Origin of the sequence: Nonomuraea wenchangensis (genome assembly GCF_900111685.1) — a bacterium.
GTDB classification, from domain to species: Bacteria; Actinomycetota; Actinomycetes; order Streptosporangiales; family Streptosporangiaceae; genus Nonomuraea; species Nonomuraea wenchangensis.
In genome coordinates this window covers 218,743-273,786 of sequence record NZ_FOHX01000008.1, presented here as the reverse complement: position 1 = coordinate 273,786, position 55,044 = coordinate 218,743, and the positions used below count along the sequence as shown (strand labels likewise).

General features: G+C 73.2%; 52 protein-coding genes and 1 pseudogene (2 of these 53 cut by a window edge). 29 read left to right on the top strand and 24 right to left on the bottom strand.

The features are described from left to right. From BMW85_RS25495 to BMW85_RS25480, 4 genes are all read left to right on the top strand, one after another. On the top strand, positions 1-621 hold the 3' portion of the coding sequence (locus BMW85_RS25495) for an alpha/beta fold hydrolase (RefSeq protein WP_091085995.1). Its footprint begins 249 nt before the window's first position; the window shows 621 of its 870 coding nt (coding positions 250-870); the start codon falls outside the window, past its left edge; the stop codon is at positions 619-621. Positions 622-748: 127 nt separating this feature from the next. Next, positions 749-1,282: a hypothetical protein gene (locus tag BMW85_RS25490; RefSeq protein ID WP_091085993.1), complete on the top strand. Its 534-nt coding sequence runs from the start codon at positions 749-751 to the stop codon at positions 1,280-1,282. Positions 1,283-1,297: 15 nt separating this feature from the next. Next, entirely contained in the window at positions 1,298-2,278 is a 981-nt protein-coding gene (locus BMW85_RS25485) for a DUF2804 domain-containing protein (RefSeq protein WP_218155920.1), read from the top strand. A 158-nt stretch (positions 2,279-2,436) separates the two neighbouring features. Continuing rightward, positions 2,437-3,441, top strand: coding sequence for a zinc-binding dehydrogenase (locus BMW85_RS25480; RefSeq protein WP_245775070.1), 1,005 nt, complete (start codon positions 2,437-2,439; stop codon positions 3,439-3,441). A 21-nt stretch (positions 3,442-3,462) separates the two neighbouring features. On the opposite strand, the gene BMW85_RS25475 is transcribed toward BMW85_RS25480, so the two are convergent. Further along, a complete protein-coding gene (locus tag BMW85_RS25475) occupies positions 3,463-5,094 on the bottom strand; it encodes a RecQ family ATP-dependent DNA helicase (protein WP_091085989.1) in 1,632 nt (543 codons plus the stop codon). 132 nt (positions 5,095-5,226) lie between these two features. On the opposite strand from BMW85_RS25475, the gene BMW85_RS25470 reads away from it, so the two are divergent. Beyond that, positions 5,227-5,982 (top strand): ZIP family metal transporter, encoded by a 756-nt coding sequence (locus BMW85_RS25470; protein WP_091085987.1) that lies wholly within the window; start codon positions 5,227-5,229, stop codon positions 5,980-5,982. Between the two features lie 6 nt (positions 5,983-5,988). Here BMW85_RS25470 and BMW85_RS25465 read toward each other — a convergent pair whose 3' ends face one another. Further along, positions 5,989-6,375, bottom strand: coding sequence for a beta/gamma crystallin-related protein (locus tag BMW85_RS25465; protein WP_177240873.1), 387 nt, complete (start codon positions 6,373-6,375; stop codon positions 5,989-5,991). 151 nt (positions 6,376-6,526) lie between these two features. On the opposite strand from BMW85_RS25465, the gene BMW85_RS25460 reads away from it, so the two are divergent. Beyond that, a complete protein-coding gene (locus BMW85_RS25460; RefSeq protein WP_091085981.1) occupies positions 6,527-7,423 on the top strand; it encodes an aldo/keto reductase in 897 nt (298 codons plus the stop codon). A 16-nt stretch (positions 7,424-7,439) separates the two neighbouring features. On the opposite strand, the gene BMW85_RS25455 is transcribed toward BMW85_RS25460, so the two are convergent. Together BMW85_RS25455 and BMW85_RS25450 are read right to left on the bottom strand one after the other, a co-directional pair. Next, positions 7,440-7,979, bottom strand: a complete 540-nt coding sequence (locus BMW85_RS25455; protein WP_091085979.1) for an LOG family protein — start codon at positions 7,977-7,979, stop codon at positions 7,440-7,442. A 43-nt stretch (positions 7,980-8,022) separates the two neighbouring features. Further along, on the bottom strand, positions 8,023-8,448 hold the full coding sequence (locus tag BMW85_RS25450; protein WP_177240872.1) for a pyridoxamine 5'-phosphate oxidase family protein: 426 nt from the start codon (positions 8,446-8,448) through the stop codon (positions 8,023-8,025). A 115-nt stretch (positions 8,449-8,563) separates the two neighbouring features. Between BMW85_RS25450 and BMW85_RS25445 the strand changes: the two genes are divergently transcribed. After that, entirely contained in the window at positions 8,564-9,505 is a 942-nt protein-coding gene (locus BMW85_RS25445; protein WP_091085975.1) for an alpha/beta hydrolase fold domain-containing protein, read from the top strand. On the opposite strand, the gene BMW85_RS25440 is transcribed toward BMW85_RS25445, so the two are convergent. The 4 genes from BMW85_RS25440 to BMW85_RS25425 form a co-directional block, all read right to left on the bottom strand. Next, the gene (locus tag BMW85_RS25440) at positions 9,475-10,875 is read right to left on the bottom strand and encodes an MFS transporter (RefSeq protein WP_245775055.1); all 1,401 of its coding nucleotides are present in this window, start codon (positions 10,873-10,875) and stop codon (positions 9,475-9,477) included. The two genes, BMW85_RS25445 and BMW85_RS25440, sit on opposite strands and share 31 nt — an antisense overlap. Positions 10,876-11,005: 130 nt before the next feature. Further along, entirely contained in the window at positions 11,006-11,494 is a 489-nt protein-coding gene (locus tag BMW85_RS25435) for a MarR family winged helix-turn-helix transcriptional regulator (protein WP_091085969.1), read from the bottom strand. Positions 11,495-11,527: 33 nt separating this feature from the next. Beyond that, a complete protein-coding gene (locus BMW85_RS25430) occupies positions 11,528-11,917 on the bottom strand; it encodes a GntR family transcriptional regulator (protein WP_091085966.1) in 390 nt (129 codons plus the stop codon). Next, positions 11,914-12,753, bottom strand: a complete 840-nt coding sequence (locus tag BMW85_RS25425) for a hypothetical protein (RefSeq protein ID WP_091085963.1) — start codon at positions 12,751-12,753, stop codon at positions 11,914-11,916. The genes BMW85_RS25430 and BMW85_RS25425 overlap by 4 nt, the downstream gene beginning before the upstream one ends. 245 nt (positions 12,754-12,998) lie before the next feature. Here BMW85_RS25425 and BMW85_RS52045 point away from each other — a divergent pair, with 245 nt between their 5' ends. After that, the gene (locus BMW85_RS52045; RefSeq protein WP_281249603.1) at positions 12,999-13,130 is read left to right on the top strand and encodes a hypothetical protein; all 132 of its coding nucleotides are present in this window, start codon (positions 12,999-13,001) and stop codon (positions 13,128-13,130) included. A gap of 91 nt (positions 13,131-13,221) precedes the next feature. After that, a complete protein-coding gene (locus BMW85_RS25420) occupies positions 13,222-14,232 on the top strand; it encodes a hypothetical protein (RefSeq protein ID WP_091085962.1) in 1,011 nt (336 codons plus the stop codon). Here BMW85_RS25420 and BMW85_RS25415 read toward each other — a convergent pair. Next, positions 14,219-14,827, bottom strand: a complete 609-nt coding sequence (locus BMW85_RS25415) for a mycothiol transferase (protein WP_091085959.1) — start codon at positions 14,825-14,827, stop codon at positions 14,219-14,221. The two genes, BMW85_RS25420 and BMW85_RS25415, sit on opposite strands and share 14 nt — an antisense overlap. Positions 14,828-14,934: 107 nt before the next feature. On the opposite strand from BMW85_RS25415, the gene BMW85_RS25410 reads away from it, so the two are divergent. Next, the gene (locus BMW85_RS25410) at positions 14,935-15,363 is read left to right on the top strand and encodes a Fur family transcriptional regulator (protein WP_091085956.1); all 429 of its coding nucleotides are present in this window, start codon (positions 14,935-14,937) and stop codon (positions 15,361-15,363) included. 23 nt (positions 15,364-15,386) lie between these two features. Next, positions 15,387-17,663, top strand: coding sequence for a catalase/peroxidase HPI (gene katG / locus BMW85_RS25405; protein WP_091085954.1), 2,277 nt, complete (start codon positions 15,387-15,389; stop codon positions 17,661-17,663). 70 nt (positions 17,664-17,733) lie between these two features. Here katG and BMW85_RS25400 read toward each other — a convergent pair whose 3' ends face one another. The 3 genes from BMW85_RS25400 to BMW85_RS48600 all read right to left on the bottom strand — a co-directional run bounded on the left by BMW85_RS25400 (position 17,734) and on the right by BMW85_RS48600 (position 20,351). Next, positions 17,734-18,987, bottom strand: a complete 1,254-nt coding sequence (locus tag BMW85_RS25400) for a hypothetical protein (RefSeq protein WP_091085951.1) — start codon at positions 18,985-18,987, stop codon at positions 17,734-17,736. After that, a complete protein-coding gene (locus BMW85_RS25395; RefSeq protein WP_091085949.1) occupies positions 18,984-20,063 on the bottom strand; it encodes a TOMM precursor leader peptide-binding protein in 1,080 nt (359 codons plus the stop codon). The genes BMW85_RS25400 and BMW85_RS25395 overlap by 4 nt, the downstream gene beginning before the upstream one ends. A 96-nt stretch (positions 20,064-20,159) precedes the next feature. Next, positions 20,160-20,351: a hypothetical protein gene (locus BMW85_RS48600; protein WP_143082398.1), complete on the bottom strand. Its 192-nt coding sequence runs from the start codon at positions 20,349-20,351 to the stop codon at positions 20,160-20,162. A gap of 142 nt (positions 20,352-20,493) precedes the next feature. Here BMW85_RS48600 and BMW85_RS25390 point away from each other — a divergent pair, with 142 nt between their 5' ends. Further along, the gene (locus tag BMW85_RS25390; protein ID WP_177240871.1) at positions 20,494-22,038 is read left to right on the top strand and encodes an alpha/beta fold hydrolase; all 1,545 of its coding nucleotides are present in this window, start codon (positions 20,494-20,496) and stop codon (positions 22,036-22,038) included. Here the strand turns inward: BMW85_RS25390 and BMW85_RS25385 are convergent. Continuing rightward, the gene (locus BMW85_RS25385; RefSeq protein WP_091085945.1) at positions 22,013-23,230 is read right to left on the bottom strand and encodes an MFS transporter; all 1,218 of its coding nucleotides are present in this window, start codon (positions 23,228-23,230) and stop codon (positions 22,013-22,015) included. The two genes, BMW85_RS25390 and BMW85_RS25385, sit on opposite strands and share 26 nt — an antisense overlap. Before the next feature lie 60 nt (positions 23,231-23,290). Here BMW85_RS25385 and BMW85_RS25380 point away from each other — a divergent pair, with 60 nt between their 5' ends. The 8 genes and pseudogenes from BMW85_RS25380 (at position 23,291) to BMW85_RS50465 (ending at position 29,226) form a co-directional block, all read left to right on the top strand. After that, complete coding sequence (locus BMW85_RS25380) at positions 23,291-24,286, top strand: ArsR/SmtB family transcription factor (RefSeq protein WP_091085943.1); 996 nt, start codon at positions 23,291-23,293, stop codon at positions 24,284-24,286. A gap of 86 nt (positions 24,287-24,372) precedes the next feature. Further along, complete coding sequence (locus BMW85_RS25375) at positions 24,373-24,990, top strand: TetR family transcriptional regulator (RefSeq protein ID WP_091085941.1); 618 nt, start codon at positions 24,373-24,375, stop codon at positions 24,988-24,990. Next, on the top strand, positions 24,987-25,178 hold the full coding sequence (locus BMW85_RS25370) for a ferredoxin (RefSeq protein WP_091085938.1): 192 nt from the start codon (positions 24,987-24,989) through the stop codon (positions 25,176-25,178). The genes BMW85_RS25375 and BMW85_RS25370 overlap by 4 nt, the downstream gene beginning before the upstream one ends. Positions 25,179-25,188: 10 nt before the next feature. Continuing rightward, positions 25,189-26,469 carry a cytochrome P450 gene (locus BMW85_RS25365; RefSeq protein WP_091085936.1) on the top strand — a complete coding sequence of 427 codons (1,281 nt, stop codon included), beginning with the start codon at positions 25,189-25,191 and terminating at the stop codon, positions 26,467-26,469. A gap of 112 nt (positions 26,470-26,581) precedes the next feature. Beyond that, positions 26,582-27,823, top strand: a complete 1,242-nt coding sequence (locus tag BMW85_RS25360; protein WP_091085934.1) for a Tm-1-like ATP-binding domain-containing protein — start codon at positions 26,582-26,584, stop codon at positions 27,821-27,823. Next, positions 27,820-28,647 carry a phosphoenolpyruvate hydrolase family protein gene (locus BMW85_RS25355; RefSeq protein ID WP_091085931.1) on the top strand — a complete coding sequence of 276 codons (828 nt, stop codon included), beginning with the start codon at positions 27,820-27,822 and terminating at the stop codon, positions 28,645-28,647. Before BMW85_RS25360 ends, BMW85_RS25355 begins: the two co-directional genes overlap by 4 nt. 52 nt (positions 28,648-28,699) lie before the next feature. Further along, a pseudogene (locus BMW85_RS52585) lies at positions 28,700-28,960 on the top strand (class I SAM-dependent methyltransferase); the annotation flags it as partial. A 125-nt stretch (positions 28,961-29,085) separates the two neighbouring features. Next, positions 29,086-29,226 (top strand): hypothetical protein, encoded by a 141-nt coding sequence (locus tag BMW85_RS50465; protein WP_218155938.1) that lies wholly within the window; start codon positions 29,086-29,088, stop codon positions 29,224-29,226. Here the strand turns inward: BMW85_RS50465 and BMW85_RS25345 are convergent. Together BMW85_RS25345 and BMW85_RS25340 are read right to left on the bottom strand one after the other, a co-directional pair. After that, entirely contained in the window at positions 29,223-30,602 is a 1,380-nt protein-coding gene (locus BMW85_RS25345; protein WP_091085928.1) for an FAD-dependent monooxygenase, read from the bottom strand. The genes BMW85_RS50465 and BMW85_RS25345 overlap by 4 nt on opposite strands. Positions 30,603-30,639: 37 nt before the next feature. Next, a complete protein-coding gene (locus BMW85_RS25340) occupies positions 30,640-33,549 on the bottom strand; it encodes an AfsR/SARP family transcriptional regulator (protein WP_091085925.1) in 2,910 nt (969 codons plus the stop codon). 189 nt (positions 33,550-33,738) lie between these two features. Between BMW85_RS25340 and BMW85_RS25335 the strand changes: the two genes are divergently transcribed. Next, positions 33,739-34,662 carry a M23 family metallopeptidase gene (locus BMW85_RS25335; protein ID WP_245775054.1) on the top strand — a complete coding sequence of 308 codons (924 nt, stop codon included), beginning with the start codon at positions 33,739-33,741 and terminating at the stop codon, positions 34,660-34,662. Positions 34,663-34,766: 104 nt separating this feature from the next. After that, complete coding sequence (locus tag BMW85_RS25330; protein ID WP_091085919.1) at positions 34,767-36,224, top strand: N-acetylmuramoyl-L-alanine amidase; 1,458 nt, start codon at positions 34,767-34,769, stop codon at positions 36,222-36,224. Positions 36,225-36,248: 24 nt separating this feature from the next. Here BMW85_RS25330 and BMW85_RS25325 read toward each other — a convergent pair whose 3' ends face one another. Further along, positions 36,249-37,124, bottom strand: a complete 876-nt coding sequence (locus BMW85_RS25325) for an alpha/beta hydrolase (RefSeq protein WP_425434370.1) — start codon at positions 37,122-37,124, stop codon at positions 36,249-36,251. Positions 37,125-37,588: 464 nt separating this feature from the next. Here BMW85_RS25325 and BMW85_RS25320 point away from each other — a divergent pair, with 464 nt between their 5' ends. From BMW85_RS25320 to BMW85_RS25305, 4 genes are read left to right on the top strand one after another with little or no spacing between them, the layout of a single operon-like run. Continuing rightward, positions 37,589-38,608, top strand: coding sequence for an ABC transporter permease (locus BMW85_RS25320; protein WP_245775053.1), 1,020 nt, complete (start codon positions 37,589-37,591; stop codon positions 38,606-38,608). Next, on the top strand, positions 38,602-39,480 hold the full coding sequence (locus BMW85_RS25315; protein WP_091085915.1) for a carbohydrate ABC transporter permease: 879 nt from the start codon (positions 38,602-38,604) through the stop codon (positions 39,478-39,480). Before BMW85_RS25320 ends, BMW85_RS25315 begins: the two co-directional genes overlap by 7 nt. Before the next feature lie 56 nt (positions 39,481-39,536). Next, the gene (locus tag BMW85_RS25310; RefSeq protein WP_091085913.1) at positions 39,537-41,174 is read left to right on the top strand and encodes an ABC transporter substrate-binding protein; all 1,638 of its coding nucleotides are present in this window, start codon (positions 39,537-39,539) and stop codon (positions 41,172-41,174) included. Between the two features lie 5 nt (positions 41,175-41,179). Then, positions 41,180-41,878 carry a YesL family protein gene (locus BMW85_RS25305; RefSeq protein ID WP_091085911.1) on the top strand — a complete coding sequence of 233 codons (699 nt, stop codon included), beginning with the start codon at positions 41,180-41,182 and terminating at the stop codon, positions 41,876-41,878. A 3-nt stretch (positions 41,879-41,881) separates the two neighbouring features. Here the strand turns inward: BMW85_RS25305 and BMW85_RS25300 are convergent, their stop codons facing one another. Continuing rightward, complete coding sequence (locus BMW85_RS25300; RefSeq protein ID WP_245775052.1) at positions 41,882-43,921, bottom strand: alpha-glucuronidase; 2,040 nt, start codon at positions 43,919-43,921, stop codon at positions 41,882-41,884. Positions 43,922-44,031: 110 nt separating this feature from the next. Here BMW85_RS25300 and BMW85_RS25295 point away from each other — a divergent pair, with 110 nt between their 5' ends. Then, a complete protein-coding gene (locus BMW85_RS25295) occupies positions 44,032-44,874 on the top strand; it encodes a sugar nucleotide-binding protein (protein ID WP_091085908.1) in 843 nt (280 codons plus the stop codon). Here BMW85_RS25295 and BMW85_RS25290 read toward each other — a convergent pair. Continuing rightward, positions 44,855-45,490 (bottom strand): TetR/AcrR family transcriptional regulator, encoded by a 636-nt coding sequence (locus BMW85_RS25290; RefSeq protein WP_091085907.1) that lies wholly within the window; start codon positions 45,488-45,490, stop codon positions 44,855-44,857. The two genes, BMW85_RS25295 and BMW85_RS25290, sit on opposite strands and share 20 nt — an antisense overlap. A 77-nt stretch (positions 45,491-45,567) precedes the next feature. Here BMW85_RS25290 and BMW85_RS25285 point away from each other — a divergent pair, with 77 nt between their 5' ends. Beyond that, on the top strand, positions 45,568-46,521 hold the full coding sequence (locus BMW85_RS25285) for an NAD(P)-dependent alcohol dehydrogenase (protein WP_091085905.1): 954 nt from the start codon (positions 45,568-45,570) through the stop codon (positions 46,519-46,521). Between the two features lie 18 nt (positions 46,522-46,539). Here the strand turns inward: BMW85_RS25285 and BMW85_RS25280 are convergent, their stop codons facing one another. The 3 genes from BMW85_RS25280 to BMW85_RS25270 are packed head-to-tail and all read right to left on the bottom strand — an operon-like array spanning position 46,540 to position 49,423. Continuing rightward, positions 46,540-46,929, bottom strand: coding sequence for a hypothetical protein (locus BMW85_RS25280; RefSeq protein WP_091085902.1), 390 nt, complete (start codon positions 46,927-46,929; stop codon positions 46,540-46,542). Next, the gene (locus tag BMW85_RS25275) at positions 46,926-48,317 is read right to left on the bottom strand and encodes a DUF8832 domain-containing protein (protein ID WP_091085900.1); all 1,392 of its coding nucleotides are present in this window, start codon (positions 48,315-48,317) and stop codon (positions 46,926-46,928) included. The genes BMW85_RS25280 and BMW85_RS25275 overlap by 4 nt, the downstream gene beginning before the upstream one ends. Continuing rightward, positions 48,314-49,423: a hypothetical protein gene (locus tag BMW85_RS25270; RefSeq protein ID WP_245775050.1), complete on the bottom strand. Its 1,110-nt coding sequence runs from the start codon at positions 49,421-49,423 to the stop codon at positions 48,314-48,316. Before BMW85_RS25270 ends, BMW85_RS25275 begins: the two co-directional genes overlap by 4 nt. Before the next feature lie 276 nt (positions 49,424-49,699). On the opposite strand from BMW85_RS25270, the gene BMW85_RS25265 reads away from it, so the two are divergent. Beyond that, on the top strand, positions 49,700-51,013 hold the full coding sequence (locus tag BMW85_RS25265) for an FAD-binding oxidoreductase (protein WP_091085895.1): 1,314 nt from the start codon (positions 49,700-49,702) through the stop codon (positions 51,011-51,013). A gap of 37 nt (positions 51,014-51,050) precedes the next feature. On the opposite strand, the gene BMW85_RS25260 is transcribed toward BMW85_RS25265, so the two are convergent. The 3 genes from BMW85_RS25260 to BMW85_RS25250 all read right to left on the bottom strand — a co-directional run. Continuing rightward, a complete protein-coding gene (locus BMW85_RS25260) occupies positions 51,051-51,791 on the bottom strand; it encodes an MgtC/SapB family protein (RefSeq protein WP_091085893.1) in 741 nt (246 codons plus the stop codon). 30 nt (positions 51,792-51,821) lie between these two features. Further along, positions 51,822-53,963 (bottom strand): SpoIIE family protein phosphatase, encoded by a 2,142-nt coding sequence (locus tag BMW85_RS25255; protein WP_091085891.1) that lies wholly within the window; start codon positions 53,961-53,963, stop codon positions 51,822-51,824. A 104-nt stretch (positions 53,964-54,067) separates the two neighbouring features. After that, positions 54,068-55,044, bottom strand: the 3' portion of a protein-coding gene (locus tag BMW85_RS25250; RefSeq protein ID WP_091085889.1) for a LacI family DNA-binding transcriptional regulator. It continues 43 nt past the right edge of the window; the window shows 977 of its 1,020 coding nt (coding positions 44-1,020); the start codon falls outside the window, past its right edge; its stop codon occupies positions 54,068-54,070.

The following is a 55,044-nucleotide window of genomic DNA, read 5'->3' as shown; positions in this document are numbered from 1 at the left end:
GACCTGCACCGGATCATCGACGAGCTCGGCGGCGGGCCCGTCGACCTGTTCGCCAGCAGCGGCGGCGCGGTCAACGCGCTGGAGCTGGTGTCCCGGCACCCGGAGCAGGTGCGCACGCTCGTCGCGCACGAGCCGCCCGCCGTCCACGTCCTGCCCGACCGCGAGCAGGCGCTGGCCGCCATCAAGGGCATCAGCAGGACCTACGAGCGCGACGGGTTCGGCCCGGCGATGGCGCAGTTCATCACGATCGTCGGGCTGCAGGGCGAGATCCCGGCCGACTTCGCCGACCAGCCCGCGCCCGACCCGGCCATGTTCGGGCTGCCGGCCGAGGACGACGGCAGCCGCGACGACGCGCTGCTCGGCCAGAACCTCATCAGCTGCACCCACCACGAGCACGACTTCGCGGCGCTGCGGGCCGCCTCGACCCGCATCGTGATCGCGGTCGGCGTCGAGTCGGAGGGGCAGATGGCCTGCCGCGGCGGCCTGGGGGTGGCCGAGCGCATCGGCGTCGAGCCGGTCACCTTCCCCAGCAACCACGGCGGCTTCCTCGACGACACCTTCGGGATGCCGGGCGACCCCGACGGCTTCGCGCTGAAGCTGCGCGAGGTGCTGGAGGGTTGACGGGCCCCGCCGCCGGGGCCGGAGGATTCCTCCGGCCCCGAGCGTGATAACGGGTGGGCCGGAGCGTCCGGGTTCTCTAGGGTGGGCGTGGTTCGACCATGTCCCCCCTCTCTAAGGAGACGTTCGCGTGAAGAACGAGCTTCTCGCCCCGCGAACCGGCCTCATCGCCGCCTTCGCCATGGCCGCCGCCCTGGTCACGGCCACCCCGGCCGGAGCCACCACGGCCGGCGCCACGGCGAGCGCCACCACGGCGAGTGCCACCACGACGGCTGCGGCCCGCCCGCGCAACGGCACCATCCTGTTCGACCGCATCAGCGGCGGCCGGGGCGTGCTCAAGATCAAGAACGGCCTGCGGACCGACGGCGTCGTCATCCTGGTCAGAGGCAAGACCAAGGCCATCAGCATCTACGTCCGCGCCAAGTCGACGGCCAGCATCAAGGACGTACGGGACGGCACCTACCGGCTCTACTTCACCACCGGCTACGGCTACAGCAAGTCACAGCACCGCTTCACCCGCTCCGCCAGCTACCAGCGCTTCAACGACCGGCTGCGCTACTACACGACGGCCACGGCGTCCCGGATCTACACGCTGACCCTGCACCCGGTGCGGGGCGGCAACGCCGGCACCCGGCACGTGAACCCGAAGGACTTCCCGGCCTGATAGTACATTTCCCCCATGCTGACCCATGAGCGGGAGATCACCGAGCCCGTCGACCTCTGCCTGCCCGACGGCCGCCTCAATCCTGCGGCCGTCGGCTGGACCCGGCGCCCCCTGCACCGGGCCGATCTGCGCGGGTGGGGCCGTCGCAAGCGCTGGGAATACTGGGGGATCGTGACGCCGTCCCACATCATCGGGCTGGTGGCGTCGTCGCTCGACTACGCCGGCGTCCACGGCGTCTACGTGCTCGACCGCGCCTCCCGCGCGGAGGTGAGCCATGACGCCGTGGTGCCCCTGGCCCGCGGCGCGCGGTTCCCGGCGGTCAGCGGGGCGGGCGCGGCCCGGGTCGAGGGCGGCGGCGTCCGCGTCGAGATCGACCAGGAACCGGGCGGCACCCGGCTGCGGGCGTACGCGCCCGATCTCACGCTGGACCTGGAGATCCCGCTGCCCGAGGGGCACGAGTCGCTGGGCGTCGTGGTCCCGTGGGGGCCGCGGCGCTTCCAGTACACCGTCAAGGACGTCGGCCGGCCGGTGCACGGCCGGCTCGTGCTGGGCGGCGCCGAGCACGAGGTGGGCGAGGGCGCCTTCGCCGTGCTCGACCACGGGCGCGGCAAGTGGCCGTACTCCGTGGTCTGGAACTGGGCGGCGGGCCACGCCCCCGGGCTGTCGGTGCAGCTCGGCGGCAAGTGGACCGACGGCACCGGGTCGACCGAGAACGCGCTGTTCGTGGACGGCCGGCTGCACAAGATCGGCGCGGAGCTGGAGTGGGTCTACGACCGCTCCGACTGGCTCAAGCCGTGGCGCATCGCCGGGGACGGCGTCGAGGTCGAGTTCACCCCGTTCCACGAGAAGATCTCGCGTACGGAGCTGGGCGTCGTCGGCTCCGAGACGCACCAGTGCTTCGGCCACTTCGGCGGCCGGGTCCGGGCCGGCGACGGCTCCTGGGTGACGCTCGACGGGCTCACCGGCTGGGCGGAGGAGGCACGCCAGCGCTGGTGATCCGCCCCCGCTCGGCACCGGCGGGCGCGGGCCGTATGCTCGCGCCTGGGAGCGGCGTCCGGCCGCGTCCGGGTCCGATGGAAGTCCGCGGGAAGCCCGGTGGGAGTCCGAGGCGGGTCCGCGGGAGATCTGCGGGAAGAAGGAGCGCCGTGACCGACATGCTCGCCGCCCGGCTGCACGTGCCCACCAACGAGCTGCGCATGGAGCGCGTCCCGGTCCCTGAGCCCGGCCCCGGGCAGGTCCGGATCGCGGTCCGCGCCGCCGGGGTCTGCCTGTCCGACGTGCACCTGCTGGACGGCACCCTGCGGCCCGCGTGGCTCAAGGGCGACACGGTCACCCTCGGGCACGAGGTGGCGGGCGTGATCGACGCGCTCGGCGCGGGCGTGGACGCCTGGACGGCCGGGCAGCGGGTGCTGCTCCAGGCCGGGGAGCTGGACCTGCGCGGCGTCGTGCTCACCCGCGGCGTGGACTACGACGGCGGCTACGCCGAGTACGCCCTGGCGAGCGCGACGACCGTGGTGCCGATCCCCGACGGGCTGCCGTTCGAGCAGGCTTGCGTCATCCCCGACGCCGTCTCCACGCCGTGGGCCGCCGTGACCACGACCGCCGACACCCGGCCGGGCGACGCCGCCGCCGTGTGGGGCGCGGGCGGGCTCGGCGCGCACGCCGTGCAGCTCCTGCGCCTGGTCGGCGCCGCCCCGGTGATCGCCATCGACCCGCTTCCCGCCGCCCGCGAACGGGCGCTCACGCTCGGCGCCGACGCCGTGCTCGACCCGGCCGACCCGAAGCTGCGCGACACCGTCATGGACCTGACCGACGGGTTCGGGCTGGACGTCGCCCTCGACCTCGCCGGCGTCCCCGCCGTGCGCGAGCAGGCGCTGACGGTGCTCGGCCCGGCCGGCCGGCTCGTCGTCGTGGGCCTCGCCGGGCAGCCCATCGCCATCCCGAACGACATCGGCCTGGCCTACTTCCGCCAGTCGGTGCGCGGCCACTACGGCTCCGCGCCGCAGGACGTCCAGCGCCTGGTCACGCTGGCCGGGCGGGGACGGCTGGACCTGAGCGCCTCCGTCAGCGACCTGCTGCCGCTCGCCGAGGCCCCGGCCGCCCTCGACCGGCTGGCCCGCAAGGAGGGCGACCCCGTCCGGCTCGTGCTCGTCCCCTGACCCGCCCCGGCGACGCCGGAATCAGGGCGCGTCCCCGTCCGCCCGCGTCAGCAGGTCCTGCTCCAGGACCGCGTCGAGCTGGAGCTCGCGGTAGCCCGCCTCCTCGAACAGCACCGTCAGCCGGTCCTCACCCCGCTGGATCACCTGGCCCGGACCCCACGTACGGTGCTCCACCCGCGCGTGCAGCGGGAACGGGCCGCCGCCGGGCGCGGGGGGCCGCGCGGCCGTTCCCGCCCGGCAGTTGTCGCAGTCGCCGCACGGCTCCGGCAGGTGCTCGCCGAAGTAGCCGAGCAGGAAGCGGCGGCGGCAGTCCTCGGTCTCGGCGTAGCGGCGCATCATCTCCAGGCGGGTGCGCTCCACCTCGCGCCGCCGCTCGGCCAGCTCCCGCGCCAGCGCCGCGGCCTCCGCCGGCTCGGGCGCGCCGGGCACGGGATCCACGCGCCGGGTGCCGAGCCGGGCCGCGCCCACCCGTTCCAGCAGGTCGAGCAGGCCCGTCAGACGGCGCGGGGACAGGCCCGTGCGCTCGCGCAGCTCCTTGCGCCCGGCGCCCGGCCCGGCCGCCACGACCGCCGCGGCCACCTCGGCCAGCGTCCCGGCGTCCGGCACGCCGCCGGTGAAGTAGCGCTGCAGCCCCAGGTCCTCCGGACGGTAGAACAGCACCGCGGCGGCCGGCTCGCCGTCCCGTCCCGCCCGGCCGATCTCCTGGTAGTACGAGTCCGGCGACCCCGGCGCCTCGGCGTGGAAGACGAACCGCACGTCCGGCTTGTCGATGCCCATCCCGAACGCGTTCGTCGCGACCACCACCTCCAGCTCGCCGTCCATGAACCGGTCGTGCACCTCGTCCCGCTCCCGGCGGCGCATCCCCGCGTGGTAGGCGGCGGCCCGCACGCCCGCCTCGTTCAGCAGGCCGCTCAGCTCGCCGGTGCGGCGGCGCGTGGTCGTGTACACGATCCCGGGCCGCTCCTGCTCCGCCACCGCCGCGACGATCTCCGGGGCCGGGTCGTCCAGCATCCGGCGCACCTCCAGCCAGATGTTCGGCCGGTCGAAACCCTGCACGAGCTCCAGCGGGTCACGCATGCCCAGCCGCTCAATGATCTCCGCCCGCACCGGAGGGGCGGCGGTCGCGGTGAGCGCGGCGATCACCGGCCGGCCCAGGGCCTCGGCCACCGAGCCGAGCCGCAGGTAGTCGGGGCGGAAGTCGTGCCCCCACGACGACACGCAGTGGGCCTCGTCCACCACCATGAGCGACGGGGCGGCGGCCCTCAGCTCGCGGATCACGTCGGGCCGGGCGAGCTGCTCCGGCGCGCAGAACAGGAACTCCGTCTCGCGCGCCCGCAGGGCCTCGAACGTGGCCGTACGCTCCCGTGCCGAGGTGCGGGCGTCCAGGCTGGCGGCGTCCTCGTCCCGCTCGCGCAGCGCCTCCACCTGGTCGCGCTGCAGCGCGATGAGCGGCGACACCACCAGGGTCGGGCCCTTCAGCAGCAGCGCAGGCACCTGGTAGATCGCCGACTTGCCGCTGCCCGTCGGCATCACCGCGAGCGTGTCGCGGCCCTCCGCCAGCGCCGTCATGGCGGCGAGCTGGCCCGGACGCAGCTCCTCCAGCCCGAGCGCCTCCCGCGCCACCCGCTCGCACTCCGCCGCCGCCTCGCCCATGTCCCCACCTCGCCTGTTCCCTCGCCTGCCCCTCATCCCTGCCCTCCGCCTCCGCCTCCAGCCCTTCGCGGGCGGCACTGACGAGGTCCGCGGATGCGAAGATCGTGGGGTCGGCGTTACGGAGGTGCGGTGATGCCCGGATGGCTGGAGGCGGGACTCTGGGGTGCCCTCGCCGGAGGCGCGCTGCTCATCGGGGCCGCGGTCGCCTGGTTCCGGCGCGTCCCGCCGCGCGCGATCGCCGCGATCATGGCCTTCGGCGCCGGCGTGCTCATCGCCGCGCTGTCGTTCGAGCTGCTGGACGAGGCCGAACGCACCGGCGGGCTCGGCCCTACCGCGGCGGGCTTCATCGGCGGCGCCTGCGCGTACGTGGCCGCCAACGCGCTGCTCGCCCGGCACGGCGCCCGCCACCGCAAACGCTCCGGCGATCAGCAGCCGAGCGAGGCCGGCGTCCAGGGCAGTGGCGCGGCGATCGCCGTCGGCGCCCTGCTCGACGGGGTGCCCGAGTCCGTGGTGCTCGGCCTGTCGCTGCTCGGCGGCGGCGATGTCGGCCTCGCCGTGGTCGCCGCCGTCTTCATCTCGAACGTCCCCGAGGGCCTGTCCAGCGCCGCCGGCATGAAGCGGGCCGGCCGCGGCGCCGGCTACGTCTTCGGCATCTGGGGCGGCATCGCCCTGGCCAGCGGGCTGGCCGCGATGCTCGGCAACCTCGGGCTGGAGTCGGCCTCCCCGGCCGCCGTCGCCGCGATCATGGGCGTGGCGGCCGGGGCCATCCTCGCGATGGTCGCCGACACGATGATCCCCGAGGCGTTCGAGGACGCTCATCTGCTGACCGGCCTCATCACCACCGCGGGGTTCCTCACGGCCTTCGCCGTCGAACGGCTGGCCGCCTGACCCCCGTCAGGGGGACAGGAACATCGGGTTGTCGTGGCAGGTCCCGTCCGGGCGGCGGCGTACGGACGAGATGGCGTCGCCGAACTGCCACTGCTGCTCGTGCAGGTCGTACAGGCTCTGTCCCGGCAGGACGCAGTACGACCGGCCGCGGTAGGTGTCGTGCTGGTAGACGACCCAGGCGTTGACGTCCTGGTTGACGATGGAGCTCACCCGGTCGCCCCCGGAGCCCGAGATGTTGCCGTTGGTCGCCGTGAACGACCAGGAGGTGCCGGCGAAGCCGCTGTCCTGGAACAGCACGAGCGGCCCGGCCGCCTGAGCCGGTGCGGTCGCCGCCGACACGGCGACCATCGCCGCGGCCGAGATCGCCGCGGCGATGCGGATGGTCCTGTGCATGGTGGTGGTTCCCCCGTCGATTAGCGGTTGCTCTACTCCCGCTGGGCGTTCCAGCACGTTCCACCCCGTTCCACGGACCCTGCTACAATGATCAGAACACGTCGAGCCTTTCCGGCCGGAGTCGTCTCCGCCGCCCGGGGAGGCTTTTTTCATGTCCACTCAGCAGAACACCGCAGGAATGTGGCGGCTCGGCGGCGAGCTGCCCGTCAACCGGATCGGGTTCGGCGCGATGCGCCTGACCGGCCGCGCCGCCTTCGGCTCCCGGCAGGACGGCCCGACGGCGGCCGTACTCCGCGAGCGCTCGATCGCCGTGCTGCGCCGCGCGGTCGAGCTCGGTGTGAACCACATCGACACCGCCGCCTTCTACTTCTCGCCCCTCCTCTCGGCCAACGAGCTGATCAACCGGGCGCTCGCCCCGTACCCGGACGGCCTGGTGATCGCCACGAAGGTCTGGCCGGGCCGCGACCCGTCGGGGGAGTGGTGGTGGGCCCGGCCCGAGCAGCTTCGCGGCCAGGTCGAGGAGAACCTGCGCCGGCTCGGCCGCGACCATCTCGACCTGGTGAACCTGCGCGTCCCGCCGAGCCGCAGGGACGCGCCGCTCGCCGAGCACTTCGGCGCCCTCGCCGAGCTGCGCGAGGCCGGGCTCGTCCGGCATCTCGGGCTCTCCAACGCCACCGCCGCGCACCTGGCCGAGGCCCGCGCCGTCGCGCCCGTCGCGTGCGTCCAGAACGCCTTTGGCATCGGCGCCCCGGCCGCCGAGCGGGAGCTGCTGCGCGCGTGCGGCGAGCAGGGCATCGCGTACGTGCCGTTCTTCGCCATCGCCGGCGCCGGCCGGGAGGCGGGCGCGGGGGCGGCCGAGGACGAGCGGGTGCTCGCCGTCGCGCGGGCGCGCGGGGCGACGCCGGCGCAGGTCAGGCTCGCCTGGACGCTCGCGCAGGGCCCGCACGTCCTCGCCATCCCGGGCACCGGCGACCCGGGCCACCTGGCCGAGAACGTCGCCGCAGGAGCGCTGCGGCTGTCCGCCGAGGAGCTGGCACTCCTCGGCTGAACCCCTCGCGGCCCGCTCACTGCACGCCGAAGTTCTCCTCCAGGTAGGCCATCGCGCCGACCGGCTCCTCGGCGAAGAACATCAGCTCGGTGAGCGGGCGCGGCAGGAAACCCTCGTCCTCCATGCGCTGGAACTGCTGCTTCAGCCCGTCGTAGAAGCCGGCCGTGTTCAGCAGCACGACCGGCTTGTCGGTGTGGCCGTGCTTCTTCAGCTCCAGGATCTCGGTCGCCTCGTCCAGCGTCCCGGTGCCGCCCACCATGATGACCACCGCGTCGGCCTTCTCCAGCAGCAGCCTCTTGCGTTCGGCCAGGTCGGCGGCGATCACCATGTCGTCCACGCCCTGGCGTGCCTTGTGCGCGAGGAAGTGCACCGACACGCCCATCAGCCGCCCGCCGGAGGCGTGCACCCCGTCCGCGACCACCTTCATCAGCCCGGCGTCCGAGCCGCCCCACACCAACGTGTGGCCGCCCTTGCCGATCAGCTCGGCGAACTCCCGGGCGGGACGCGTGTAGGTGTCGGCGAGGTCGGCGGCGGAGAGGAAGACGCAGATGTTCATGCGCACACCCTAGGCCCACCGCCTCCGCCCGGGGATCGTCCCGTCAGGGGCCGTCGTCGATGCGGGTGCCGGTGACCAGCTCGGGATGGATCCGGACGACCACCCCGATCTCCTCGCCCGGCCACGGCCGCAGCAGGCGCAGGGCGCGGGCGATCTCCTCGTCGCTCTCCACCAGCCCGGCGCGGCCGGTCAGCACGATGCTCCATCCGTGGCGGGTCGCCGTGTCCAGCGCGTCCGCCTCGTAGACGACCGGCGCGACCTGGGAGAGCAGCGAGACGACCGCGCAGTCCTCCGGCAGGCCGACGAGCACGTCCTCGCCGTCCATGACGTGGCTGACCAGCCGGATGCCCGGCAGGGCGCGGCTGATGAACACGAGCCTGCCGAAGGTCACGTTGCCGAGCAGGCGCAGGCCCTCCTGGCGGGACAGCGGGTGGCTGACAGGTCTTGGCTGGGTGGATCGGTACGGCACCCCGTCACCTTCCTGCAGCCGGGCCCGCCGCCGGTAGGGACCAAAGTCCCTTGTTGGTACGTTCCGGCTCACCCCGCCCGCGCCTGGTCCGGGCGGGCGCGATAGAAGAGAGGCCATGCCGTTCCACCCCGAGCTCGCCAGGAAGCTGGCGCCGCTGCGCGGCGTGACCCGCGAGGACCTGGCCACGGACCCGGAGGCGCAGCGCCTGTTCGCCGAGTACGTCCGCGACCCGGCCGAGTGGTCGATGCCGGCCGGCGTCACCGCCGAGGACGTCACCATCGAAGGGCCGCACGGCCTGATCCCCGTCCGGACCTACCGCACGACCGGCACCCCCGCCAGGGCCCTGCTGTGGGCGCACGGGGGCGGGTTCGTCCTCGGCGACCTGGACAAGCCGGAGGCCCGCGTGGTGAGCGCCGAGCTGGCCGCGCGCAGCGGCGCGTTCGTCGTCTCGGTCGGCTACCGGCCGGCACGGGACGGCGTGCGCCACCCGGTGCCGATCGACGACGTCGACGCGGCCTGGCGGTGGCTGACCGGCGAGGCCGCGCCGGGGGTGCCCGCCGGGCTGGGCGGGGCCAGCGCGGGCGCGGCGCTCGTCGTGGCCACCGCCCTGCGCGCCCGCGACCGCGCCGCCGGCGGGGGAGGAAGGGCCGCCGACCTGCTGCTTCTCGCCTATCCGTTCGCGCACTACCCGAACCCGGCCCTGGACGACGATCTGGCCGCCGAGATGCGCGAGCTGCCGCCGTTCACACGCTTCCACCCCGCCGACGTCGAGCGGATGGTCCGCGCCTACGTGGGCCGGATCAGCGACGTCCCGCCCGACGCGCTGCCCGGCGCGGCCCGCCTCGACGGCCTGCCCGCCACCCACATCCTGCTGTCGGAGTACGACGACCTGCGTGCCTCGGGCGAGCTCCTGGAGCGCCAGCTGCGTGAGGCCGGGGTGCCGGTGAGCACCTACCTGGCGCGCGGCATGCCGCACGGGCACCTCAACCGGACCCCGGCCCTCGACGAGGTCGACGCCTCGCTCGGCTACTTTGCCGCCGCGCTCGCCGCCGGCTGACCGCCGGGAGCGCCCTGCTCCGCCGTCTCCGTCGGGGCGGGGCGGCGCAGGACCGTGACCGCCACCGCGAGGGCCGTGACCAGCAGCCCGGCCGCGACGCCGAACGCCAGCCGGTAGCCGCCGGTCAGCGCCGCCGCCTGCGACGTCCCCGCGGCCAGCAGCTCGCCGGTGCGCCCGGCCGCCATCGTGGACAGCACCGCGACGCCGATCGCCATGCCCACCTGCTGGGTGGTGTTGAACAGCCCGGAGGCGAGCCCCGCGTCGCTCTCCCGCGCCCCGGACATGCCGAGCGTGGCCAGGGCGGGCAGCACCAGGCCGCCGCCCGAGATCAGCAGCATGGGAGGCAGCAGGTGGACGGCGTACGTGGCGTCCGCCGGCACCCGGGACAGCAGCGTCATCGCCGCCACCAGCATCGCCAGCCCGGTCACCAGCACGGCGCGGGCGCCGAACCGGGCGGCGAGCCTGGCGGAGGCGAACAGCGAGATCGAGCCGATGCCGAGCGCGGCCGGCAGCATCGCCAGCCCGGTCTCCAGCGCCCCGTAGCCGAGCACCCGCTGCATGTAGAGGGCGACGAGCACCTGGAAGGCGAACATCCCGGACAGGGCCAGCATCTGCGCGAGGTTGGCCCCGACGACGTTGCGCGAGCGCAGGATCCGCAGCGGCATGAGCGGCGTACGGGCCGTGGCCTGCCGCGCGACGAACGCGCCGAGCAGGGCCAGCGAGAGCGCGCCGAGGCCGAGCGTGTGGGCCGACAGCCAGCCGTGCTCCTCCACCTTGACCACCGCGTAGATGCCCAGCATCAGGCCGGAGGTGACCAGCACGGCGCCGAGGACGTCCGCGCCGGCCCGCAGCCCCGCCCCCCGGTCGGCGGGCAGGGCGCGCAGCGCGAGCGCCATGGTGACCACGCCGATCGGCACGTTGACGAGGAAGATCCACGGCCAGCTCAGGCCGTCGGTGAGCACCCCGCCCAGCACCTGCCCGATGGACGCGCCGGCCGCCCCGGTGAAACTGAAGATCGCGATCGCCTTGCCGCGCTCGGCCGGCCCGGAGAACAACGTCACCAGGATGCCCAGCACCACGGCACTGGCCAGCGCGCTGCCCACGCCCTGAAGGAAACGGGCCGCGATGAGCACGCCGGGGCCGGTGGCCAGGCCCGCCAGCAGGGAGGCGGCGGTGAAGATCGCGTTCCCGGCCAGGAACATCGCCCGCCGCCCGATCAGGTCACCGAGCCGCCCGGCCAGCAGCAGGAGCCCTCCGAAGGGGATCAGATAGGCGTTGACCATCCAGCTCAGACCGGCGGGCGAGAAGCCCAGGTCGTGCTGGATGGCAGGCATCGCCACGGTCACGATGCTGCCGTCGAGGATGGTCATCAGTCCCGTCGCGGACAGCACTCCCAAGGCTGTCCAACGCGAGTCGAGCACGTTCGGCACAGGTCTCTCCCGTCTCGTAGACAGGTGAGACCTTAACAGATAGTTCTGTTGTAGACGATCCTCTTCGGACCTATTTCGCGCGCTCCCGTGCCCTGCGGGTCTGCACGGGGCTCTCGACGGGCGCGGCCAGATGGCCGGTGACCAGGCGGTTCAGGGCGCGGACCAGCACCTCGCGCTCGTCGTCCGGCAGGGCCTGCAGGGCGTCGCGGTGCACGCCGTCCACGACCTCCTGGCTGCGCCGGGCGACGGCCGCGCCCTCCTCGGTGACCGCGATGATGCGCGCCCGCCGGTCGGTGCTCGACGGGCGGCGCTCGGCGTACCCGGCCTTCTCCAGCGCGTCCACCGTCACCACCATCGTGGTCTTGTCCATGTCGCCCAGCTCGGCGAGCTGGATCTGGGTGCGTTCCTCCTCCAGCGCGTGCACCAGCACGCAGTGCATGCGCGCCGTCAGGCCGATCTCGGCCAGCGCCGCCGCCATCCGCGAGCGCAGCACGCGGCTGGTGTGATCGAGAAGGAAGGACAGGTCGGTCTCGGTACGGGCGGGTGCCATGGCGGTCATGTCCTCAGCGTACCCAAGCCGTTTCGCTGCGGATTATCCGTGACCGGATGATGTGCCGGTGGACGGGGCGGGGGAGCGCAGGGCGGCCTCGGCGATGCGCAGCGCCTCCTCCGCGCCGAGGCCGAGCGCGGCGACCGTGGAGGCGTAGTCGGCGGCGGCCCGCCGGGCGCGTTCCCGTGTCTCCTCCCCGGCCGCCGTCACGAACGACCCGGCCCGCCCCCGGGTCTCGATCAGCCCCGCCTCCTCCAGCTCCCGGTAGGCCCGGCCGACCGTGTTCACGGCCAGCCCCAGGTCGGCCGCGAGCCGCCGGATGGTCGGCAGCCGCGCCCCCACGGCCAGCGTCCGGTCGTGGATCTGCCCGGCGAGCTGGGCCCGTAGCTGCTCGAACGGCGGCACCGGCGAGGCCGCGTCGATGACGATCATCCCAGGCTCACGATCTGCCTGGCCATCGTCGCGCTGCCCGGCGTACGGGCCTGGATCACGACCAGGGCGGCCAGCCCCAGGAGCACCAGGCTGAGCGAGGCGACCTTCCACCAGCCGGGCGCCAGGCCGAACAGCAGCACCATCGGCAGGCCCCACACCGTGCCCGGCGACGTGCAATCGCGGGCGTCCTCGATCCTCATGATCACATCGGCGGTCAGCGACAGCTCGTCCTCGGCCACCACCGGCCGCGCCAGCAGGTCGCGCACCTGCAGGAGGGCGACCGCCCCGACGCCGGCCAGGGCGACGAGCAGGACGAGCGCCGCGTAGCGGACGCCGGTGCCGTCGAGGGTGAGCGCGCTTCCTGCCAGCGCCAGCGCCGCCGCGTACGTGGCCACGGCCCAGGCGGCGTACGGTCTGCCGAGCAGGGCCCGCCAGCCGGGCTGCACCGGGTGCGCGGCCCGCCGGGCCAGCGCCGCCCCGGCCCGCCGGTCGACCCGGCGTACCCACGACTCCATCAGGGTCCGGGTCACCAGCAGCGCGGCGACCAGCCCGGTCAGCGTCAGCAGCGGCCACCACGATCCGGGCTCCGGCTCCGGCCCGCCAGGGGCCGGCGCGGCCAGCAGGTGGCCCGCCTGCACCAGCGCCGCCGCGATGATCAGCGCGGCCAGCATGAGGTGGTCGGCCAGCCGTGCCCGCCGCCGCGCCGCCAGCCGCGCGGCGAGCAGCGGCGTCGGCGGCGCCTCGCCCAGGCCGTGCCGGGCCAGCCAGTCCCCGGCCTGGCGCACGTCCCCCGGCCGTACGCGGACCCCTTGCCCGTCCGTTCGTCCTTCTGTCATGACCCGCTCCCTTTGTCGCAACCTTTGTCTCATCATGGTGAGACATGAACTGCGACAAAGTCAACGGCGAAAAAGCGATTGCCCGGCCTCGGGCCGCTCCCCTAAGGTCGGGGACATGCGCCTTTACCTGTGATCCGCGCTCAGCGGCGACCAACCCGACGTCTCAGTTCATCCCAGACGCGGCAGCCGTGCGTGTTGCCCGACCGGCGTGAGCCGCGTCCCGATCCCGGTGAAGGAGCTTCCTCATGCGTGCCCGCTCAGGCAAGACCGACAAGAACGACAAGACCCTGCCCGGCCTCCCGGCACCCCGGCGGCTGCCGAAGCTGCCCGTGCGGCCGATCGCACCGCCGCGCCGCATCCCGTCCAAGGGTCGCTGACCTGCGACGGTGACGCCGCCCCCGCCGCGTGCCGGCGGGGGCGGCGCCACGCGGTCTCCACCCGCGGCAAGATCGTCGCTAGATTGCGGGGATGGCCTTACCCCTCAGGCGGACCGGCGCGATGATCCTCGCGGCCGGCCTCTCGCTCACCACGACCACCCCCGCCCTGGCCGCCGCCCCCGCCGCCGCCGACCGGGTCCTGCGGGTCTACAACGACAACATCGAGAACCTGGTGCGCAACAACCCCGACGGCACCTGCACCCGCGTCTCGGGCCCGGACCACCTCACGTCCATGCTGGTCGACGACGACGGCAGGACCGGCACCGGCGGCGTCCGGGCGCCCGACCTGCTGATCGTCCAGCAGGTGCGCGGCACCGGCCAGGCCACCGCCTACGCCGACCAGCTCTCGGCCAAGTTCGGCTACCCCGCCGGCACGTACAAGGCGATCGTGGCCTGGGACGACCCCGAGCCGTGGGGCGGCAGCCACAAGTGCAGCGTCCAGTCGCTCGGCGACCTGAAGAAGAAGCAGACCAACGGCATCCTTTACAACACCCGCACGCTGAGCCTCGCCGCCGGCGACGTGTCGAAGTACTGGAGCGCGGGCTGGCTGAAGCCGGGCACCGCGTACGCCGGCGGCGCCGGCTGCACGCTCTACAAGCCGCCGAGCAACGACGACGGCGCCGCCTACACCTACAAGTGGAAGCGCACCAGCGCCATCGCGGCCCGCTTCACGATCAAGGAGACGGGGACGGCGGTCTTCGCCGCCACCCTGCACCTGCCGGAGCAGAACGGCGCGAACGCCTGCGCGGGCGCCGGCTACACCGGCATCGGCGGCACCGGCATCCATGTCGGCGCGGACGCCACGAGCCTGATGAACGCCTCGGCGATCCGCGTGCTCGGCGTGGACGCCAACCGCACCGGCATCGCCCGCACCACCCTGTCCGGCTTCGGCATGACCGGTTACGGCGCCAAGCCGACCATGGGGTCCAGGAAGATCGACTACCTGTTCGTCAAGGGCGCCGTGCGGCCCTCGGCCGTCGACCACACGGTGAGCGGCACCAAGTCGGACCACCTCGCCCTGTACGCGTTCATCGACTACTGAACCGACTGCTGACCGGGCCGCCGGGCGCCGCTCCGGACACCGGGCGCCAGCCGGGCGGCGGGTCCTCGCCGGTCACCCCGTCCACCGCCTCGCGCAGCAGGTCGGCGTGGCCGGTGTGGCGGCCGTACTCCTCGATCACGTCGCAGATCAGCCGGCGCAGGCTGAGCCGGCGCCCGTCCGGCCAGGCGAGGTGGACGAGCCGGCCGGGCCCGCCGGCGGCCAGCGCCTCGCCGACCCGGGCCCGCGAGCGCTCGACGGCGGCGTCGTAGAGCGCGTAGAGGTCCTCGGGGCGGTCGGCGGCGGCCGAGGTGAAGTCCCAGCCGGGGTCGGCCGCCCAGTCGACGGCGTCCCACGGCGGGCCCAGCGGCGCGCCGCTCAGCCGCGGGCCGGACATGTGGTCCTCGACGAACGCGAGGTGCTTGAGCAGGCCGCCCAGGGTAAGAGTCGATGCGCCGACGCGGGCCCGCAGCCCCTCGGTGTCGAGGTCGTCGGCCTTCCATCGGAAGGTCGCGCGCAGACGGTCGAGCGCGCCGACGAGGTGTTCGGCCTCGGTGCCGGCGACGGGCGGCTCCCACCAGGGGTCCTCGTGAGTCATGCTGCCACGGTAGAGGCCGATCCGGACGTTCCGCTTCCGGTAAAGGCATGTCGTGGACACGACCAGTAAACTTGAACTGTTCCAGTTTAGGGGGCTATGTTGTGCACATGGCGTCCGACTTCGAGGCACAGCTCCGAGCGGCCTCGCTGCGCGTGACCCGGCCGCGGCTGGCAGTGCTCGGGGCGCTGCGCGACCACGCTCACGTCGACACCGACACGGTGATCTCCCTGGTGCGGGCCGAGCTCCCCAGGGTCTCCCACCAGGCGGTCTACGACGTGCTGCGCGCGCTCACCACGGCCGGCCTGGTGCGGCGCATCGAGCCCGCCGGCGCGGCGGCCCGCTACGAGCTGCGGGTGGGGGACAACCACCACCACCTCGTGTGCCGCTCCTGCGGCATGATCGCGGACGTCGACTGCGCCGTCGGCGAGGCCCCTTGTCTCACCGCCTCGGACGACCAGGGCTTCGTGATCGACGAGGCCGAGGTCGTCTACTGGGGCACCTGCCCCGACTGTACGAACCAACGCATTGCCCAGTGATTTGGCAGTTCGGAAGGAAATAGATGAGCGACACGCAGGACAACAGGCCATCGAGCGCGCAGGGCGTGGACCGCAAGGAAGCGGCCGGCTGCCCGGTCGCGCACGACTCGGTGACCGCGCACGGCAGCGAGAGCGAGAACCCGGCGATCGACTCGCCGAGCGCCAAGAGGCACGGCCGTCCGCGCACGAACCGCGACTGGTGGCCCAACCAGCTCGACCTCTCGATGCTGCGCGCGCACTCGTCCAGGAGCAACCCGCTCGGGCCGGACTTCGACTACGCCAAGGAGTTCGAGAAGCTCGACGTCGAGGCGCTCAAGCGCGACATCACCGAGGTGCTCACCACCTCGCAGGACTGGTGGCCGGCCGACTTCGGCCACTACGGCGGTCTGATGATCCGCATGAGCTGGCACGCCGCGGGCACCTACCGCATCCACGACGGCCGCGGCGGCGCCGGTGACGGCGGGCAGCGCTTCGCCCCGCTCAACAGCTGGCCCGACAACGCCAACCTCGACAAGGCCCGGCGCCTGCTGTGGCCGGTCAAGCAGAAGTACGGCCAGAAGATCTCCTGGGCCGACCTGCTCGTGCTCGCCGGCAACGTCGCCCTGGAGTCGATGGGCTTCAAGACCTTCGGCTTCGGCTTCGGCCGCAAGGACGTCTGGGAGCCCGAGGAGATCTTCTGGGGCCCCGAGGACGCCTGGCTCGGCGACGAGCGCTACGTCTCGGAGAGCGAGATGGTGCCGCAGGTCGGCGCCACCGAGATGGGCCTCATCTACGTCAACCCGGAGGGCCCGCGCGGCAACGCCGACCCGGCCGCGGCCGCGCACTTCATCCGCGAGACCTTCGCCCGGATGGCGATGAACGACGAGGAGACCGTCGCCCTCATCGCCGGCGGCCACACCTTCGGCAAGACCCACGGCGCCGGCGTGGCCGACGACCACGTGGGCCCGGAGCCGGAGGGCGCGCCGCTGGAGGCGCAGGGCCTCGGCTGGCTCAGCACGCACGGCAGCGGCAAGGGCTCCGACACGATCACCAGCGGTCTCGAGGTGACGTGGACCGACGTGCCCACCCAGTGGAGCAACCGCTTCTTCGAGATCCTGTTCGGCCACGAGTGGGAGCTCACCACGAGCCCCGGCGGGGCCAAGCAGTGGGTCGCCAAGGACGCCGAGGAGATCATCCCCGACCCCTTCGACCCGGCGAAGAAGCACAAGCCGACGATGCTGACGACCGACCTGTCGCTGCGCGTCGACCCGATCTACCGCGAGATCTCGCTCCGCTTCCTCAACAACCCGGACGAGTTCCAGCTCGCCTTCGCCAAGGCCTGGTACAAACTGCTGCACCGCGACATGGGCCCGGTCAGCCGCTACCTCGGGCCGTGGGTCGCCGAGCCCCAGCTGTGGCAGGACCCGGTGCCGGCCGTCGACCACGAGCTGGTCAGCGACGCCGACGTGGCCGCGCTCAAGGAGCAGATCCTGGCGTCCGGCCTCACGACCGCCCAGCTCGTCACCACCGCCTGGGCCTCGGCCGCGAGCTTCCGCTCCACCGACAAGCGCGGCGGCGCCAACGGCGCCCGGATCCGCCTGGAGCCGCAGCGCAACTGGGAGGTCAACCAGCCCGAGCAGCTCGCGGCGGTCCTGCCCGTCCTCGAGAACATCCAGCGCAAGTTCAACGAGGGCGGCGGCGCGAAGATCTCGCTCGCCGACCTGATCGTGCTGGGCGGCTCGGCCGCGGTCGAGAAGGCGGCCCAGGAGGCCGGCGTGCCCGTGACGGTGCCGTTCCACCCGGGCCGCACCGACGCCTCCCAGGAGCAGACGGACGTCGAGTCCTTCAGCGTCCTGGAGCCGCGCGCCGACGGGTTCCGCAACTACGTGCGGGCCGGCGAGAAGACCCAGCCCGAGGTGCTGCTCGTCGACCGGGCCTACATGCTGGACCTGACTCCGCCGGAGATGACCGTCCTCGTCGGCGGCCTGCGCGCCCTCGGGGCCAACCACGGTGGCGCCAAGCACGGCGTCCTCACCGACCGGCCCGGCGTGCTCACCAACGACTTCTTCGCCAACCTGCTCTCCCCGGGCACCCGGTGGAAGGCGTCGGAGTCGGAGGAGAACGTCTACGAGATCCGCGACGCCGCCACGGACGAGCCGAAGTGGACCGCCACCCCGGTCGACCTCGTCTTCGGCTCCAACTCGCAGCTGCGCGCCCTCGCCGAGGTCTACGCCAGCGACGACGCCCGCGAGAAGTTCGTCACGGACTTCGTCGCGGCCTGGACCAAGGTCATGGAGCTCGACCGCTTCGACCTGGCCTGATCCGCACCACCCACCGGCGAGCCCGGCCGATCATCGCGATCGGCCGGGCTCGGCGTTCGCCACAGCCCGGTCACGACCTCGACCGGCGGAACCAGTGCCGGTGCGTCCGCACGAACGTCGCCAGGAACAGCACCTGGATGCCGCCCTCGACCAGGATGAGCAGCCCGGCGTCGACCGCGGCGAGCACGGGGCCGCCGTGGAGCCCGTCCCAGACGGCCGTGAGCGCGGAGGTCAGCCCGCTGACGACGATCGGCCCGCCGTAGAAGGCGAAGACCGTCAACGTGATCGAGCTGCCGACCGCGAGGGCGACGGCGTAGATCCTGACCGCGCGCCGTTCGTGCGGGGCGAGTTCGCCGGTGGGATCGATCACCGGCGAGGCGGGCCTCCTGAACGGGGCGGCCGCTCTGGCGAGCAGATACCGGGCATAGCGAAGACCGTCGCCGAACAGGTCCTTGCACCGCAGCAGGTCGCGGAGCACGAAGTAGAGGTCGGTCCGCATGTAGATCTGCGCCTGGAGCGGCAGGCACAGCAGCGTGGTCAGCGTGAAGGCCCGGAGCAGCGCCTCGACCGGGCCGGGCAGCGGCAGGTACGCGACGGCCAGCGTCATCGTCGCGATGAGGAAGACGTCGGAGGCCATCCCGGCCAGGTAGACCCGGTACCGCTGCCGCCGGGGCACTCCCCAGATGGCGGTGACGTCGGTCTGCACCACGAGGTAGTGCAGCCGGGTGCCGAAGCCGATCCTGGCCGGCGCGCCGAGCGAACGCGCGGCCGTGAGATGCATCAGCTCGTGCACGCTCGCGACGACGGAGAAGAAGGCCGTGTTGACCAGCACGGAGAGCCCGGTGTAGCCGCTCCAGAAGAAGTCCTGGTGCCGGGGGAACAGGCCGGGCCTGGCGAGGACGGTGAGCGCCGCGGCCGCGACGACGGCGAGCCAGAAGAGCTTCATCGGCCTGCCGAAGACCCACCGGACGTGCCGCTCGGTGACGCCAGGGAAGTGGGCGGCCACAGGTCCGGACGCCGGGCCGGGTACGGGGAGCCCGTCGACCTCGGCCACGAAGGCCAGGTCGGACAGGGACTCCACGAGGTCGGCCACGTCCAGCTCGACGTCGTGCCCGGCGGAGACGGCGGCTTCGACCTCCGCGACCGGCCGTCCCTCGCCGAGCAGCCGGATCACCTCCCCGCACACCGCGGGCAGCTCGACGAACTCGCCGAGGTCCGGGCGGCCGACGATGATCGCGTCGGGGTCGTCGTCGTCCGGGCGGACGACGAGGTGATGGAAGCGTACGACGCTGCCCGCGCCGACCTCGGCCGCCTGGGCGCTCACCGTGCTCCCGGCCCGCAGGCCGGGCAGGCGCCGTCACGCGGGACGTCGATGTAGTACTGGTGGTCCCAGACGGCCAGGTTCCAGTGGAAGACCCTGCCGCGGGTCTGCGCCGGCAGGCCGCCGAGCTGGTAGAGGATCTCCAGCGCGCACAGGTGCCCGCTGATGTTCGCGCTGGCCGCGACCACCGCGTTCGGCCGCGACTCGGCCAGCAGCCGCCCGAGCTCCTTCTCCTTGCGGGCCTCCTCCTGCCGGTCCAGGCAGGCCCAGCAGCCGGTCTCGCCCGGCACGAACGAGCCCACGACGACCATCGGCCCGGTGTAGAGGCTCATGAACCACGGGGTGCCTGTCCGCAGCGCCGCCTCGTTGGTCCATTCGACGATCTCCGGATGCGGCTCGTCCGCGCACAGGACGAACAGGTCGCAGCCGGCCATCAGCTCCATGATGTCCTCGGGGCCGGTCGCCTTGACGTCGCTCCCGGTCACGGCGACCGCGCCGTTCATCGCCCGCAGCCGGGCGACCGCCTGGTCCACCTTGGGCCTGCCGAGGTCCGTCTCGGCGTACAGGAGCTGGCGGGTCAGGTTCGACTCCTCGACGCTGTCGAAGTCGGCGACGCGCAGCGCTCCGACGCCGCTCGCCACCAGCCCCGCCGCCACGGCCGACCCGGTGCCGCCCACGCCGAGCAGGCTCACCCTGGCCTGCTTGATCCTCGACTGGATCTCGTGCGGTGACGTACGCGGCGCGGTGTCGATCCAGCTGAAGAAGTGCCGGGCCGACTCGTGGCGGGCGAGGTCGCGCTCGGTGAGGTTCGCCGGCACGGGCGCTCCGGCGTCCTCGGCGAAGCCGCTCTCGACCAGGTCGCCGATCACGTCGCGCACGCTGTCGTCGTCCACGTCGGGGTGCGTCTTCGCGAAGTCGGCGCAGATCTCGTCGACGGTCCGGGTGCCGTCCATCAGGGCGAGGATCGCGGCGACGCTGCCGTCCTCGTCGTCGGCTATCTCGGAGGCCACCCCGAACTGGGACAGTCCGATGACGATGCGGTTCCCGGGCAGCACGAACGGCTGGTGAACACGTTTCACCCTGGGCAGACGCAACTCGAAGAACCCTCTCCTTCACACGGGAAAAGCAGAACCGGCCGGCCGAGGGCCGACCGGTTCTTGGGTCTATATGTCAGATCAGCCGCTCTGTCCGCCGCGGTTGATGGTGGTCTCGATCTTCTCGAGCTTCCTGATCTTGACGGCGATCTTCTTCTTCATCGACATCTCCTCGCTTCCCGTCCCAGGCCGGGGAGACTCCCCGAGAATGACCGGCGAAAGGCCGCGAATGAACCCGAATCCCGTTCGCCTTCTGCCGTCCAAGATCCTCACACCCGTGAAGTCCGCCTGTCAATGCGGTCCTTCCTGACCACGGTCATCTCAGGTGGCCGGTCAAGGTGATCAGTAGGCAGCCACGCCGGTGCTTGTATCTTCTGATCATCCGGCACAGCTCTCGCGGCCCTCTGGAGCACCCTTGACCCGTCGCCTCCTCCGCGTACTCCCCGTGGCCGCGATCCTCATCGGCGTGCCGGCCTGGTGGGGCTACGGCGCGCTCACCGCCCAGTCGGACGCGGCCCTGCGCGCCCAGCGTCCCGTCTGGGAACGGTGCCCCGGCAGCCTCGACGTGCAGTGCGCCCACATCAAGGTCCCACTCGACCACGGCGCGCCCGAGGAGCGCACGATCGACCTGGCGCTCGCCCGGCTGCCCGCCCGCCATCCGGAGCGGCGGCTCGGCTCGCTCGTGGTCAACTTCGGCGGTCCCGGCGTCACGGGCGTCACGTCGTTCATCCAGGACCCGGAGCCCCTGAACGGGCTGCGCGCCCGCTACGACATCGTCGTCTTCGACCCGCGCGGCGTCGGCGAGAGCAGCCCGATCAACTGCCGCCCCGCCGGTGAGCCCCGCCCTTACCTGGGGGTGGACCGGACACCGGAGACACCGCAAGAGATCAACGCCCTGGTCCGGGCCAGGAACGAGCACGCCGCCGCGTGCCGGCGCATGGCGGGCTGGTTGCTGCCGCATCTGAACACGAAGACGACCGCCCGCGACCTGGACATCCTGCGATCCGCGCTGGGCGAGTCCAGGCTCAACTTCCTCGGCTTCTCCTACGGCGGCGGCCTCGGCGCCGTCTATGCCGAGCTGTACCAGGACAAGGTCGGGCGGATGGTCCTGGACGCTCCCGCCGCGATCGACGCGCCGCCCCTCTACGACGGCACCGCCGTTTCCGACGAGCCGATCAGAGCCTTCGTCGAGGACTGCGCCGGACGGCCGGACTGCCCGCTGGGACCCGAGGTGGATGCCGGGCTCGAACGGCTCAGTACGTTCCTGGCGAGGCTCGACTCCCACCCCCTCGACGTCTCCGGCGGCAGGCTCGACGACGCCGCGGCCGTCGAGGGCATCGAGCAGTTGCTGCGCGACGACTGGCCCGGGCTCCGCAGGGCGCTGGCCAAGGGACTCGAAGGCGACGGCTCACGGCTGCACGCCGCGGCCACGTTGTCTGACGAGGACGCGTTCTTCTCCCGTGACGCCCACGCCGCGATCTCCTGCGCCGACGACCCGACCCGGCCCGATCCCGGAGAAGTCGCGCGGCAGGCCGGGATCGCGCGCCGCACGGCACCCGTCACCGGCGCCCTGACGGTGTGGAGCGCGCTGTACTGCCAGGGCTGGGACCCGGTCCCGGGAACGGCTCTGCCGAGCCGGCTGCACGACGGCCCCACGAAAGTGCCGCCCGTCATGGTGGTCGGCGTGGACGGCGATCCCGTCGTCCCCTACGAAGGGGTACAGGAGCTCAGGGCCACGCTGACCGACTCGGTGCTGGTCACGCTGCACGGTCACGGGCACACCGCGTACCGGAGCGGTGCGCGCTGCGTCGACGAGGCGGTGGACGCGTACCTGCTGGAGGGGCGGCTCCCCGCCGCCGACGTGGAGTGCGGGACGGCAGGGGCCAGTGGATCGCTTGTCCGGGCGCCTCAGCGATCAACCAGAAGGACATCGCTCAGACCTCGTGGCGGAGCGGGCTGAGCCAGATCGGCATCCAGCTGAGCGCCATGAGCGCCGCGCCCGCCCACATCGCCGTCCCGATGCCCCAGACCTCGCCGAGAAGGCCCGCCAGCAGGCCACCGACGCCGACCGCACCCATGAGGATCAGGCGCATGGTGGCGTTCATCCGGCCGAGCATCGGGTCGGGTGTGACCTTCTGCCTGAAGCTGACGAGCAGCACGTTGTTCACCCCTGTCCGGAAGGACAGGATGCTCCACGCGGCCGCCGAGATCCAGACGCTCCAGCCGACGAACGGCACCAGAAGCGCGAACGGCGCGGTGGCCAGGCCGACGATCCACACGGCACGCCCATGGCCGAACCGGCGCCCGATCAGATGAGCCGTCGAGGAACCGGCCAGCACACCGAGCCCGCCGATGGCCAGGTAGGCCCCGAGCACCCAGGCGGGATGCCCGAGCTCGTCGACGAGCAGCACGGGCAGCAGCGTCGAGCAGAGCGGGAAGGCGAGGTTCGTCATGCCGCCCTGTGCCGCGATGGCGGTGAGGACCCGGTTGCCGAAGAGGAATCGCACCCCCTCGCCGATCTGCCGTCCGAGTCGCTCGCCGGGCACGGGGTCGGGCGCGGGCTCGGGCTTGCTGATCCGGCGCAGCCACACGGCCGACCACAGGTAGGTGAGCGCGTCGAGCAGGATCGCCACCGGCGCGCCCGCGAGAGCCACCAGCACCCCGGCGGAGCTTCTGCCGCCCACGTCCATCGCCGCGTTCGTGCCGACGAGCACCGAGTTCGCGGCGGTGAGCCGGTCCCGGCCGACCAGGTGCGGGACCGTGCTCTGCGAGGCGACGTCGAAGAAGAGCGTGCCGACCCCCGTCGCGATGGCGACGCCGTACAGCTGGGTCATCGTGAGAGCGTCCAGCCACCATGTGACCGTCACCGACACCAGAAGCGCGGCGCGGACCAGGTCCGTCGCGATCATCACCGGGCGGCGCCTGACCCGGTCCACCCATGCTCCGGCGGGCAGGCCGAGCACGAGCACGGTGATGGTGGTGAGGGCGCTGAGCAGTCCCACTTCGCCGGGCCCGGCGTCGAGGGCGATCACCGCGAGCAGGGGCATCGCCACGTAGCCGACCTGGGTGCCGAACTGGCTGACCGCCGACGCCAGGTAGAGGTTTCTGAAGGAGGGGTCACGCAGGAGCGGAGGCTGGGCAGCGGTTGTCATGCCACCTAGATGATGGAATCGTCGGCCAGGCCGCTATTGATTAAGCAGAGGACGAATCGGATGGGCCTTGAGCTGACGTTCACCGCACAGGATGCGGCCAATGTCCGTTTCGCGGTTTCTCCTCTGTGGGAGGTCGTCGCCAGCGTGCGGGTGGTGAAGAACCCGGCCGCGCATGCCGTGCTCAAGCCCTGGGCCGAACGGGTGCGGCGGCGGCTCGCCGATGTCGACTGGCGGTTGCTGTCCGACCTGGTGCCGGTGCCGACGATCTCGATCGTCGGCTTCGTCTGTCCGCCGCCCTCGACCTCCGTGCCCGACCTGGAGGTCGAGCTGGCCGGAATGGTGGCGATGGCACCCTTGGTCCAGGAGGGTTTCGACGTCTGGGACGGTCCGCGCACCCGAGCACTCCAAGAGCTCTACGCCGACCCCGTGGGCGGCCTCGAACGGCTGGCCGAGGAGATCCGCGGCTACTGGGAAGCGGCCATCGCGCCCTACTGGCCGCGCGTACGGGCCTTGCTCGAAGGCGATGTGCTCTACCGCGCCAGGTTGCTGGCCGAGGGCGGCCTGCGGCGCATGCTCAGCGACCTCGACCCCGCCGTGACGTGGGAGGGAGAGACACTGCGCCTGCCCAAGACCGTCTGCGAAGGTGTGCGCCCGCTGGGCGGCCTGGGACTGTTGCTCGTGCCGTCGGTGTTCACCTGGCCGCGTGTCTTCTCCATCACCTCCCCGCCCTGGCAGCCCACGATCCGTTACCCCCCGCGCGGCGTCGCGACGCTCTGGGAGCACCGCGAGAGCGACCCGCCACAGGCGCTGGCCGCCGTGCTCGGCCGGACCCGCGCCCGGCTGCTGGCCGAACTCGACCAGCCCGCCTCGACCAAGGAACTGGCCGCCCGCCTCGACCTGTCGGAACCGGGCGCGAGCCAGCACCTCACCGCTCTCCGCAGGGCCGGGTTGGCCAGCGCGCACCGCACAGGGAGATACGTGCTCTATGCCCGTACGGCCGTCGCCGAGACGCTGCTCGCCGGCGACGCGAGTCCTACACCGAGCGGTCACGAGTAGGGACGGGCGGGAACCGCCGAACTTCCCAGCCCGAGTTCTTGGGGTTACCTCTTGACTCAACAAATGAACGCTCTTTTAATTCGCACATGGGTCGCATCGCCGGCGTGAGCGCCGCGGAAACCCGGGAGAGGCTGCTGCTCGCCGCCGCGGAGGTGTTCGCCGAGCGCGGTTACGACGGCACGCGGGTCGCCGACATCGCCGCCGCCGCGGGCGTCAGCAACGGGGCGATGTACGCCCACTTCGGCTCCAAGGCCGAGCTGATCGTGGCGGCGCTGCGCGCCCACGGGCGGCAGACGCTGGCCAGGCTGGTCGCCGCCGACCCGGACCGTACGGCCACCGAGCTGCTGCTCGTCCTCGGCAGGAACCTGCCGCGCCGCCGGGACGCGCCCGGTTACCTCATCGTCGAGGCCCTCACCGCCGCCCGCCGCGACGAGGACATGGCCCACCCGATGCGCGACTACGTCGGCGAGCGCGCCGAATGGCTCGCCGGGCTGGTCCGCGCCGCCCAGGACGACGGCGAGCTCGACCCCGCCCTGCCGGCGGGCGCGCTGGCCCACTTCTGCCTGCTCCTCGCCATGGGCAGCGCGCTGATCACCCCCGACCTGCACGCCGTCGAAGACGAGGAGTGGACGGCGCTGCTCACCCGCGTCGTCCGGGCGTTCGCCCCGAGCGGGACCCCACCAGAGAGCGGAGGACCCCAGTGAAAGTGAAGATCGACCCGGAACGTTGCCAGGGGCACGGCCGCTGCTACGACCTGGCTCCCGCGCTGTTCGCCGAGGACGACGAGGGCTACGGCCAGGTCGTCGGCGACGGCGCCGTGCCGGAGGGCGAGGAGCGCACGGCGCGCCTGGCGGTGGCCAACTGCCCCGAGCGGGCGATCGAGATCCTCTAGGAGGCGTGGCATGACCGTTGACGACCGCTTCACCCAAGGTTTCCGTGAGACCCGCGAGGACGAGCCGCTCGGCACGCGCAACGAGGTCATCACCGGCCCCGTCTCCGACTGGGCAACCGATTTCTCCCACTTAGAGCCGGAGTGGGCCGCGGACCCGTACCCCATCCAGGACGATCTGCGCCAGCGCTGCCCCATCGCGCACACGGACCGGTTCGGCGGCGGCTGGCTGCCCACCCGCTACGAGGACGTCGCGGCCATCGCCTACGACACCGAGCGCTTCTCGTCCCGGTCGATCATCATGAGCAACTTCCGCCCGCCCAAGGATCTGGCCCCGGTGGGCGGCACGCCGCCGATCTCCTCCGACCCGCCCTTCCACCACGACGCCCGCAAGCTGCTGCTGCCCGCCTTCACCAAGACGGCCGTCTCCCGGATGGAGGGGCCCACCCGGGCCTTCTGCCACCAGCTCATCGACGCCTTCGAGGGCCGCGACGTCGTGGACGCCGCCCGGGACTACGCCCAGCACATCCCGGTCCGCGTCATCGCCGACATGCTCGGCTTCCCTCAGGAGGACGGGCCCCGTTTCCGCGAGTTCATCGAGAGCTCGCTCGAAGGCGTCAACCTGCCGCCGGATGAGCGCATCGAGCGGATGGACGAGCTGTTCGACTACCTGCTCGCCCAGATCCGCGACCATCTCGACCACCCGCGCGACGACCTGACGACGTACCTCATCGAGGCCGAGCTGTACGGCCGCAAGCTCGACCCGTCCCACGTGGCCGGCACGATGGCGCTGCTGCTCATCGCGGGCATCGACACGACCTGGAGCGCGATCGGCGCGTCCCTGTGGCACCTGGCGAAGACGCCCGCAGACCGCGAGCGGCTGGTCGCCGAGCCCGGCCTGGTGCCGACCGCGATGGAGGAGTTCCTGCGGGTGTACGCGCCGGTGACGATGGCCCGGCTGGTCAAGGAGGACATGCACTGGAACGGCGTGGACATGAAGGCCGACGACTGGGTGCTGCTGTCGTTCCCCGCGGCCAACCGTGACCCGGCGCAGTTCGAGCAGGCGGACGAGGTCGTCATCGACCGCAAGGTCAACCGGCACGTGGCCTTCGGCCTCGGCATCCACCGCTGCGTCGGCTCCCACCTGGCCAGGATGGAGCTGCGGGTGGCGCTGGAGGTGTGGCTGGAGCGGATGCCGCGGTTCGAGCTCGCCGACCCGGCCGCGGTGACGTGGGCCGCCGGCCAGGTACGCGGCCCGCGCAGCCTGCCCCTGCGCCTCGGCCGGTCGTCCTAGGAGGCGAGCCTCCCCGTGACCCGGGTGGCGTGGAACGCGGGTCACGGGGCATATCACAGCGCGGGGCCGTCCGGTTCCCCGGGATCGACCAGCGGTGAGGTGAGCCCAGGACATGCCGTCCGTCGTACTGATCGGCACTCTCGACACCAAGGGCGAGGAGTACGCGTGGCTGCGCAACCGCCTCGTCGAGCTGGGCAGCGACGTCGTCGTGATCGACGTGGGCGTGGGCGAGCACGGCGACCCCCTGCTCGCCGACGTCTCCGCCGGGCGGGTCGCCGAGGCGGCGGGCGCTGACCTGCGGGCGCTGCGGGAGGCGGGCGACCGGGGCGCGGCCGTCGCCGCGATGGGGGAGGGCGCGGCCGTGGTCCTCGACAAGCTGCACGGCGACGGCCGGGTGGACGCCGTGCTGGCGCTGGGCGGCAGCGGCGGCTCGTCGATCGCCGCGCGGGCCGTCCGCGACCTGCCGATCGGGCTGCCCAAGCTGATCGTCTCCACGATGGCGGCCGGCGACGTCTCGCCCTATGTCGGGGCCAGGGACGTCACGATGATGTACAGCGTCGTCGACATCGCCGGGATCAACCGGCTCTCGCGCGCCATCCTCGGCAACGCGGCCGCCGCCGCCGCGGGCATGGCGCGGGCCTCCCAGCTCGCCAAGGCCGTGCAGACCGCGGGGCTGCCGGAGCGGCCGCTGGTCGGGGCGTCGATGTTCGGGGTCACCACCCCGGCCGTGGACGCCGCCCGCGACCGGCTCGCCGAGCTCGGCTACGAGGTGCTGGTCTTCCACGCCACCGGCTCCGGCGGCCGGGCGCTGGAGGGCCTGGCCGGCAGCGGCATGCTGGCCGGGGTGCTCGACCTGACCACCACCGAGCTGGCCGACGACCTGGTGGGCGGCGTGCTGTCGGCCGGGCCGGACCGGCTCACCGCCGCCGCCCGGCACGGCGTGCCGCAGGTCGTCGCGCCGGGCGCGCTCGACATGGTCAACTTCGGGCCGCGGGACAGCGTGCCGCCCGAGTTCGCCGGCCGCCTGCTGTACGCGCACAACCCGACCGTGACGCTGATGCGCACCACGCCGGAGGAGATGGGCGAGCTCGGCCGCCGCGTGGCCGCCAAGCTGCGCAGGGCACGCGGCCCGGCCGCGCTGTTCCTGCCCCGGCGGGGAGTGTCCGCCCTGGACGCGCCCGGCGGCGCGTTCGCCCGCCCCGAGGCCGACGCCGCCTGCTTCGAGGCCCTGGTGGAGGGCCTGCGCGGCTCCGCCGTCGCCGTCGAGGACCTCGACCTGCACATCAACGACCCCGCCTTCGGCCGGGCCATGGCCGACCGGCTGCACGCGCTGATCACCGGAGGTGCTTCATGAACCGGCAGGACGTCCTCGGCAGGCTGCGCGCGACGGTCGCCGCCGGCCGGCCCGTGATCGGCGCGGGCGCCGGCACCGGCCTGTCGGCCAAGTGCGCCGAGGCCGGCGGCGTGGACCTGATCATCATCTACAACTCCGGCCGCTACCGCATGGCGGGGCGGGGCTCGCTGGCCGGGCTGCTGCCGTACGGCGACGCCAACCAGATCGTCGTGGAGATGGCCGCCGAGGTGCTGCCGGTCGTACGGGACACGCCGGTGCTGGCCGGGGTGTGCGGCACGGACCCGTTCCGTGTCATGCCGTACTTCCTCGACCAGCTCAAGGCCATGGGCTTCGCCGGCGTGCAGAACTTCCCGACCGTCGGCCTGTACGACGGCACGTTCCGGCAGAACCTGGAGGAGACCGGCATGGGCTTCGACCTGGAGGTCGAGCTGATCCGGCTGGCCCGCGAGCGCGACCTGCTCACCGCCCCCTACGTCTTCGACGAGGAGCAGGCGCGGGCCATGACCGAGGCCGGGGCCGACGTGCTGGTGCCGCACGTCGGGCTGACCACCAAGGGCAGCATCGGCGCCGGCACCGCGCTGAGCCTCGACGAGGCCGCCGCGCGGGTGCAGGCCATGCGGGACGCCGCCGTCGCGGTCCGGCCCGACGTGCTGGTGCTCTGCCACGGCGGGCCCATCGCCGAGCCGGAGGACGCCGCGCACGTGCTGGCGCGTACCGAGGGGGTGGCCGGGTTCTTCGGGGCCTCGTCGGTGGAGCGGCTGCCGACCGAGCGGGCCGTCACCGAGCAGGTCCGCGCCTTCAAGTCGCTGCGCCCGGGGGCGTGACGACGCGCTCACCTAGCATGGAACGGGATGGAACGCCCTCCCCCTGCAGCCGATGGCCGAACGCCTCGTGGAGGCGGCGGGCGTGCGCGCCGGGCAGCGCGTGCTCGACGTGGCCTGCGGGCAGGGCAACGCCGCCCTCGCCGGGGCGCGGCGCTTCGCCGAGTCCACCGGCGTCGACTACGTGCCCGCCCTGCTGGAGCAGGGGCGCAGGCGGGCCGAGGCCGAGCGCCTGGAGGTGGCGTTCGCCGAAGGGGACGCCGAGGCGCTGCCGTTCCCCGACGCCGCCTTCGACGTCGCGCTCAGCACCGTCGGCGTGATGTTCGCGCCCGACCAGGAGCGGGCCGCCGCCGAGCTGCTGCGCGTGACCCGAAGTTCGCCTTCCACTCGCCCGAGCACTTCGCCGAGTGGTTCATCGCCTACTACGGGCCGATCCACCGGATGGCGGGGGCGCTGGACGAGGACACCCGGCGGAGCTTCGCCGCCGAGCTGGCCGGGGTGCCGGTCCCCTTCAACCGCTCCGGCGACGGGACGCTGCTGGCGGCCGGCGACTACCTGGAGGCCGTCGGCACCCGCCGCTAGACCAGGGCCAGGTAGCCGGCGAGCTCCCGGGCTGAGTCGGTGGCGATGCCGACGTACCCGTCGGGCCGGATTAGGGTGTGCCGCCTGCCGCCGTACGGCTCGGCCGGCGCGTACGCCCGCACCGGCGGCCCGCCCGGGACGGCGGGCGCGGGGTCCGGCGACAGCAGGGTGAAGTGCGGCCCCCTCAGTAGGTCGAACATCCGCGCCCGGCGCCCGTCGGCGAGCCGCACCGGCCCGTCCGGCACCCGGTCGCCGCCGGCGCGGGCCAGGGAGCCGCCCCGGTAGCCGAGCCGGAGCTGGTAGGTCTCCTCGTCGCGCCTGAACGTCCTCTTGTCGTGCAGGTCGGTGCTGAGCCCCAGCACGCGGGCCGCGATCGGGCGGCGCTCCTCCTCGTAGCTGTCCAGCAGCGTCCCCGGCGCCCCGGAGAGGGCGCGGGCGAGCTTCCAGCCCAGGTTGTACGCGTCCTGCACGCCGGTGTTGAGCCCTTGCCCGCCCGCCGGGGAGTGCACGTGCGCGGCGTCCCCCGCGAGGAACACCCGCCCGGCGCGGTAGCGGTCGGCCAGCCGGATGTTGACCCGGTAGAGCGAGGACCACAGCAGCTCGGTGACGCGCATCCGGCGCCGCATCGAGCGTTCGGCGAGGATCCGCTGGAAGCCGGCCGGCGTCAGGTCCGGCTCCACGCCCGGCCGGAGCGGCGCGAGGAGCTGGAACGTGCCGGTGCCCGCCATCGGGTAGAGCGCCAGCATGCCCCTGCCCGGCCGGAGCCAGACGTGGATGTGGTCGCGGTCGAGCCCTTCCACGCGTACGTCGCCGAGCATCATGCGCTCCTCCTCCCGCGTCTCGCCCGCGAACCCGATGCCGAGCGCCTTGCGCACCGGGCTGCGGCCCCCGTCGGCCGCCACGAGGTAGCGGGCCCGCACCGTCGCGCCCGTGCCGAGCCGCGCCGTCACGCCGTCCGCGTCCTGCTCGAAGCCGGTCAGCTCCGTGCCGTGCTCCACCTTCCCGCCCAGCTCCGCCAGCCGCTCGCGCAGGACCTCCTCGGTGCGCCACTGCGGATGCATCAGCACGGTCGGGTACGGCACGGCCTCGCTCGCCGCCGCCCGCCGGTGCATACGGCCCTGGTACAGCGGCACCCCGCCGACCCTGACCCGCAGCGGCGGGTACGGCGCCGCCGTCGCCAGCACCCGCCCGATCACGCCGAGGTCGTCGAGGATCTCCAGCGTGCGCGGTTGCAGCCCCTTGCCCTTCGACCCGGCCGAGGGCTCCGAGGCCCGCTCCACCAGGCGGTGGCCGATGCCGCGTCTGGCCAGCTCCACCGCGAGCGTGAGGCCCGTGGGCCCGGCGCCGGCGATGAGCACGTTCGTGTCGTCCGTCATGCGCCCCACCGTGCCGGGCGGCGCTGCCGGATCGCTGTCAGCCCGCTGCCGGAGCGCCCGCGCGGAGCTGGCTGCGCAGGTCCACGGCGCGGTGCAGGTAGTGGGCGGCCAGCATGGGCCGCCCGGCCGCCCGGTAGAGCTCGCCGAGCGCCTGGAAGGCGTCCGCCTCGCCGCTGCGGTCGCCGAGCTGCTGGAAGATCTCCAGCGAGCGTTGCAGCTCGGCCGAGCCGTGCGAGCGGTCGCCGCGCGCCGCGTGCAGCCCGCCGAGGCTGCGCAGCGCGTACGCGCCGCAGTGCCGGTCGCCCAGCGTCTCGAAGATGTCCAGCGCCCGCCCCTGGAACCGCATCGCCTCGTCGGGCTGGGCGGCGAGCGTGTGCAGCCGGCCGAACTGCATGGACACGCAGCCCTCACGGTGGTTGTCGCCCAGCTCGCCGGCCAGCCGCAGCGCCTCACCGAGCCAGCGAAAGGCCTGCCCGAGGTCCTGCAGCGACAGGTGGACGCGGCCGATCGCCTGCCGCGCGTACGCCTCCCCGTCCACGTCGCCCTCGGCCAGGAACATGGCCAGCGCGTGCCGGAACCAGCCGAGCGCCCGCCGGTGCCGGCCGGAGAACTCGTCGGCGGCGCCGAGCCCGCAGATCGAGATCGCCTCGCCGCGGGCGTCCCCCAGCTCACGGAAGATCACCCGGGCGCGGCGCAGCATGCCGGCCGCCTCGGCGTAGCGGTCCTGGTAGAGGCTGACCTGGGCGAGGCCGCGCAGCATGGCGGCCTCGCCGCGCCGGTCGCCCGCGGCGGCGGCGCTGTCCAGCGCGACCTGGTGGGTGAGCCGCCACTCCTCCAGGCGGCAGTGCAGGTCGAAGTAGGGGACGAGGGTCGCGGCGAGGCCCCACGCCGCCTGCGCGGGGCCGTGGCTCGCGGCCAGCCGTACGGCCTCGACCAGCGCCTCCCGCTCGGCGTCGAACCAGGTGAGCGGGTCGGCGGTGAGGCGGCCCAGCAGCTCGTCGTCCGGGCGCCACCGGGGCACGGCGCCGGCCGGCACGCTGAACAGCGTGGTCGGCAGGCGGGCCGCGGCGTGCTCGGCGGCGCTCGTCCAGCCGCCCAGCACCCGCGCCAGGGCCTGGCGCTCGGCCTCGCCGTCGGCGCGCTCGCGCGCGGTGCGGCGCACCAGGTCGGGCAGCAGGTAGCGGGGCTGGCCCAGGGGGTCGGTGCCGACCAGGCGGAGCAGGCTGACGTCCACGAGCGTGTCCACGACGGCGTCGCTGCGGTGCCGGTCGAGCACGGCGTCGGCCACCCAGCCGGGCACGGTCCCCGGCCCGAGCAGGCCGAGCGCGCGCAGGGTCAGGGCGGCCTCGTGGGGCAGGCGGCGGTAGCTGAGCTCGACGCAGGCGCGTACCTCCAGGTCGCCGGCGCGCAGCTCGTCCAGCCGGGTGCTCTCGTCGTCGAGCCGCCGCCGCAGCTCCTGCAGCGACCAGCCGGGACGGGCGGCCAGCCGCGCCCCGGCGACGCGGAGCGCGAGCGGCAGCCCGCCGCAGGCGGCCACGATCGATCGCGCCGCCTCCGGCTCCGCCGCCACCCGGGCGGCCCCGGCGATCCTGGCCAGCAGCTCGCCGCCCTCGGCGGGGGTGAGCGCGTCCAGCTCCAGCAGGACGGCGCCGGGCAGCTCGGTGATGCGGCGGCGGCTGGTCACCAGTACGGCGCAGCCGCTGCCGGGTAACAAGGGGCGCACCTGGGCGGCGTCGGCGGCGTCGTCCAGGAGGACCAGCACGGGGCGGCCGGCGAGGAGGGAGCGGTAGAGCGTGGCGCGCTCGTGCGCGGAGGCGGGCAGCGCGCCCTCGGCCACGCCCAGCGAGCGCAGGGCCTCGGCCAGCAGGTCGGCGGGGGCGGCCGGGGTCTCGGCCGTGCCGCCCAGCGACAGGTGGAGCTGGCCCTCGGGGTAGGCGTCGCGGACGGCGTGCGCGCAGTGCACGGCCAGCGCCGTCTTCCCGATCCCGGGCGGCCCGGTGACCACGGCGACCACGGGCGGCCCGGCCACGCCCGCCGCCCCGGACGGGGGCACGGGTAAGGGCACGGGTAAGGGCACGGGTAAGGGCACGGGGGCCGGGCCCGACAGGAGGTGGGTCAGGGCGGTCACGTCGGCGGCGCGGCCGGTGAAGTCCGGCACGTCGGCGGGGAGCTGGTGCGGCACGGGCGGCTGGTAGCCGAGCCGGCACGGCTCCTCGTCGGCGAGCACGGCCGCGTGGGCGTCGCGCAGGTCCGGTCCCGGCTCGATGCCGAGGTCGTCCACGAGCTGCCGCCGGATCTCCGTGTAGGCGTGCAGCGCCTCCGCCCGCCGCCCGCCCCGGTGCAGCGCGACGATGAGCCGCTGCCACAGATCCTCCCGGTACGGGTGCTCGCCGATCAGCGCCCGCAGGTCGTCCACGGCCGCCGCGTACTGCTCGCGGGCCAGTTTCGTCTCCGCCAGCTCCTCGGCGGCGGCGAGCCTGGCCTGCACCAGGGCGCGCAGCCGCCCGTCCCACACCGGGCTGGCGGGCAGGTCGGACAGCGGCGTGCCGCGCCACAGCGCCAGCGCGTCGCGCAGGTGCCCGGCCGCCTCCCCGGTGCGCCCCGCGGCCCGCGCCCGCTCCGCGAGCTGCTCGAACAGCAGCATGTCGAGCTGCCCGGCCGCCAGCTCGACCGCGTACCCGGAGGGGTGGGTGACGATCCGGCCGCCGGCCGCCGTGACGGGGCCGCGCAGGGCGCTGACGTACGTCCGCAGGTTCGCCACCGCCGACGACGGCGCCCGCGCCGGCCACAGCACCTCGATGAGCGCGTCCGAGGCGACGATCTGGTTGGCCTCCAGCAGCAGCGAGGCCAGCAGCAGCCGGGGCTTGCGACCGGCGACACGCAGCGCCCGGTCCGCGCTGCGGACCAGCAAGGGCCCCAGGACGCCGAAGTTCGGCTGGTCAACCACTACGAACGCACCTGCTCCTCCGGTGGCGCCGGAGCGCCTGTACGTCGGGTCGTCGTTCATGCCGGCTCGGTCTTTATACCGATTTTGGAGGTTCTCTGTATGCCGTACCCGCAATCTTGGTCGCCAGCAGAAAGCGCAGCACCAGCTGATCCAGAAAGGATCCGTATGAGACCCACGCAGGTACTTACGGTGGGCTTTGTCCTGCTTGCCGGGCTCATCGGCGGCCAGACCGCCTCGGCCGCGTCGACCCTGGCACCGGACCCGAACGACCCGCCGAACCAGGTGAAGGTCCCTGAGGTGTCCACCCTGGCCGCGCCGAGCTTCCAGCTCCCGTTCCCCTGCGGCCAGTCGTGGACCGGCAACTCCAGCAACAGCAGCGCCCACCAGTCCTACGAGATCGACTTCAACCGCGGCAGCACCGCGGACGCCGACCTCGGCGACACCGTCGTGGCCGCCGCGGCCGGCACCGTCGTGATCTCGGCCCACCAGGGCTCCACCAACGGCTACGGCAACCTCGTCAAGATCGACCACGGCGGCGGCTGGGCGACGTACTACGCCCACCTGAACGTGCGCTCGGTCAGCGCCGGTGCCCAGGTGAAGCAGGGCCAGAAGGTCGGCACTGTGGGCAACACCAGCAAGCCGGGCAACAACATCAGCCCCCACCTGCATTACGAGGTCCGCGAGGGCGACGGCTACCCCGGCAACATCCGCAAGGCCGTCTTCGGCGGGACCACCTTCGGCTACCCGACCCAGACCCTGACCTCCAAGAACTCCTGCTCCGGCAGCACCAACCCGCACACCCCCGAGGAGGTCTGCGGCGCCGGCTACAAGGTGATCGACTCGGCCGCGCTCGGCACGGCGGGCACCGTCTACCTGCTGTACAACTCCGGCAACGGCTACAACTGCGTGGCCACGCTGAAGAAGACCTCGCTCGGCACCGCCACCGCCACCAGCGCCTACCTGGAGGTCCAGGGCAAGGCCCGGGTGACCGACAGCGGCAACTTCGCCTACTACGCCGGTCCGGTCCGCGCCGCCGCGGCGGACAAGTGCGTCAAGTGGGGTGGCAAGGCCGGCTCGTCCGCCTACGACAGCCCCTTCGAGCACTGCGGCTGATCACGGGAGCGATCCCGTGGCCGGTCCCCGGCCGGAGCGGCCGCCGCCCCCCTCCACACCCGCGGCGGCCGCTCCTTCCCCCTGAACCCGTTGAGGAGAACCCCGTGCAGTCCCGACTCCGCCGCCGCGCCGCCGTGCTGCTGGCCGGCGCGCTGATCCCGCTCGCCACGCCGCCCGTCACGGCGCACGCCGCCCCCGCCGCCCGTACGGTGACGGCCGGCGCGACGGCCGCCGCGTTCGCCGCCGCCGCGGCCAAGTACGAGGTGCCCCGCGACCTGCTGGTGGCCCTCGCCTACGCGGAGACCCACCTGGACGGGCACGACGGCGAGCCCAGCGCCAGCGGCGGCTACGGCGTGATGCACCTGGTCAGCAACCCCGCCAACCGCTCGCTGGAGCGCGCGGCCACCCTGACAGGCAAGCCGGCCGCCACGCTGAGGAGCGACGAGGCGGCCAACATCGCGGGCGGCGCCGCCGTGCTCCGCGCGCACGCCGACGACCTCGGGCTGAGCGCCGCCGCCCGCAAGGACCCGGCCCAGTGGTACCAGGCGGTCGCCAAGTACGGCGGCGCCGCCTCGGCCGACGTCGCCCGCCTGTACGCCGACACCGTCTACGACCTGCTGGCCGCCGGTGTGCGCGCCACCACGCCCGCCGGCGAGACGGTCACCGTGCCGGCCCGCGCGGTCCAGCCGCAGCGCGGCCCGTACGCCAAGGCCGACGACCTCGACGCGCCCAACACCCTGGCCGCGGCCGTCGACTACCCCGGCGCGACCTGGGCCGCCGCGAACAGCGCCAACTACGCCGTCTCCAGCCGCCCGTCGAGCGACGCCATCGACCGCATCGTCATCCACGTCACGCAGGGCTCCTACGCCGGCACCATCTCCTGGTTCCAGAACCCCAGCGCCAAGGTCTCGTCCCACTACGTGGTCAAGTCCTCCAACGGCGCCATCACCCAGATGGTGCGCGAGAAGGACCGCGCCTTCCACGCCGGCGACTACAACCGCCGCTCGGTCGGCATCGAGCACGAGGGCTACGTCAGCGACGCCTCCTGGTTCACCGATGCGATGTACCGCGCCTCGGCGGCCCTGACCAGGAACATCGCCGACCGTTACGGCATCCCCAAGGACCGCTCCCACATCGTCGGCCACAGCGAGGTCCCGGGCGCCGACCACACCGACCCCGGCTCGAACTGGAACTGGTCGACGTACATGAAGTACGTGACCGGCAGCACCGCCCCGACGAACCCGCACACCCCGGAGAGCGTCTGCGGCGCCGGCTACAAGGTGATCGACTCGGCCGCGCTCGGCACGGCGGGCACCGTCTACCTGCTGTACAACTCCGGCGACGGCTACAACTGCGTGGCCACGCTGAAGAAGACCTCGCTCGGCACCGCCACCGCCACCAGCGCCTACCTGGAGGTCCAGGGCAAGGCGCGGGTGACCGACAGCGGCAACTTCGCCTACTACGCGGGCCCGGTCCGCGCCGCCGCGGCGGGCAAGTGCGTCAAGTGGGGCGGCAAGGCCGGCTCGTCCACCTACGACAGCCCCTTCGAGCACTGCGGCTGAGCAGCACCACCCGCCCGCGGCAGGTCACGACAGCCGCCTGGTCACCGCCTCGCTCACCATGGCCACGGCCGCCGCGCTGCCGGGCAGCACGTTGACCAGGGTGAAGAAGGCGTGCATCTGGCCCTCGAAGCGCCGGGACTCCACCGGCACCCCGGCCGCGCGCAGCCGCTCGGCGTACGCCTCGCCCTCGTCGCGCAGCACGTCGTGCTCGGCGGTCAGGATGACCGCGGGCGGCAGCCCGGACAGGTCGGCGGCGCGCAGCGGCGAGGCGTCCGGGTTGGCGCGGTCGGCGAAGTCGGGCGCGTAGTGGTCCCAGAACCACACCATCGAGTCGCGGCTCAGCATGAGCTGGTTCGCCGGGTCGGTGTAGGAGCCGTTGTCCAGGTCGCAGTCCGTCACCGGGTAGACCAGCACCTGCAGCAGGATCTCCGGCCCGCCCTCGTCGCGGGCGCGCTGGGCGGTCACCGCGGCCAGGTTGCCGCCCGCGCTGTCCCCGGCCACCACGATCGGCAGGCCGGGGAACGTGGCCGCGGCCCAGGTCAGGGCCGCGTAGGCGTCGCGGGCCGCGGTGGGGTAGCGGTGCTCGGGTGCCAGCCGGTAGTCCACCAGCGCGACCGTGCAGCCGGTGCGGGCGGCGAGCTGCCGGCCCAGGGTGTCGAACTCGTCGATGCCGCCGATCACCCAGCCGCCGCCGTGGTAGTAGAGGAGCACGCCGCGCGGCGTCTCCGACGGGACCAGGACCCGCGCGCCGAACGAGCCGCCGTCCTCGCCGCCGATCACGACCTCCTCGACGCGCACCATCTCCGGGCCGGGGCCGTAGAGGTCGCGGAGCGCGGCGAACGTCAGGCGCGCCTCGTCCGGCGTCATCTCGTGCAGCGGCTTGACCCCGGTGTCGCCCATCTGCAGAAGGAACTGGGTCGTCGCCTCGTCAAGGGCCATGGACGCACCTCACTGCGGGAGCCGGAGCGATAACGCCTCCTCAACGTAAGGTGCGGGCCCTGCGGCGTCAACGGACGATGTCCGTCCGTTTTCGTGGCCCGCTGAACCGTTCACCCGGCCCGCCCGTGACGTCCTCCGGCGCGGGCCGATCGCCGTCCGGCCCGCTGACCCGCCCGGCCGCCGGCTGACCCGGACGGCAATTTGTCACGGAGCACACCGGTCGTAGTTTCCGGAAACTTTCCGGCAATTTGCTGTCATCGGCGATCCCTATTGGCGCGTTGACCCGCGTGAACGTCAACAACTCGCGCAGCAACATAGCAGCCTTCCGCCCTCTTGACACGCGTCAAGCCGCCCCCTAAGTTGCCGCAATATTAACGGATCTTCGCGAAAGTTTCGGTTGGTGACGTGGTGGCCGGAAGGATGGCATGAGGGGTCAGGAACCATTCGACGACACCGGGCCGACTTCGGTGCTGGTCCAGAAGGCTGAGCCCGCTTTTCCCGACCCCGTTGGGAAAACGCTTCCCAACAAGCGGGACGCCCGGCCCGGCTCCTGGCGCCGCGCCCTGGGCCGGGACTGGCAGCTCTACACGCTGGCGGTGCTGCCCCTGGCGTTCTTCGTGATCTTCCGGTACGTGCCGATGCTCGGCAACATCATCGCCTTCCGCAAGTACGAGCCCGGCGGCAGCCTGTTCGGCGAGACCTGGGTGGGCCTTCGCTACGTGAAGATGTTCCTCGCCGACCCCTCGTTCTGGAACGTCTTCACCAACACCCTCGTCCTCGGCACGCTCACCCTGCTGTTCTGCTTCCCGCTGCCGATCGTGCTGGCGCTGCTGCTCAACGAGGTGCGCAACAGCAAGGTCAAGCGCTTCCTGCAGTCGGTGTCGTACCTGCCGCACTTCCTGTCGGTGGTGATCGTGGCCGGCCTGGTCATGCAGCTCGTGTCCATCGACGGGCCGGTGAACCAGCTCGTCAAGGCCCTCGGCGGCGAGCCGACCGCGTTCATCCAGAAACCGGAGTGGTTCCGTACGATCTTCGTCTCGTCGGAGGTCTGGCAGACGGTGGGCTGGGGGACGATCCTCTACCTGGCCGCGCTGACCACCATCGACGAGCAGCTCTACGAGGCCGCCCGCATGGACGGCGCGGGCCGGTGGCGGCAGATCTGGCACGTCACCCTGCCCGGCATCCGGCCCACGGCCGTCACGCTGCTGATTCTCAACATCGGCACCTTCATGACCATCGGCTTCGAGAAGGTGCTGCTGCTGTACAACCCGCTGACCTACCCGACGGCCGACGTCATCACCACGTTCCTGTACCGGATGGGCGTGGAGTCCAGCAACCTCAGCTACGCCGCCGCGATCGGCCTGTTCGAGGCGCTGGTCGGCGTGGTGCTGATCGTGTCGGCGAACCTCATCTCCCGCCGAGCAGTAGGGACGAGCCTGTGGTGACCTTGGACCGCACCCGCGGCTACCGCGTCTTCCAGGGGATCAACGCCGTCATCCTGACCGGCGTGGTGATCGTGACGCTGTACCCGTTCGTCAACATCGTGGCGCGCTCGTTCAGCGAGGAGCGCTACATCGTGGGGGGCCAGGTCAACCTCGTCCCGCGCGGGTTCAACATCGAGACGTACAAGCTGGTCGTGTCGGACCCGATGTTCTGGACGAACTACCGCAACACGGTGGTCTACACGGTCGTGGCGACCGCGATCGCGATGTTCCTCACGACCTGCTACGCGTACGTGCTGTCGAAGAAGCACCTGAGGGGCCGCACCGTCCTCATCTGGGTGGCGGTCTTCACCATGATCTTCTCCGGCGGCCTGATCCCGAACTACGTGCTGGTCAACAGCCTCGGCCTGACCGACACGATCTGGTCCGTCGTCCTGCCGAACGCCATCAGCGTCTTCAACCTCCTGGTCATGAAGACGTTCTTCGAGGGCCTGCCGCGGGACCTGGAGGAGGCCGCCGCCATCGACGGCCTCAACACCTATGGCGTCCTGTGGCGGATCGTGCTGCCGCTGTCCAAGGCGGTCATCGCGACCATGGTGCTGTTCTACGCGGTCTCGTTCTGGAACTCCTGGTTCACGGCGTTCCTCTACTTGAACGACGGCGACCTGTTCCCGGTGACCATCTACCTGCGCAACCTCATCGCCGGCGCGACCGGCGCGGAGGCCGCGGGCGCGGGGCTCGCCGAGGCGTCGGCCGCCGCGGCGAACATCCAGGCCGTGACGATCATGCTCACCGTGCTGCCGATCCTGGCGGTCTACCCCTTCGTCCAGAGGTACTTCGTCTCCGGCGTCATGCTCGGCGCCGTCAAGGGCTGAGGTCCTCCGCAACGTCCCTCCGTCACGTCCCTCCCTCACCGAAGGAAGCTCCCCCCATGCGCGACATCTCACGGCGTCAGGCGATCATCGGACTGGGCGCGTTCACGCTCGTGCTCGCCGGCTGCGGCGAGGACGAGGCTCCGAAGAAGGCCGCCGACGTGTCCGGCAACAGGGCCGCCGCGATGGCGAACTACGGCGTGAACCAGCAGTTCACGGCGACCGAGCCGGTCTCGTTCGACGTGCTCTACAACAACCACTCGTTCTACCCGAACAAGAACGACTGGCTGCTCTGGCAGGAGCTCACCAAGCGCACCAACGTGACGCTGAAGCCGGTGGAGGTGCCGCTCAGCGACTACGAGAAGAAGCGCGGCCTGCTCGTGGGCTCCGGCCAGGCCCCGCTCGTCATCCCGAAGACCTACCACCCGCAGGAGGAGGCGTTCGTCGCCTCGGGCGCGATCCTGCCGGTCAGCGACTACTTCGATCTCATGCCCAACCTCAAGGACAAGATCGCCAAGTGGAACATGGGCCCCGACCTGGACACCCTGCGCCAGGCCGACGGCCGCATCTACCTGCTGCCCGGCCTGCACGAGGAGGTCTGGGTCGACTACACGCTGGCCGTCAGGACCGACATCCTGGAGAAGCTGAAGCTGGAGGTCCCCAAGACCTGGGACGACCTCTACACCGTGCTGAAGGCGATGAAGGCGGAGTATCCCGACCTCTACCCGATGACCGACCGCTGGGGCGTGCCGACGCCGGGCGGCAACCTGCTCAAGCTCGTCGCCCAGGCGTACGGCACCAAGGGCGGCTGGGAGTACCAGCACGCGACCTTCGACACCGCGAGCGGGAAGTTCGTCTACACCGGCGCGATGCCGCAGTACAAGCAGATGATCGAGTACCTCGCCAAGCTGGTGAAGGAGAAGCTGCTCGACCCGGAGAGCTTCACCCAGCAGGACGAGCAGGCCAAGCAGAAGTTCAACTCCGGCAAGTCGTTCGTCATCAGCGCCAACGCCCAGACGATCATCAACGACCATCGGCCGACGCTGACCAAGCTCGTCCCCGAGGCCAAGATGGCCAAGATCCCGGTCCTGATGGGGCCGGTCGGCGAGTACAAGATCGGCACGCGGCTGGAGAACGGCGTGATGATCTCCAAGAAGGCGCTGGAGAACAAGAACTTCGTCGCCATGATGCAGTTCATCGACTGGCTCTGGTACTCCGACCAGGGCCAGGAGTTCGCCAAGTGGGGCGTCGAGGGCGTCACGTACACCAAGGACGGGTCCGGGGCCTACCAGCTCGCCAAGGACGTCGACTTCGTCGGGCTCAACCCCGGCGCGCCCAAGCACCTGCAGAAGGACTTCGGTTTCTCCAACGGCGTGTTCGCCTACGGCGGCACCACCGCGCTGCTCAACTCCACCTTCTCGCAGGAGGAGCTGGAGTTCCAGAACGTGATGAACGCCCGCAAGGCGTGGCCGATCGAGCCGCCGCGCCCGTTCAACGAGGAGGAGCGCGAGCAGGCGACGCTCTGGGAGACCCCGCTGAAGGACTACGTCACCCAGCAGACGCTCAAGTTCATCCTCGGCGAGCGCGACCTCGGCGAGTGGGACGCCTACGTCAAGGAGCTGGAGGGCAAGAACATGACCTCCTACGTGAACCTGGTCAACACCGCCTACGACCGGTTCAAGAAGGAGCACGGCTGAGCGCCATGAGCACCGGGACGGGGGGAGCGGCGGCCGGATCGCGCTTCGGAGAGGGGCCGCTCTCCCGCGCCGCTGCGCTGATCTACACCCTGATGGTCGTCGAGGCCATGTTCCTGCTCGCCGTCGCGCCGGGCCTGGCCGCGCTGACCCTGCTCGGCGGCGACGTCAGCAACGTGCCGCTGGCGGCGCTCTGCGCGCTGCCGCTCGGCCCCGCGCTGTCGGCCGCCCTGTACGCGCTGCGCCGCCGCAGCCGGGACCTCGCCGACCTGCGCCCGGCGGCGGCGTTCTGGCGCGGCTACCGGGTCAACGCCGCCGGGGCGCTGAAGATCTGGGCGCCCTGGCTGGCCGGCGTGGCGGTCGTCGGCACCACCCTGGCCAACTTCGCGGCGGCCGGGGTGCCCGGCTGGTGGGCGGCGCTGCTGGTGCTCGTCGCGCTCGGCGGCCTGCTCTGGGCCGGCAACGCGCTGGTGATCACCTCGCTGTTCGCCTTCCGTACGGTGGACGTGGCCCGCCTGGCCTCCTACTTCCTGCTGCGCCATCCCAAGGCGGCGCTGGCGAACACGTCCCTGCTGATCGTGGCCGCCGGCGTCACCATGGTCGGCACCGAGCTGCTGACGGCGCTGCTGGCCTCGGCGTTCGCCGCCGCGCTGCTCAGGAACGGCCGGCCGGTGATCGCCGAGGTCGAGGAGCGGTTCACCGCCTGAACCTCAGTGGATGCGCCGGCCGTAGGCGTCCGGCACGCCCGACTTGCGGAAGAAGTAGGTGTTGACCTGGTCGCGCCACTCCTCGGCGGAGCGCTGCTGCTCGGCCAGCAGCTCCGCGACGCGGGCGTGGTAGGCCGGGTCCACCAGACCCGAGCCGTGCAGCTTGTCCCAGCGCGCCCGCATCGCGGACACCTCCTCGACCCCGGCGAAGTGCGTGTCGTAGATGTGCTGGATCACCGTGGAGCCGCCGCGCAGCACGTGCCCGTACGGGACGTGGTGGAAGAAGAGCAGCAGCTCGTCCGGGCAACGCTCCAGGGACTCGTACACGTCGGACCACGGCCGTGGGTACTGGCCGGTGAAGCCGGTGCCCGTGGCCCGGGTGCGGTCCACGCCGACGCCGTCGCGGTCGGCGAAGTGGTAGGTGCCCCACGGGGTGTACTCGTAGCCGTCCACGTCCGGGCCGTAGTGGTGGCCGGGGCGGACCATGAAGCCGACGCCCAGCGGGGCCGTGTAGCGCTCGTACGTCCGCCACGACCCGTCCATGATCGCGTGCAGGGTGCCGCGCAGCCCGTCCGCGGCGCCGGGGAACGTCAGGTCCGCCCACTCGTCCAGGATCGTGGCCGGGTCCAGGCGGGGGTCCCAGGCGAGCCGGCCGAAGGCGTACAGGTTGGCCTGGGCCAGGGGATGGCCGGTCCAGTAGGGGTCGTCGCCCGCGTTGGAGACGGCGACCAGCCCGCCCCCGCCCACCGCCACGTCCGCGACCGAGCGGCCCTCCTCGCCCCAGGGGCGGAAGGCCAGCAGCTCACTCCACATCGGCGCCAGGTAGCACACGTGCCGCTGCTGGCCGGTGTACTCCTGCGTCACCTGGAGCTCCACCGCCAGCTTCGTGGCCGGCATGGCGGCGATCACCGGCGAGACCGGCTCACGCGGCTGGAAGTCCATGGGGCCGTGCTTCACCTGGAGGATCACGTTCTGCGCGAACCGCCCGTCGAGCGGGGCGAAGTGGTCGCAGGCGGCGCGGGCGCGGTCGGTGGAGCGGTCGCGCCAGTCCTGGCGGTGGTCGTAGACGAACGCCCGCCAGTGCACCACCCCGCCGTGCGGGGCCAGCGCGGCGGCGAGGACGCCCGCTCCGTCGGCGTGGCTGCGCCCGTACGCGAACGGCCCCGGCTGCCCCTCGGAGTCGGCCTTCACCACGAATCCGCCGAAGTCCGGCACCGCCGCGTACACCCGGTCGGCGGCGTCCGCCCACCACCGCCGCACCTCCTCCTCCAGCGGGTCGGCGGTGGGCAGGCCGCCGAGGACGACGGGGGAGGCGAAGCCGACCGACACGTGCGCGCGGATCCCGTACGGGCGCAGCTCGGCGGCGATCGCGGCCACCTCGTCCAGGCGGTCGGTCAGCAGGCGGGCCTCGGTGGCGTGCACGTTCACGTTGTTGATCGCGACGGCGTTGATCCCGGCGGCGGCCAGCAGCCGGGCGTAGGCCCGCACCCGCGTCAGGTCCTCGCGCAGCTCCCCGTCGCGCCAGAACAGCGAGCCGCCCGCGTAGCCGCGCTCCACCTGGCCCATCACCGGGTGCACGGCGATGTTGTCCCAGTGGTCGAGCATGCGCCGGGCCGCGGCGGGCGCGTGCCGCTCGACCGGCCGGTCCGCGGGCGCGAACGCCGCCTCGCCCAGGCGTACCAGGTGGAACAGCCCGTACAGCAGCCCGGCGGGCGCGTCGGCGACGACGACGGTGACGCCGTCGCGGCGGGCCAGGGCGTACCCCTCCGCGCCGGTGGGCCCGGCCTCGGCGGCGACCGCCCGCGCCGGCTCCGGCAGCCCGTCCGCGCCGCTCAGCGCGAGCACACAGCCGGCCCCCTCACGACCGGCCTGCCCGCCGCCCTGCCCGCCGCCGTGGCGGGCGTGTGCCGCCGCCACCTCCTCGCGGACCGTGTCCACCAGCGCGCCCTCGCCCAGCACGAGGACCCGGCGCGAGCCGATCGCCTGGAACGCCTCCGGCGGCAGCCACGCCGGATGCACGCCGGTCAGCTGGGGAACGGTCACGGGACTCCTCCGGATGACGACCACGTTGATCACTCCGAATCTACCGAAAAGGGATCCCCCTGGCAGTAACCTGCCGACGTGCGGGCACCGGCCGATCGAGGGAGGCGCGGGTGAGAGTCACCGTCGTCGGTGGCGGCGGGTTCCTCGGCGGCGAGCTCGTCCGGCAGGCCGCCGCGGCCGGTCACCGGGTGGCCGCCACCTGCTTCAGCCGGCCAGGGCGGGCGGCGGCCGAGTGGCGGACGCTCGACGTCCGCGACCGCGCCGCCGTGGCCGCCGTGCTCGCGGCGCTGCGCCCCGACGTCGTCGTCAACGCCGCCTACCGGCAGGACGACTGGGCCACGACGGCGACCGGCGCCGCCCACGTGGCGCTCGCCTGCGCCGCGCAGGGGGCCCGCCTGGTCCACGTGTCGAGCGACGCCGTCTTCTCGGGCGGCGCGGTCACCTACGCCGAGGACGCCGAGCCCGACCCGATCTCCCCGTACGGCGCCGCCAAGGCGGCGGCCGAGGTGGCCGTGCGGGCCGTCGACCCGGCGGCGGCGGTCGTCCGCACGTCCCTGATCATCGGCGACGGCGGCTCGCCCCAGGAGGCCCGGGTGCACGCCCTGGCCACGGGTCGGGCGGACGGCGTGCTGTTCACCGACGACGTACGCTGCCCCGTGCACGTCCGCGACCTCGCCGCGGCCCTGCTGGAACTGGCCGCGTCCGGGTCCGCCGGCGTCCACCACGTGGCCGGCCCGGACGCCGTGAGCCGCCACGAGCTCGGCTGCCTGATCGCCCGGCGCGACGGGCTCGACCCGGCCCGGCTGCCGGCCGGCCTGCGCGCCGGGTCGGGCGTGCCCGGCCCCGCCGACGTGCGCCTCGACTGCACGGCCACGCGGCGGCTGCTGCGCACCAGGCTGCGTGGTGTCCGCGAGTTCCTCCGCGAGAGGGCTCCTAGCGGGCCGGCGGGCTGATCAGCTTGTCGAGGGTGAGCGGCGGCGCCGGCGGCAACGGCTCGGCGTGCTCGGCGCGGAACGACTGCAGCAGGTAGGCCACCAGCCGCCGCGACGCCGCCGCGGCCTCCTCCTCGGGCCCGGTGGCGATCGCGCAGTTGGCCTTGAGCAGCAGCATCAGGTCGGCCATCGCGAAGTCGGCGCGCAGCCGCCCGGCCGCCTTGGCCCGGCGTACGACCTCGCCGAAGCCCTCCTCGACGCGCGTGCGCGCACGCTCGTAGTCGACCGCCTCGGGGAACGCCGTCAGGAACGCCTCGGTGAAGCCCCGGTCGGTGACCTGCATCGCGCACACCTTCTCGATCGCCGCGCGGAACCCGTGCCAGGGGTCGGGGTCGGCCAGCGCCTCGTCCACCATGGACGCGCACACGGTCAGCTCGTCGGCGAACACCTCCGTGATCAGCGACTCCCGTGAGGGGAAGCGCCGGTAGAGCGTCGCCATGCCCACCCCGGCCCGCCGCGCGACGGCCGCCATCGGCACGCCGAGCCCGCGCGTGGCGAACGCCTCCCTGGCGGCGTCGAGGATGCGCTGCCGGTTGTCCCGCGCGTCCGCCCGCAAGTGAGAGGGATGACCAGGCATGTTTCTCACCTTAACGTAAGTGGACAGCGGTATCCATTTAGTCGGCTAGCGTCCCCTCCATGGACACAGCGAGTGAGATGCGCGCGGCCCTGTTCGACCGGTACGGGCCCCCGGAAGTGCTCTACGTGGGCACGGTCCCGCGACCGGTCCCGGCTCCGGGCGAGGTGCTGGTACGCGTGCGCGCCGTCAGCGTCAACGGCGGCGAGCTGCACGGCCGGGCCGGCCGGCTGCGGGCGGTGACCGGGCTGATGGGCCGCGGCTTCCCGAAGCGCATCGGCCTCGACCTCGCAGGGGAGGTCGTCGCCGTCACCCCCGGCGTACGCGGGCCCAAGGTGGGCGACCTGGTCTGGGGCGGGCCGGGACGCGCGTTCGGCAGCGCCGCCGAGTACGTCGCCATCCGCCCCCGCCACCTGTCCCCGGCCCCGGCCGGCCTCGACCCGGCCGAGGCCGCGGCCCTGGTCGTCGGCACCACGGCGATCACCGCCCTGCGCGACAAGGCGCGGCTCCAGCCGGGCGAGCGCCTGCTCGTACGCGGCGGCAGCGGCGGCGTGGGCGTCGTCGCGGTGCAGCTCGGCCGGGCGCTCGGCGCCCACGTCACCGCCCTGGCCGGAGCACGCAACCTCGATCTCGTACGCGAGCTCGGCGCGCACGAGGCCCACGACTACCGCACCACGGACCCGGCGGACCTGGCGCCGTTCGACGTCGTCATGGACACGGTGGGCACCGAGCACCCCGCCTACCGCCGCCTCCTCACGCCGCGCGGCCGCATGGTGGCGATCGCCTTCGACCTCGACCGGGCCGCCGCGTCGCTGGCGTACGTCGTGCTCTCCGCCGCGCACGGCCGGCGGCGGGTGCGCCTCTTCAGCGGGACCCAGGACCACCGGCTCCTCGCCGACCTCGCCCGCTACGTCGAGTCCGGCGCGATCCGCCCGGTCGTGGACACGGTGTACCCGCTGGCGGACATCGCGAAGGCGCACCGGGCGCTGGAGACGGGCGGCGTGCGCGGCAAGGTCGTCGTCCGGCTGGACTGAGCCGGCGCGCCGGAGGGCTCAGCCGGTGACGAGCGCGTTGACGACCAGGGTCTCCTCGCCCGCCGCGCCGTTCACCCGCAGCGACACCTCCCAGGCGCCGCTCATCGGGAACAGCTCGCCCTCGGCGACGAAACGGCCCGGAGCCGTCGCGCGGGCGGACAGCTCCGACGTGGCGTGGCCCATGCCGGTCATGACCGCCGAGACCGCCACCGTGTAGGCGTCGCCGGAGGTCACCCCGACCTCGACGGTGATCGGGCCGATCGTGGGCCGGTCGATGACGACCGTGGCGGCGTAGCGGGCGCCCGCGACCGACGCGCGCAGCGGCTCGGCCGCCATGCTGCGGCCCACGACGAAGATCAGCACGGCGGCCGCGACGAGGGCGGCGGCGATCAGGGCCCGCCGCCTCATCGCCCGTTCTCCTGCGCGCTCACCTCGACCGTGAACGGCACGGTCACGATGCGGTCGGCCAGCGCGTACTGGACCCAGGCCAGGTAGCTTCCCTCGGCCGGGAAGCTGAAGGTGAAGCGCAGCCGCCGGGAGCCCGGCGAGCCCATCTCGTGCACGTGGCCGAGGAAGGAGCCGTCGCGGTCGCGGACGATCAGGTGACCGGCCATGCCCAGCCAGGGCCGCACCGGGCCGGCCGTGTCCATCTCGATCGTCGCCGGCCGCCCGGCCACCGGAACGGCGGGCGCCAGCACCGGCAAGCCCCCACCCGTCCCCGCGTCACCGCCCGTGCCGGCGCTCGCCTGGCCGCCCATTCCGTCGCCGGTGTCGCCTGTGCCGCTGTCAGCACCGCCTGTGCCGTCGCCGGTGGCGCGCTGGGTGCCAGGGCCGTGCACGTCGAAGCTCGCCGCCAGCAGCTGGCCGCCGGAGTCCTCGCGTTCCAGCTCGGCGTGCGCCAGGTAACGGCCCGGCCGGTCGGCGCGCAGCCGGACCTCCAGCCGCCCGGGACCGGTGCGCAGCGGGTGGACGTGCCGGAAGTAGCGCCCGTCCTCGCTGGTGACGACCAGGTGGGCGAGCGCCTCGTGGTGGGCGGTCAGGTCGTCCACCGGCCGCCCGGTGGAGCCGTCCACCAGATCCACCCGCAACGTGAACTCCTCTCCCGCGACCGGCCGCGCCGGCACCGTCGCCACCCGTTCCTGCACGTACGGCCGCCCGCCCCCGGCCAGGGCGGTGACCTGCGGCGCGGCCCCGTCGGGCGGCCCCGCCGGCACCATCGGCTCGAACACGACCACCATCGCCGCCACCGTCACCCCCGCCGCGGCCCCGGCCGCCACCGCCATCGCCGGCCCCGGCCTGGCCAGGGCCCCGGTGAGCAGCCCGCCCACCAGCAGCACCCCGGCCACGAAGAACCCGCCGTAGATCAGGAGCTCCGCCCCCGACCCCCGCTCCACCAGGACCCGGAACGGCACCACGGCGCTCTCGCCGCCCGCGCGCAAGGTGAGCACGTGCGGCCCGGTCCGCTCCACCCGCAGCTCCGCGTAACGCGGGTCGGCCGACGCCAGCGCCTCGCCCGTCACCGTGCGCCCGTCCTCGGCCGAACGCACCTCCAGGGCGACCGGCAGGCCGGTGACCGGCTGGTAGGCGATGATCCCGATCCGCAGCGGGCCGGGCACCCGCGTGGTGCCCTTGACCACGACCGTGAGCTCCGTGCCCGCGATCGTCTGCGCGAGGCGCAGGTCCGCCCCGGCCGAGACGTTGTGCGCCGCGGCCGGGGACGCTCCCAGTGACAACAGGGCCGTCAGCAGGGCCGCCAGGAGGAGCGCGGCGAGTGCGAGCAGCCGGGCGGGCCTCATGCCTTCTCTGCGCCGCCCTCTGTGCTGACGACCGCGCCGGCGGAGGCGGGGGCGGTCGCGTTCGGCAGGAACAGCACGCCCAGCACCAGCCCGATCAGCCCGGCCACGATCGGCGCGCCGGTCCACAGCTCCGGCACGGCCGGGAGGCCGCCGCCCGCCGCCGAGGCAGCCCCGATGTAGAGCGACCACGTGGCGAGACCCGACAGCCCCGCGAACGCCCAGTACGCCCGCCGCCGCGCCGCCGACGGCCGCAGCCACCGGATCAGCAGGTCGCCCACCAGGCCCCCGCCCACCACGGCCAGCAGCACCGGCAGGTTCCCGAACTCGGTCTGCGCGCCCGACATCAGGACGCCCACCGCGTACATGAGGGTCATCGCGCCGAAGGGCAGCTCCCAGCGGCGCAGGAGCAGCAGCACGGGAGCCAGCAGGATGACGTTGCTGATGACCATCGCGGTCGCGAGCCGCTCAGCGCCGCCGTCGTCCATGATCGAGAACGCCTCGACGATGCGGGCGGGCCGCCACTGCATGGCGTCGCCGTACGACAGGAACAACGACACCAGCGTGGTCGCGAACGCGAGCCCCACCAGCGCGGGCAGCAGCCGTCCGAGTGACGGGCGCGGGCCCACGTCGGGGGCGTTCCAGGCGGAGCGGAGCGGCGTGGTGATGATGAGCAGCATCGTCGTGATCAGTCCCAGGTGCGACGGGCTGAACAGGATGTCCACGGTCGTCTCGATGCCGAGCAGCGTGTGCCACATCATGTCGGCGAAGCCGAACGCGGCGAACGCCGGAATCGCCACCAGCCCCGCCAGATATCCGCGCGGCACGGCGGCGAGGCCCTGACGGCCCGCGCGGACGTTGCGCCACGCCTGCCACACCATCCAGCCCGACACCGCCGCGAATCCCGAATAGAAAACCGCGTGCCAGGGGGTGAAGAACGTCTCCAGCTCGCCGTCGAGATTGGTGTGCGCCCAGGCGTCGATCATCAGGCCGATGCCGAACCACACGCCCAGCAGCGCCGTGACGAGGTCCGTCCGTGGCCTCACCCAGTCCCGGGGCTCGCCGGTGTCCACGAGCAGGCGTCGTAAACCGACATTCGCCAATGCCATCACAAAAAGCCTCCCTTCGCTGCCTTCGATCCTTCCAGACGCCGCCGAAAGACGAGCGGCCGAATTTAATTCCGCAAGTGACATCGCGTCATCCCGGAATTGCTTTGCGTGGAAATGACGCGAAGTGTTTTCGCCGGATGACGGAACGTCGATTTCCGGACCGTTCCCATCGTTGCGGATGTGACACATGTCACCCGATGGGGCGTCACGTCCGCGCCTCGCTGATCGTCCAACTGACGACCTCCGGACGGGGGCGAGCTGAAGGAGTGATGGGGAATGACGCACACCGAGTTGCGCGCGGTCGCCGCGGGCCGGGTTCTGCTGCCCGGCGACGACGGGTTCGAGCAGGCGTCCAGGCCGTGGAACCTGTCGGTGGAGCAGCGGGTGGCCGCCGTGGTCGAGGCGGCGGACGCCGCCGACGTGGCCGCGACGGTCGCGTACGCGCGCCGCGCCGGGATCGCCGTGGCCGCCCAGCCGAGCGGGCACGGAGCCTCCGGCGACGCCGACGGCGTGATCCTGCTGCGTACCGGCGCGCTGGACGAGGTCAGCGTGGATCCGGAGGCGCGCACCGCCCGCGTCGGCGCGGGCGCGAAGTGGGGCGAGGTGCTGGCGGCGGCCGGCCCGTACGGACTCACCGGCCTGGCCGGCAGCAGCCCCGTGGTCAGCGTGACCGGCTACACCCTCGGCGGCGGCCTGAGCTGGTTCGGCCGCCGGCACGGTTTCGCCGCCGACAGCGTGCGCGCCTTCGACGTGGTGACCGCCGACGGCGAGCCGGCCCGCGTCACCGCGGACTCCGACCCCGACCTGTTCTGGGCGCTGCGCGGCGGCGGCGGCGACTTCGCGCTGGTCACGGCCGTCGAGTTCGACCTGTACCCGGCGCCCGCCCTGTACGGCGGCCGCATGCTGTGGCAGGGCCACCGCGCCCGCGAGGTGTTCGACGCCTTCCTGGAGCTCACCGCCGGGGCGCCGGACGAGCTGACCGCCTGGTTCGACCGGGTGCGGTTCCCGCAGGCCCCGCCCATGGTCGGGATCGACACCGCCTTCCTCGGCGACGAGGCCGAGGGCCGGGCGCTGCTGGCCCGCCTCGACCGGATCGGCGACCTGGTCGTGGACACGCGGGGGCCGGTCGCGGTGGCCGACCTGGGCGGCATCGCCGACGACCCCACCGATCCCTCGCCCGGCCGCGGGCGCACCGAACTGCTCACCGCCGTGGACGAGGTGACCGCCAAGGTGCTGGCGGAGGAGCCGGTCGAGCCGATGTTCGGGCTGCAGGTCAGGCACCTCGGCGGCGCGCTGGCCGCCGAGCGTCCCGGCGCGGGGCCGAGCGGGCCGGTCGCGGAGCCGTACCTGGTCTACATGTTCGGGCCGGCGGCCGACCCCGCGCAGGCGGCGGCCGTCGGCGCCCGGCAGGCCGCGCTCGCCGAGGAGCTGGGCGAGGCGGTGAGCGGGCGCAAGCCGTACACGATGCTGGGCCGCGGCGAGCGGGCCGAGCAGGCGTTCCCCGCGGCGACGCTGGCCCGGCTGCGGGGGATCAAGCGTGCCCGCGACCCGCACGGCGTGCTGCGCGCGAACTACCCCGTCCTGGGGTAACCGACGACCCTCTGACCCCTCCGGAACCCCGGAGGGGTCAGAGGGTCGTCCCCTCGATCTCGGCGCTCGACACGCCGCGGACGCCCTCGACCTCCGCCAGCTCCGTGATGAGCGGGCCGATCGCGCCCGAGCCCTGCACGACCAGCCAGATCGAGATGACGTGCGGGTCCCGGCCCTCGCGGTGGCGTTCCATGCTCAGCTCCGCGATGACGAACCCCCGCTCCGTGCAGATGGACAGCACCTGCCGCAGCGCGCCCCGGCGGTCCAGGTACGTCACGCGCAGCCGCGCCTGGCTGTAACGCGAGCGCGCCAGCCGCGCCTCCAGCGGCGGGAAGCCGAACGCCACGAGGAAGTAACCGGCGGTCACCACGACGGCCAGCAGCCACAGACCTGCTCCGGCGGCCATGCCCACCGCGCAGGTCAGCCAGACCACCGCGGCCGTGGTCAGGCCGCGCACCGCGTCGCGCCGGACGAAGATCAGACCGCCGCCGATGAAGCCGATCCCGGACACGATCTGCGCGGCCACCCGCGAAGGGTCCAGCGTGACGTGCTCGCCGAGGACGTCGGAGAAGCCGTACTTGGACACGATCACGATCAGCGCCGAGGCGAAGCCGACCACCGTGTGCGTACGCAGCCCGGCGCTCTTCTGACGGACCTCCCGCTCCAGCCCGATCAGCGCGGACAGCAGCAGGGCCAGGGCCAGCTCACCCAGCTGGATCCAGCCCTGTCCGGCGAACCATTCCGTGGCGCCGGCCGCCCCCACGCCGACCATTCCCATCCGGGCAGATCTCCCCGCGACCGGCCCCGCTCACACCCCGGAGCGGAGGGCGTCAGGGGGCGCGGAGCTGCGCAGGAGCAGCAGGGCGCTGTCGTCAGTGCGCCGCTCCTCCTCGCCGGACGCCGCGATGAGCTCGTCCGCCAGCTCGTCCAGGGAGTGGCAGGGGGTGGGCGCGAACCGGGCGGCCAGGGCGGCGATGCCGTCGTTCAGATCGCCGCCTGGCACCTCCACGAGGCCGTCGGTGTAGAGGGCGAGGGTCGCGCCGGGCGGCACGTTCACGGTCGTGGTGACGTACTCGGCGTCAGGGTCGATGCCGAGCAGCAGGCCGGAGGAGGGGTCGATGATCTCGGCGGGCCCGCCGGGCAGGCCGAGCACCGGCGGCAGGTGCCCGGCGCTGGCCAGGAGGGCGACCCGGCGGCGCAGGTCGAAGGCGACGTACAGGCAGCTCGTGAAACGTTCGGGGGTCTGCGCGGTGAGCAGCCGGTTGGTGCGCGCGAGCACCTCTCCCGGGCTCGCGCCGGCGGCGGCGTGGGCGCGGATGGCGGTGCGGGCCTGGCCCATCAGCGCGGCGGCGGTCATGTCGTGGCCCTGGACGTCGCCGATGACCGCCGCGGCCGTGGAGTCGTCGAGCCGGATCAGGTCGTAGAAGTCGCCGCCGATGTCCATGCCGGGCGTCAGCGGGACGTAGCGGGCGGCCACCTCCAGGCCGGGGAACTCGGGCAGGTCCTTCGGCAGCAGGCTCGACTGGAGGGACTGGGCGAGCTGGTGCTTGTGGTCGTACAGCCAGGCCCGCTCGAACGCCTGGGTGACCAGCCCGCCGAGCGCGCTCAGCATGGCCCGTTCCTCCGCGCCGAACTCGTGCGGGCGGTCCCAAGCCAGCAGGCACGTGCCGATCGAGCGGCCCAGCGCCACGAGGGGCAGCGTCGTCCAGGCGTTCATGCCGCCGGTGGGCTCGACGTCGGGATGGGCCGCGTGGAGCTCGTCCGCGCTCCCGTAGAACGCCGGCGCCGCCTCGTCGCCGTCGTGGTGCTCGTGCTCCACGCCGATCGGCCGCCCGTTGAACGACTCCAGGGCCTCCGCGTCGTAGCCGAGCGCGGCCACCACCCGCATCCGGCCGCTGTCCCAGGTCAGGATGGCCATCGCCTGCGCCTCGCAGGCCGGCAGGACCCGGTCGGCCACCAGGTCGACCACGTCCTGCGCGGTGGTCGCCCGGGCAAGGGCGGTGGCGAGGTGCAGGAGGTCGTGCAGCCCCGCCGCGCCGGTCCGGCCGCCGGTGTCCTCGACGGCGGGCCCGGGCTCGTCGGCGGGCGTGACCCGCAGCGTGACGCCGGGCAGGCTGGGATAGCACCGGAACGACAGCAGCCGCCCGTCGGGCCTGCGGGCGGTGAACGCCGTGGGCCGGTGGCTGAGGATCGCCGACCGGTAGCCTTCCTCGTGGACGGGGTCGTCCAGCCAGGGCAACGCCTTGCAGAAGCGTCTGCCGATCATCTCCGACGGCCGGCAGGCGAGCAGTTCGGCCGCCGCCGCCGTCACGAGCGTCACCTGGCCGTGCGCGTCCAGATGGCAGTAGCCCTCCGGCAGGCTGCTGAGGCAGCTGATCGCGGTCAGCCCGGCGTACGGGCCGGGCGGGTGCGCCCGGACCGGGTTCAGCACCCGGGGCAGCGGATGCGGCACGATCGGCTGGCCGCGCGCGTGCGCCTGCTGGAGCAGGTGTCCCATCCTGGCGCCGACGTCGTCGAGCACGTCGCGCAGGCGCAGGGGGAGCTCGCTCTCGCCACCGGTCGGCCAGCCCACGATCAGACTGCCCCACGCGGTCCCGTCGGCGCACAGCGGGACGGCGGCCAGGCCGAAATGGTAGGGCAGCGCCAGCGCCGCCGCCGGGAAGGCGCGTGCCAGGGCCACCCGGTCGCCGAGCCAGACCAGCCGCCGCTCGCGCACGGCGAGCGCGACGGGCGCGCGGTCGCTCGTCCTGAGCCGCGCCCAGACCCTGGCGGTGGTGGCCGGCACCCCGACCGAGGCTTCCATGCTCAGCAGCTCGTCGCCGGGATCCAGGACGTAGACGGCGCCCAGGTGGGCCCCGACGCTGAACACGGCCTCGATCAGCAGGTCGTCCAGGCGGGACGACGCGATCGCCGCGCCCGGGATCGAACCGCTGTCACCCGGCCGCACCATGGCTCGTCCGGCTCCACGTCATAGGGCCAGCCTACGGGCGGCCGGGTATCCGGCTCGTCAAGACCGCCCCAGGCCCGCTCCGGCGCCGGCCCCGCTCGCGCACGTCACCGGCGGGGTGGGGCGGTGCTCTCGCGGACGACCAGCTCGGTGGCGAGCTCGATGCGGCTCTGCGGCAGCGGCTCGCCGTGCGCGAGCGCCAGCAGCATGGTCGTGCCCGCCGCAGCCATGGCCGCGAGCGGCTGGCGGATCGTGGTGAGCGGCGGGAGGGCCCAGCGTACGGACGGCAGGTCGTCGAAGCCGACCACGCTCAGGTCGTCGGGGACGCGCAGGCCGAGCCGGTGGGCCGCGTGGTAGACGCCGATGGCCTGGCCGTCGTTCGTGGCGAAGATGGCCGTCGGCGGATCGGGCAGCCGCAGCAGGCGCTGCGCCGCCGCCAGGCCGCCCTCGATGAGGAAGTCGCCGCGGGCGACGAGGTCGGGATCGGCGGGAACGCCCGCCATGTCCAGTGCGGTGCGGTAGCCGTCCAGCCGGGCCCGGCCGGACAGCGCGTAGCCGGGGCCCGTGATGACGCCGATCCGGCGGTGCCCCAGCTCCAGCAGGTGGCGGGTGGCCGCCAGCCCGCCGTTCCAGTTGCCCGCGCTCACCGACGGGATCCCCCTGCCGGGGTCGTCGGCCGGGTCCAGCAGGACGAGGGGGATCTCACGCCGGGCGAGCCGCTCCCGCTGCGTCTCGTCGAGGCTGGAGAAGACCGCGAGCACGCCGACCCCGGCCGGGCGGCGGCGTAACACGCCCTCCAGCCAGCCCTGCTCCGCGGGGTCGCGGCGGTGCAGCTCCGACACCGCCACCGTGAGCTGGTGCTCGCGCGCCACCTCCTCGACGCCCTTGATGATCTCGACCGGGTAGTCGCCCTCCAGCGCGTGGAAGACCACCTCGACCACCCCGGCCGGCGCGGGCCGCCGGCGCTGCCTGCGGTAGCCGTGCCGCCGGATCAGGGCCTCGACGGCGGCGCGGGTCTCCGGCGAGACCTCGGCGCGGCCGTTGACGACCTTGGAGACCGTGGCGGTCGAGACCCCCGCCAGCT

What these genes read in the sequence shown, in the direction of transcription:
- BMW85_RS25485 (WP_218155920.1), top strand. Translation starts at nt 1,298, where the DNA reads ATGCTGACCCATGAGCGGGAGATCACCGAGCCCGTCGACCTCTGCCTG.
- BMW85_RS25480 (WP_245775070.1), top strand. Translation starts at nt 2,437, where the DNA reads ATGCTCGCCGCCCGGCTGCACGTGCCCACCAACGAGCTGCGCATGGAG.
- BMW85_RS25475 (WP_091085989.1), bottom strand. Translation starts at nt 5,094, where the DNA reads ATGGGCGAGGCGGCGGCGGAGTGCGAGCGGGTGGCGCGGGAGGCGCTC.
- BMW85_RS25470 (WP_091085987.1), top strand. Translation starts at nt 5,227, where the DNA reads ATGCCCGGATGGCTGGAGGCGGGACTCTGGGGTGCCCTCGCCGGAGGC.
- BMW85_RS25465 (WP_177240873.1), bottom strand. Translation starts at nt 6,375, where the DNA reads ATGCACAGGACCATCCGCATCGCCGCGGCGATCTCGGCCGCGGCGATG.
- BMW85_RS25460 (WP_091085981.1), top strand. Translation starts at nt 6,527, where the DNA reads ATGTCCACTCAGCAGAACACCGCAGGAATGTGGCGGCTCGGCGGCGAG.
- BMW85_RS25455 (WP_091085979.1), bottom strand. Translation starts at nt 7,979, where the DNA reads ATGAACATCTGCGTCTTCCTCTCCGCCGCCGACCTCGCCGACACCTAC.
- BMW85_RS25445 (WP_091085975.1), top strand. Translation starts at nt 8,564, where the DNA reads ATGCCGTTCCACCCCGAGCTCGCCAGGAAGCTGGCGCCGCTGCGCGGC.
- BMW85_RS25440 (WP_245775055.1), bottom strand. Translation starts at nt 10,875, where the DNA reads ATGACCATCCTCGACGGCAGCATCGTGACCGTGGCGATGCCTGCCATC.
- BMW85_RS25435 (WP_091085969.1), bottom strand. Translation starts at nt 11,494, where the DNA reads ATGACCGCCATGGCACCCGCCCGTACCGAGACCGACCTGTCCTTCCTT.
- BMW85_RS25430 (WP_091085966.1), bottom strand. Translation starts at nt 11,917, where the DNA reads ATGATCGTCATCGACGCGGCCTCGCCGGTGCCGCCGTTCGAGCAGCTA.
- BMW85_RS25425 (WP_091085963.1), bottom strand. Translation starts at nt 12,753, where the DNA reads ATGACAGAAGGACGAACGGACGGGCAAGGGGTCCGCGTACGGCCGGGG.
- BMW85_RS52045 (WP_281249603.1), top strand. Translation starts at nt 12,999, where the DNA reads ATGCGTGCCCGCTCAGGCAAGACCGACAAGAACGACAAGACCCTGCCC.
- BMW85_RS25420 (WP_091085962.1), top strand. Translation starts at nt 13,222, where the DNA reads ATGGCCTTACCCCTCAGGCGGACCGGCGCGATGATCCTCGCGGCCGGC.
- BMW85_RS25415 (WP_091085959.1), bottom strand. Translation starts at nt 14,827, where the DNA reads ATGACTCACGAGGACCCCTGGTGGGAGCCGCCCGTCGCCGGCACCGAG.
- BMW85_RS25410 (WP_091085956.1), top strand. Translation starts at nt 14,935, where the DNA reads ATGGCGTCCGACTTCGAGGCACAGCTCCGAGCGGCCTCGCTGCGCGTG.
- katG (WP_091085954.1), top strand. Translation starts at nt 15,387, where the DNA reads ATGAGCGACACGCAGGACAACAGGCCATCGAGCGCGCAGGGCGTGGAC.
- BMW85_RS25385 (WP_091085945.1), bottom strand. Translation starts at nt 23,230, where the DNA reads ATGACAACCGCTGCCCAGCCTCCGCTCCTGCGTGACCCCTCCTTCAGA.
- BMW85_RS25380 (WP_091085943.1), top strand. Translation starts at nt 23,291, where the DNA reads ATGGGCCTTGAGCTGACGTTCACCGCACAGGATGCGGCCAATGTCCGT.
- BMW85_RS25375 (WP_091085941.1), top strand. Translation starts at nt 24,373, where the DNA reads ATGGGTCGCATCGCCGGCGTGAGCGCCGCGGAAACCCGGGAGAGGCTG.
- BMW85_RS25365 (WP_091085936.1), top strand. Translation starts at nt 25,189, where the DNA reads ATGACCGTTGACGACCGCTTCACCCAAGGTTTCCGTGAGACCCGCGAG.
- BMW85_RS25360 (WP_091085934.1), top strand. Translation starts at nt 26,582, where the DNA reads ATGCCGTCCGTCGTACTGATCGGCACTCTCGACACCAAGGGCGAGGAG.
- BMW85_RS25355 (WP_091085931.1), top strand. Translation starts at nt 27,820, where the DNA reads ATGAACCGGCAGGACGTCCTCGGCAGGCTGCGCGCGACGGTCGCCGCC.
- BMW85_RS50465 (WP_218155938.1), top strand. Translation starts at nt 29,086, where the DNA reads ATGGCGGGGGCGCTGGACGAGGACACCCGGCGGAGCTTCGCCGCCGAG.
- BMW85_RS25345 (WP_091085928.1), bottom strand. Translation starts at nt 30,602, where the DNA reads ATGACGGACGACACGAACGTGCTCATCGCCGGCGCCGGGCCCACGGGC.
- BMW85_RS25325 (WP_425434370.1), bottom strand. Translation starts at nt 37,124, where the DNA reads ATGGGCGACACCGGGGTCAAGCCGCTGCACGAGATGACGCCGGACGAG.
- BMW85_RS25320 (WP_245775053.1), top strand. Translation starts at nt 37,589, where the DNA reads ATGAGGGGTCAGGAACCATTCGACGACACCGGGCCGACTTCGGTGCTG.
- BMW85_RS25310 (WP_091085913.1), top strand. Translation starts at nt 39,537, where the DNA reads ATGCGCGACATCTCACGGCGTCAGGCGATCATCGGACTGGGCGCGTTC.
- BMW85_RS25305 (WP_091085911.1), top strand. Translation starts at nt 41,180, where the DNA reads ATGAGCACCGGGACGGGGGGAGCGGCGGCCGGATCGCGCTTCGGAGAG.
- BMW85_RS25290 (WP_091085907.1), bottom strand. Translation starts at nt 45,490, where the DNA reads ATGCCTGGTCATCCCTCTCACTTGCGGGCGGACGCGCGGGACAACCGG.
- BMW85_RS25285 (WP_091085905.1), top strand. Translation starts at nt 45,568, where the DNA reads ATGCGCGCGGCCCTGTTCGACCGGTACGGGCCCCCGGAAGTGCTCTAC.
- BMW85_RS25280 (WP_091085902.1), bottom strand. Translation starts at nt 46,929, where the DNA reads ATGAGGCGGCGGGCCCTGATCGCCGCCGCCCTCGTCGCGGCCGCCGTG.
- BMW85_RS25275 (WP_091085900.1), bottom strand. Translation starts at nt 48,317, where the DNA reads ATGAGGCCCGCCCGGCTGCTCGCACTCGCCGCGCTCCTCCTGGCGGCC.
- BMW85_RS25270 (WP_245775050.1), bottom strand. Translation starts at nt 49,423, where the DNA reads ATGGCATTGGCGAATGTCGGTTTACGACGCCTGCTCGTGGACACCGGC.
- BMW85_RS25265 (WP_091085895.1), top strand. Translation starts at nt 49,700, where the DNA reads ATGACGCACACCGAGTTGCGCGCGGTCGCCGCGGGCCGGGTTCTGCTG.
- BMW85_RS25260 (WP_091085893.1), bottom strand. Translation starts at nt 51,791, where the DNA reads ATGGGAATGGTCGGCGTGGGGGCGGCCGGCGCCACGGAATGGTTCGCC.
- BMW85_RS25255 (WP_091085891.1), bottom strand. Translation starts at nt 53,963, where the DNA reads ATGGTGCGGCCGGGTGACAGCGGTTCGATCCCGGGCGCGGCGATCGCG.